The 56,494-nt window shown below is 64.7% G+C and carries 51 protein-coding genes (1 of these 51 cut by a window edge); 34 read left to right on the top strand and 17 right to left on the bottom strand.

What is annotated here, in order from left to right; genetic code table 11:
* A protein-coding gene (locus tag ACNFCI_RS19815; protein WP_416768144.1) for an aspartate aminotransferase family protein crosses the window boundary here: on the top strand, nt 1–1,368 show its 3' portion. 33 nt of this gene lie to the left of the window's left edge; the window shows 1,368 of its 1,401 coding nt (coding positions 34–1,401); its start codon lies off the left edge, out of view; its stop codon occupies nt 1,366–1,368.
* A 71-nt stretch (nt 1,369–1,439) separates the two neighbouring features.
* Here the strand turns inward: ACNFCI_RS19815 and ACNFCI_RS19810 are convergent, their stop codons facing one another.
* Nucleotides 1,440–2,366 carry a siderophore-interacting protein gene (locus ACNFCI_RS19810; RefSeq protein ID WP_416768143.1) on the bottom strand — a complete coding sequence of 309 codons (927 nt, stop codon included), beginning with the start codon at nt 2,364–2,366 and terminating at the stop codon, nt 1,440–1,442.
* 137 nt (nt 2,367–2,503) lie between these two features.
* Between ACNFCI_RS19810 and ACNFCI_RS19805 the strand changes: the two genes are divergently transcribed.
* Nucleotides 2,504–4,126, top strand: a complete 1,623-nt coding sequence (locus ACNFCI_RS19805) for a twin-arginine translocation signal domain-containing protein (protein ID WP_416768142.1) — start codon at nt 2,504–2,506, stop codon at nt 4,124–4,126.
* An 88-nt stretch (nt 4,127–4,214) separates the two neighbouring features.
* On the opposite strand, the gene ACNFCI_RS19800 is transcribed toward ACNFCI_RS19805, so the two are convergent.
* Genes ACNFCI_RS19800 through ACNFCI_RS19790 form a run of 3 tightly spaced genes read right to left on the bottom strand, consistent with a single transcriptional unit; the run spans nt 4,215 to nt 8,762 of the window.
* Nucleotides 4,215–5,615: an efflux transporter outer membrane subunit gene (locus ACNFCI_RS19800; protein WP_416768141.1), complete on the bottom strand. Its 1,401-nt coding sequence runs from the start codon at nt 5,613–5,615 to the stop codon at nt 4,215–4,217.
* Nucleotides 5,616–5,618: 3 nt separating this feature from the next.
* Nucleotides 5,619–7,583, bottom strand: a complete 1,965-nt coding sequence (locus ACNFCI_RS19795; RefSeq protein ID WP_416768140.1) for a MacB family efflux pump subunit — start codon at nt 7,581–7,583, stop codon at nt 5,619–5,621.
* Nucleotides 7,584–8,762: an efflux RND transporter periplasmic adaptor subunit gene (locus ACNFCI_RS19790; protein WP_416768139.1), complete on the bottom strand. Its 1,179-nt coding sequence runs from the start codon at nt 8,760–8,762 to the stop codon at nt 7,584–7,586. It abuts the gene before it with no gap.
* 206 nt (nt 8,763–8,968) lie between these two features.
* Between ACNFCI_RS19790 and ACNFCI_RS19785 the strand changes: the two genes are divergently transcribed.
* From ACNFCI_RS19785 to ACNFCI_RS19775, 3 genes are all read left to right on the top strand, one after another.
* The gene (locus tag ACNFCI_RS19785; protein ID WP_084854853.1) at nt 8,969–9,445 is read left to right on the top strand and encodes a sigma-70 family RNA polymerase sigma factor; all 477 of its coding nucleotides are present in this window, start codon (nt 8,969–8,971) and stop codon (nt 9,443–9,445) included.
* A 200-nt stretch (nt 9,446–9,645) separates the two neighbouring features.
* A complete protein-coding gene (locus ACNFCI_RS19780) occupies nt 9,646–10,131 on the top strand; it encodes a histidine kinase (protein WP_084854769.1) in 486 nt (161 codons plus the stop codon).
* A 67-nt stretch (nt 10,132–10,198) separates the two neighbouring features.
* Complete coding sequence (locus ACNFCI_RS19775; RefSeq protein WP_368829839.1) at nt 10,199–11,524, top strand: MFS transporter; 1,326 nt, start codon at nt 10,199–10,201, stop codon at nt 11,522–11,524.
* A 114-nt stretch (nt 11,525–11,638) separates the two neighbouring features.
* Here the strand turns inward: ACNFCI_RS19775 and ACNFCI_RS19770 are convergent, their stop codons facing one another.
* Entirely contained in the window at nt 11,639–13,303 is a 1,665-nt protein-coding gene (locus ACNFCI_RS19770; protein WP_084854767.1) for an electron transfer flavoprotein-ubiquinone oxidoreductase, read from the bottom strand.
* Nucleotides 13,304–13,850: 547 nt separating this feature from the next.
* On the opposite strand from ACNFCI_RS19770, the gene ACNFCI_RS19765 reads away from it, so the two are divergent.
* The 9 genes from ACNFCI_RS19765 (at nt 13,851) to ACNFCI_RS19725 (ending at nt 20,952) form a co-directional block, all read left to right on the top strand.
* Nucleotides 13,851–14,600: an electron transfer flavoprotein subunit beta/FixA family protein gene (locus ACNFCI_RS19765; RefSeq protein WP_084854766.1), complete on the top strand. Its 750-nt coding sequence runs from the start codon at nt 13,851–13,853 to the stop codon at nt 14,598–14,600.
* A complete protein-coding gene (locus ACNFCI_RS19760) occupies nt 14,601–15,530 on the top strand; it encodes an electron transfer flavoprotein subunit alpha/FixB family protein (protein ID WP_084854765.1) in 930 nt (309 codons plus the stop codon).
* Nucleotides 15,531–15,607: 77 nt separating this feature from the next.
* Complete coding sequence (locus ACNFCI_RS19755; RefSeq protein ID WP_084854764.1) at nt 15,608–16,429, top strand: substrate-binding periplasmic protein; 822 nt, start codon at nt 15,608–15,610, stop codon at nt 16,427–16,429.
* Between the two features lie 9 nt (nt 16,430–16,438).
* Complete coding sequence (locus ACNFCI_RS19750; RefSeq protein WP_084854763.1) at nt 16,439–16,792, top strand: DUF4398 domain-containing protein; 354 nt, start codon at nt 16,439–16,441, stop codon at nt 16,790–16,792.
* Nucleotides 16,789–17,598 (top strand): OmpA family protein, encoded by an 810-nt coding sequence (locus tag ACNFCI_RS19745; RefSeq protein ID WP_084854762.1) that lies wholly within the window; start codon nt 16,789–16,791, stop codon nt 17,596–17,598. Before ACNFCI_RS19750 ends, ACNFCI_RS19745 begins: the two co-directional genes overlap by 4 nt.
* Before the next feature lie 338 nt (nt 17,599–17,936).
* A complete protein-coding gene (locus ACNFCI_RS19740; RefSeq protein WP_084854761.1) occupies nt 17,937–19,379 on the top strand; it encodes a PLP-dependent aminotransferase family protein in 1,443 nt (480 codons plus the stop codon).
* A 61-nt stretch (nt 19,380–19,440) separates the two neighbouring features.
* Nucleotides 19,441–19,938, top strand: coding sequence for a hypothetical protein (locus ACNFCI_RS19735; protein ID WP_084854760.1), 498 nt, complete (start codon nt 19,441–19,443; stop codon nt 19,936–19,938).
* Between the two features lie 120 nt (nt 19,939–20,058).
* The gene (locus ACNFCI_RS19730) at nt 20,059–20,313 is read left to right on the top strand and encodes a YkgJ family cysteine cluster protein (RefSeq protein ID WP_084854759.1); all 255 of its coding nucleotides are present in this window, start codon (nt 20,059–20,061) and stop codon (nt 20,311–20,313) included.
* A gap of 33 nt (nt 20,314–20,346) precedes the next feature.
* Nucleotides 20,347–20,952, top strand: coding sequence for an START domain-containing protein (locus tag ACNFCI_RS19725; RefSeq protein WP_084854758.1), 606 nt, complete (start codon nt 20,347–20,349; stop codon nt 20,950–20,952).
* A gap of 107 nt (nt 20,953–21,059) precedes the next feature.
* Here the strand turns inward: ACNFCI_RS19725 and ACNFCI_RS19720 are convergent, their stop codons facing one another.
* The gene (locus ACNFCI_RS19720; RefSeq protein WP_368829840.1) at nt 21,060–23,567 is read right to left on the bottom strand and encodes an ABC transporter permease; all 2,508 of its coding nucleotides are present in this window, start codon (nt 23,565–23,567) and stop codon (nt 21,060–21,062) included.
* Nucleotides 23,567–24,250: an ABC transporter ATP-binding protein gene (locus tag ACNFCI_RS19715; RefSeq protein ID WP_324817483.1), complete on the bottom strand. Its 684-nt coding sequence runs from the start codon at nt 24,248–24,250 to the stop codon at nt 23,567–23,569. The genes ACNFCI_RS19720 and ACNFCI_RS19715 overlap by 1 nt, the downstream gene beginning before the upstream one ends.
* 10 nt (nt 24,251–24,260) lie before the next feature.
* Here ACNFCI_RS19715 and ACNFCI_RS19710 point away from each other — a divergent pair, with 10 nt between their 5' ends.
* The 3 genes from ACNFCI_RS19710 (at nt 24,261) to ACNFCI_RS19700 (ending at nt 26,276) form a co-directional block, all read left to right on the top strand.
* A complete protein-coding gene (locus ACNFCI_RS19710; protein WP_084854755.1) occupies nt 24,261–24,866 on the top strand; it encodes an arylesterase in 606 nt (201 codons plus the stop codon).
* A gap of 58 nt (nt 24,867–24,924) precedes the next feature.
* Entirely contained in the window at nt 24,925–25,206 is a 282-nt protein-coding gene (locus ACNFCI_RS19705) for a hypothetical protein (RefSeq protein WP_084854754.1), read from the top strand.
* A gap of 95 nt (nt 25,207–25,301) precedes the next feature.
* Nucleotides 25,302–26,276, top strand: coding sequence for a L,D-transpeptidase family protein (locus tag ACNFCI_RS19700; RefSeq protein ID WP_084854753.1), 975 nt, complete (start codon nt 25,302–25,304; stop codon nt 26,274–26,276).
* Between the two features lie 158 nt (nt 26,277–26,434).
* Here ACNFCI_RS19700 and oprI read toward each other — a convergent pair whose 3' ends face one another.
* A complete protein-coding gene (gene oprI / locus ACNFCI_RS19695; RefSeq protein WP_003259780.1) occupies nt 26,435–26,686 on the bottom strand; it encodes an outer membrane lipoprotei OprI in 252 nt (83 codons plus the stop codon).
* 492 nt (nt 26,687–27,178) lie between these two features.
* Here oprI and ACNFCI_RS19690 point away from each other — a divergent pair, with 492 nt between their 5' ends.
* Nucleotides 27,179–27,460 carry a GNAT family N-acetyltransferase gene (locus ACNFCI_RS19690; RefSeq protein ID WP_084854752.1) on the top strand — a complete coding sequence of 94 codons (282 nt, stop codon included), beginning with the start codon at nt 27,179–27,181 and terminating at the stop codon, nt 27,458–27,460.
* Between the two features lie 65 nt (nt 27,461–27,525).
* Here the strand turns inward: ACNFCI_RS19690 and ACNFCI_RS19685 are convergent, their stop codons facing one another.
* Nucleotides 27,526–28,602: a 3-deoxy-7-phosphoheptulonate synthase gene (locus ACNFCI_RS19685; RefSeq protein ID WP_368829841.1), complete on the bottom strand. Its 1,077-nt coding sequence runs from the start codon at nt 28,600–28,602 to the stop codon at nt 27,526–27,528.
* 318 nt (nt 28,603–28,920) lie between these two features.
* On the opposite strand from ACNFCI_RS19685, the gene ACNFCI_RS19680 reads away from it, so the two are divergent.
* Both ACNFCI_RS19680 and cysB read left to right on the top strand, forming a co-directional pair.
* Nucleotides 28,921–29,418, top strand: coding sequence for a universal stress protein (locus tag ACNFCI_RS19680; protein ID WP_084854750.1), 498 nt, complete (start codon nt 28,921–28,923; stop codon nt 29,416–29,418).
* A gap of 127 nt (nt 29,419–29,545) precedes the next feature.
* Nucleotides 29,546–30,520, top strand: a complete 975-nt coding sequence (cysB, locus tag ACNFCI_RS19675; RefSeq protein WP_084854749.1) for an HTH-type transcriptional regulator CysB — start codon at nt 29,546–29,548, stop codon at nt 30,518–30,520.
* Between the two features lie 40 nt (nt 30,521–30,560).
* Here the strand turns inward: cysB and ACNFCI_RS19670 are convergent, their stop codons facing one another.
* From ACNFCI_RS19670 to ACNFCI_RS19650, 5 genes are all read right to left on the bottom strand, one after another.
* On the bottom strand, nt 30,561–31,295 hold the full coding sequence (locus ACNFCI_RS19670) for a phosphoadenylyl-sulfate reductase (RefSeq protein WP_084854748.1): 735 nt from the start codon (nt 31,293–31,295) through the stop codon (nt 30,561–30,563).
* Nucleotides 31,296–31,485: 190 nt separating this feature from the next.
* Entirely contained in the window at nt 31,486–32,829 is a 1,344-nt protein-coding gene (pabB, locus tag ACNFCI_RS19665; RefSeq protein ID WP_084854747.1) for an aminodeoxychorismate synthase component I, read from the bottom strand.
* A 189-nt stretch (nt 32,830–33,018) separates the two neighbouring features.
* A complete protein-coding gene (locus ACNFCI_RS19660; protein ID WP_084855442.1) occupies nt 33,019–33,999 on the bottom strand; it encodes an alpha-L-glutamate ligase-like protein in 981 nt (326 codons plus the stop codon).
* Nucleotides 33,999–35,531, bottom strand: a complete 1,533-nt coding sequence (locus tag ACNFCI_RS19655; protein WP_084855441.1) for an inactive transglutaminase family protein — start codon at nt 35,529–35,531, stop codon at nt 33,999–34,001. The genes ACNFCI_RS19660 and ACNFCI_RS19655 overlap by 1 nt, the downstream gene beginning before the upstream one ends.
* Nucleotides 35,532–35,536: 5 nt before the next feature.
* The gene (locus ACNFCI_RS19650; protein ID WP_084855440.1) at nt 35,537–36,073 is read right to left on the bottom strand and encodes an ATP-dependent zinc protease; all 537 of its coding nucleotides are present in this window, start codon (nt 36,071–36,073) and stop codon (nt 35,537–35,539) included.
* Nucleotides 36,074–36,367: 294 nt separating this feature from the next.
* On the opposite strand from ACNFCI_RS19650, the gene ACNFCI_RS19645 reads away from it, so the two are divergent.
* From ACNFCI_RS19645 to prpD, 6 genes are all read left to right on the top strand, one after another.
* Nucleotides 36,368–37,084 (top strand): GntR family transcriptional regulator, encoded by a 717-nt coding sequence (locus ACNFCI_RS19645; RefSeq protein WP_084855439.1) that lies wholly within the window; start codon nt 36,368–36,370, stop codon nt 37,082–37,084.
* Nucleotides 37,081–37,971: a methylisocitrate lyase gene (gene prpB, locus ACNFCI_RS19640; RefSeq protein ID WP_084855438.1), complete on the top strand. Its 891-nt coding sequence runs from the start codon at nt 37,081–37,083 to the stop codon at nt 37,969–37,971. The genes ACNFCI_RS19645 and prpB overlap by 4 nt, the downstream gene beginning before the upstream one ends.
* A gap of 105 nt (nt 37,972–38,076) precedes the next feature.
* A complete protein-coding gene (gene prpC / locus ACNFCI_RS19635) occupies nt 38,077–39,204 on the top strand; it encodes a bifunctional 2-methylcitrate synthase/citrate synthase (RefSeq protein ID WP_084855437.1) in 1,128 nt (375 codons plus the stop codon).
* Between the two features lie 163 nt (nt 39,205–39,367).
* Nucleotides 39,368–41,956 (top strand): Fe/S-dependent 2-methylisocitrate dehydratase AcnD, encoded by a 2,589-nt coding sequence (gene acnD, locus ACNFCI_RS19630; RefSeq protein WP_368829842.1) that lies wholly within the window; start codon nt 39,368–39,370, stop codon nt 41,954–41,956.
* Between the two features lie 148 nt (nt 41,957–42,104).
* Nucleotides 42,105–43,295, top strand: coding sequence for a 2-methylaconitate cis-trans isomerase PrpF (gene prpF, locus ACNFCI_RS19625; RefSeq protein WP_324818260.1), 1,191 nt, complete (start codon nt 42,105–42,107; stop codon nt 43,293–43,295).
* 69 nt (nt 43,296–43,364) lie between these two features.
* Entirely contained in the window at nt 43,365–44,849 is a 1,485-nt protein-coding gene (gene prpD / locus ACNFCI_RS19620) for a 2-methylcitrate dehydratase (protein ID WP_324818264.1), read from the top strand.
* A 148-nt stretch (nt 44,850–44,997) separates the two neighbouring features.
* Here prpD and acnB read toward each other — a convergent pair whose 3' ends face one another.
* Nucleotides 44,998–47,607, bottom strand: a complete 2,610-nt coding sequence (gene acnB, locus ACNFCI_RS19615) for a bifunctional aconitate hydratase 2/2-methylisocitrate dehydratase (protein ID WP_324818272.1) — start codon at nt 47,605–47,607, stop codon at nt 44,998–45,000.
* 405 nt (nt 47,608–48,012) lie between these two features.
* Here acnB and ACNFCI_RS19610 point away from each other — a divergent pair, with 405 nt between their 5' ends.
* Nucleotides 48,013–48,480 carry a DUF1289 domain-containing protein gene (locus tag ACNFCI_RS19610; protein WP_084855432.1) on the top strand — a complete coding sequence of 156 codons (468 nt, stop codon included), beginning with the start codon at nt 48,013–48,015 and terminating at the stop codon, nt 48,478–48,480.
* A gap of 58 nt (nt 48,481–48,538) precedes the next feature.
* Here ACNFCI_RS19610 and queD read toward each other — a convergent pair whose 3' ends face one another.
* Nucleotides 48,539–48,895: a 6-carboxytetrahydropterin synthase QueD gene (gene queD, locus ACNFCI_RS19605; RefSeq protein ID WP_224458606.1), complete on the bottom strand. Its 357-nt coding sequence runs from the start codon at nt 48,893–48,895 to the stop codon at nt 48,539–48,541.
* A 326-nt stretch (nt 48,896–49,221) separates the two neighbouring features.
* On the opposite strand from queD, the gene ACNFCI_RS19600 reads away from it, so the two are divergent.
* The 5 genes from ACNFCI_RS19600 (at nt 49,222) to ACNFCI_RS19580 (ending at nt 53,315) form a co-directional block, all read left to right on the top strand.
* Entirely contained in the window at nt 49,222–49,530 is a 309-nt protein-coding gene (locus ACNFCI_RS19600) for a PepSY domain-containing protein (RefSeq protein ID WP_084855430.1), read from the top strand.
* Nucleotides 49,530–49,844, top strand: coding sequence for a PepSY domain-containing protein (locus ACNFCI_RS19595; RefSeq protein ID WP_084855429.1), 315 nt, complete (start codon nt 49,530–49,532; stop codon nt 49,842–49,844). Before ACNFCI_RS19600 ends, ACNFCI_RS19595 begins: the two co-directional genes overlap by 1 nt.
* Nucleotides 49,845–50,513 (top strand): response regulator transcription factor, encoded by a 669-nt coding sequence (locus ACNFCI_RS19590; RefSeq protein WP_084855428.1) that lies wholly within the window; start codon nt 49,845–49,847, stop codon nt 50,511–50,513.
* Entirely contained in the window at nt 50,510–51,829 is a 1,320-nt protein-coding gene (locus ACNFCI_RS19585) for a sensor histidine kinase (protein ID WP_084855427.1), read from the top strand. The genes ACNFCI_RS19590 and ACNFCI_RS19585 overlap by 4 nt, the downstream gene beginning before the upstream one ends.
* 328 nt (nt 51,830–52,157) lie before the next feature.
* The gene (locus ACNFCI_RS19580; protein ID WP_084855426.1) at nt 52,158–53,315 is read left to right on the top strand and encodes an HPP family protein; all 1,158 of its coding nucleotides are present in this window, start codon (nt 52,158–52,160) and stop codon (nt 53,313–53,315) included.
* Here the strand turns inward: ACNFCI_RS19580 and ACNFCI_RS19575 are convergent.
* Nucleotides 53,289–54,155 carry a LysR family transcriptional regulator gene (locus ACNFCI_RS19575; RefSeq protein WP_368829844.1) on the bottom strand — a complete coding sequence of 289 codons (867 nt, stop codon included), beginning with the start codon at nt 54,153–54,155 and terminating at the stop codon, nt 53,289–53,291. The genes ACNFCI_RS19580 and ACNFCI_RS19575 overlap by 27 nt on opposite strands.
* Nucleotides 54,156–54,331: 176 nt before the next feature.
* On the opposite strand from ACNFCI_RS19575, the gene ACNFCI_RS19570 reads away from it, so the two are divergent.
* On the top strand, nt 54,332–56,221 hold the full coding sequence (locus ACNFCI_RS19570; protein ID WP_084855443.1) for a propionyl-CoA synthetase: 1,890 nt from the start codon (nt 54,332–54,334) through the stop codon (nt 56,219–56,221).
* 168 nt (nt 56,222–56,389) lie between these two features.
* A partial coding sequence (locus tag ACNFCI_RS19565) for a hypothetical protein (protein WP_416768096.1) occupies nt 56,390–56,494 on the top strand: 105 nt, incomplete at its 3' end.

Genomic DNA, 56,494 nt, shown 5'->3' with positions numbered 1-56,494 from the left:
CCACCCAGCGCCCCACAGGCGTTGTACGAATTCGAGGATTCGCCCCTGTTGCTGCGCCAGCAACGACAGGAGTCCAACGCCCGCAGCTACCCGCGGCGCATCCCCTTGGCGCTCAAGCGTGCCCGTGGGATTCATGTGGAAGACGTCGAGGGCCGCCAGTTCATCGATTGCCTGGCGGGCGCGGGCACCCTGGCCCTGGGCCACAACCACCCGGTGGTGATCGAGGCGATCCAGCAAGTACTGGCCGATGAGCTGCCCCTGCATACCTTGGACTTGACCACCCCAGTCAAGGACCGCTTCGTCCAGGACCTGTTCGGCCTGCTGCCCGAGGCCCTGCGCCGCGACGCGAAAATCCAGTTCTGCGGGCCGACCGGCACCGATGCGGTGGAGGCTGCGCTGAAACTGGTGCGCACGGCCACCGGGCGCAGCACGGTGCTGGCGTTCCAGGGGGCCTACCACGGCATGTCCCAGGGCGCGTTGAGCCTGATGGGCAGCCTGGGGCCGAAGCAACCCTTGGCGGCTCTGCTGGGCAATGGCGTGCAGTTCATGCCATACCCCTACGACTACCGCTGCCCCTTCGGCCTGGGCGGTGAGGCGGGCGTACGGGCGAACCTGCAATACCTGGAGAACCTGTTGTGCGACCCGGAAGCCGGTGTGGCGCTACCGGCGGCGGTGATCGTCGAGGTGGTGCAAGGCGAAGGCGGCGTGATCCCGGCGGACATCCAATGGCTGCGCGGCCTGCGAGCCATCACCGAGCGGGCGGGCGTGGCGCTGATCGTCGATGAGATCCAGAGCGGCTTCGCCCGTACCGGGCGGATGTTCGCCTTCGAGCACGCCGGTATCGTGCCGGACGTGGTGACGCTGTCCAAGGCCATCGGTGGCAGCCTCCCCCTGGCCGTGGTGGTCTACCGTGCCTGGCTGGACACCTGGCAGCCAGGCGCCCATGCCGGAACCTTCCGTGGCAACCAGATGGCCATGGCGGCTGGCTCTGCGGTGATGGCCTACCTGGTCGAGCATCGCCTGGCCGAACATGCCGAGGCCATGGGCCAGCGCTTGCGCAATCACTTGCTGGGCCTGCAGCAGGACTATCCGCAACTGGGGGATGTCCGTGGGCGTGGCCTGATGCTGGGGGTGGAACTGGTGGACCCGACCGGCGAGCGGGACGCGCTGGGGCATCCACCTGCCAGCCGCGCCCTGGCGCCGAAGGTGCAGCGCGAATGCCTGAGGCGTGGGCTGATCCTCGAGCTGGGCGGGCGTCATGGCGCGGTGGTGCGCTTCCTGCCGCCCTTGATCATCAGTGCCGAACAGGTTGACGAAGTGGCCGGGCGGTTTGCCGAGGCGGTGAGGGCGGCGGTGGCTGCGGGGTGAGCGAAGGGGGCCGCCTTGCGGCCCTTTCGCGGGGCAAGCCCGCTCCTACAAGGGGATTGCGCAGCGCTCTTTCAATCGAACGTCCTGCCGGCGCGCCAATACCCCATCAAGGCCAGGCAGTCGCGCCCGAGCCCTCGCTCCTTGACCAGGTGGCGGCGAATGTCCATGACCGCCGCTGACTCGCCGGCGATCCAGGCGTGGAATTCGCTTCCCTCGCCGCGGCCGTGCTCCCAGAGAAGGCTGCGTTCGATATTCACCTCCTCCAGTTTCACCGCACCTGCCGTGCCGCACGGTAGGCTGGCCAATTCGCGTATCGCGTGGCGCATGGCGTGGCCGTGCTCGCAACGCAGCAGGTCGCGAGGCAACCAATGCACCTGTGCTGTGGGGCTGTGGCGCAACGGCAGGCAGTCGGCCTCCAGCGGTACCTCGATGAAGGCCTGCACCGCCAGCGCCGGGCGGGTGTCGGCCAGTTGCTCGAGGATGCCGGCAAGGGCCGGCAAGGCGGTTTCGTCGCCCATCAGGAGCACGTGCCGGGCGCTGTGTGGTGGTTTCCATTCATAACCGCCGGGGTCGCCTTCATAGGTCAGGTTCGGCGCCACCATCTGCAGCCGATCGCCAATGCGCGCCTGGGTTGCCCAGGTCGAGGCCGGGCCATTGATGCCATGCAGGACGAAATCCACATCGACCTCCAGCGCGTCGCGGCGCAGGGCGCGAATGGTGTAGGTGCGCATCGGTGGGGTGTGCTCGGGCGCCAGTCCCTGGCGCGCCTGTTGCCAATGGCCATCCTTGGGCAACCGGGGCGGCTGCCCGGCGGGCGTGGGGAAGAACAACTTGACGCGTTGGTCGGGGGCCAAGGTCGTCATCTGCGCCACATCGTCACCGGTGAAGACGAACCGGCACAGGGACGGGCTCAACGGCTCGATGCCCTTGAGTTCGATATCGAACAGTCGATAGGCCGTGGCCTTCGGTCGCAGCAGGCGGGAGAGGAGGGATGTCATGGTCGGTGCCTCTGGTAGACGGAGTCCTGGAAGGAACGAGCCGTCCTGGCCCTGAATTAAGGCAGTAAATTTCCCGCCCCAGGTTACGTCCTAGCTTGGATAGAAACCGCAGCGTGGCAGGAACGGATAGAGGCGCAATGACCATTTCCCGACGAGGATTCATCGCAGGCCTGGCAGTCGCGGGGGCGACCGGTACGGCGGCCTACTATGCGCACAAGGAACTGACCCATGACCCCGATGACGACATCGTCACGCCAGGCGAGGCCAGCGTGGAATTGGCCGACTATGCCGGACAGGTGTTGGCCGACCGTCTGCGGGGCATCTGGGATCTCCGTTTCGAAGGCGTCGGGGCGGGCCTTGACGGTTTGCCAGTGGCCGGCGTCGAACTGTTCCTCGATGTTGCCACCAAGGGCCGTGGCCTGCGTGGCTTCGTCGACACCGGCGAGCGCCTGCGCGGTGGAGGGGCGGCCCATTACCGCGTCCTAGGCGACTTGGTGGGGGCGTCCGCTGCCCAGGTGCGCTGGCGCTTGCTGAACCAGCACGGGGGGCCGAGTTATGAATGCGTGGCCAGCCTCGACGAAGTCTGGGGCCGTTTCGCCAATGCCGGCAGCGGCACCCTCAGTGGCCGGCTGCAGCGCTTGGATCGACCTTTGACGCTGCCGATCGCCGACAGCCGCTTCGTGGCGGTCAAGCGCCTGTTTCCTGAAGCGCGCGAGCGCATCGCCTATACGCCACAGATGCAGGCATGGGTAGTCAGCCCCGAGCATCGCCTGTTCCACCAGCTCTGGCATGCGACCCGGGACAAATGGCACCGGCTGTCCGACACACAGCGCGGTGCCTTGCGTGGCCTGGGCTGGCAGCCCGGCCCACGTGACCATGAGCGCGATGCCCGGGGGCCGCACAAGCACCGCAACGGCTCGGGGGTCGATTTCCTGTTCATGCACCGGCACATGCTCGACGCAGCGCGTCGCTTGCAGGACCTGCCGTCCTGGTCGCACTTCCCGCTGCCGCAACCGAGCGTGGAATTCGACCGCGTGGGTTTTGCCCGCTATCACGAGAACCACGACGGCTGCTGCGTGCCACCCAGTTGGCAGGCACCGGGCGATGACGCGTATGGGCAATGGGTCTCGGCGATCAAGGCCAGTGAAACCTTCTGCAGCAATTTCCAGGTCTGGGAGTCGCAGTACCAGGACCCGCAGTACCTGTCGAAACTGAGCCTGGGTGCGCTCGGTTCCGAGATGGAGATGACCCTGCACGACTGGCTGCACATGTGCTGGGCCTCGGTACCGCGCGACCCAATCAATGGTGCCCCGGTGCCGTTCGCCCGTGATCCCGCCGACTTCGCCACGCGCTGGTTCGGCGCCGAGAACGATTTTCTCGGCGACCCGTTCTCGTCCCACGTCAACCCGGTGTTCTGGGGCTTCCACGGTTGGATCGACGACCGTATCGAAGACTGGTACCGCGCCCATGAACGGTACCACCCCGGCCAGGTACGGCGCCTGGAGGTCAATGGCGTGAAATGGTTCGCGCCAGGGCGCTGGGTCGAGGTCGACGACCCCTGGCTGGGGCCGGATACCCATGGTTGCAGCACTTTGCCGGGCACGCGCCCTGGCAAGTCGGTGGAAATGGATGTGGAGACCATGAAGCTGGCGCTGCGCATCACTTTTGGCGAGGACGACAAGCTGGGTGAGCTGGTGCGCCGGGTGCCGCGTCGGCCCTGGTATGCGCGGCACCTGTCGTTGAAGAATATCGTTGCCTGATGGATGAGCGGGGCGAGCCCGCGCCGGCCTTGTATGAGCGGCGGTGCGGCGATCCGACTGGTCCCGCGATGGGCTGCAAGGCAGCCCCTTAGCGAACCTGCCAACCACCCCCCAAAGCTTTGTACAGCGCCACGCTGCCCTGCAGTCGGGCCAAGTGCAGCGCTGCTTGCTGGTCCTGGGCGTCATACAAGGTGCGCTGGGTCTGGAGCACGCTGAGCAGGGACTCGGCACCTGCGCCGTAGCGTTGCCGGGCCAGCTCGAAGGCGATGCGCGCCTGGTGCACTTCCTCGTCCTGCCATTGGCGCTGGCGGTCCACGCCGGCGATGGCATTGAGCGCCCGCTCGACATCCGAGAAGCCGGCCAGGATGCTGCTGCGGTAGTTTTCCAGCAGCTCCTGCCGTTCAGCGCGGGCCAGGTTCCGGGAGGCGCGCAGGCGGCCATTGTCGAAAACTGGTGACAGCAATCCCGCGGTCAAGGTGTAGAAGGGGCTGTCGAGGATATCGGCGAAGGTCCGCGCACCACTGCCCAGGTCGGCACCGAGCGTGAACCTGGGTAGCATGGCGGCCCGGGCAACCTGCACGTTGGCATTGGCGGCCGCCAGGCGCGCCTCGGCGGCGGCGATGTCCGGGCGCCGGCCGAGCAGGTCGCTGGGCACACCACTGCCAATCCGCGGCCATTGCAGGGCGAGGATCGACTCGGCACTGGCCGGCAAGCGCTGCACCGGGTCGCCAAGCAGGGTGGCGAGGGTTACGCGGCTGTCCTGCCACTGCTGCTCGAGCCAGGGCAACTGCCGCGCTTGGGCCGCCACCAGGCTGCGTTGCTGGGCCAGTTCGAGGCGGGTGGCCGATCCTGAACGTTCGCGCGCTTCGACCAGCCGCAGCACATCACGGGCGTTGTCCAGGTTCAGGTGGGCGATGCGCAGCCGCTCCTGCAAGGCCGCGCCAAGCAGGTAGGTGTCGGCCACCGCGCTGGTGAGCGTCAGCTCGACGGTCTGGCGATCGAAGCGGCTGGCGTCGAGCTCATGCAAGGCGCTGTCGCGTGCCGCGCGCAGCCCACCCCAGAAGTCGATCTCGTAGCTGGCGCTAAGGCGCATGCCGAAGGAGGTGCTGGTACGCTCGCGGCTGCTGACGTCGAGCGTGTCGTTGCCATCGCCGCGCAGCAGGTGCTGGCGGCTACCGTCCAGGCGCATCTGCAGTTCCGGCAGCAGCGGCGCGCCCGCCGCTACGGCCCGGGCCTGGGCCTGGCGTACGCGTGCGCTGGCGGCGGCGAGGTCGTGGCTGTTGTGACGGGCTCGCTCGATCAGGCGGTTCAGTTCCGGGCTGGCGAAGGCTTGCCACCAGGCTGCATCCGGCAGGGGCAGGGCGGTGTCGAAGGCCGCGGCCTGCCAGCTCGCCGGTGGGGCGATGCCGGCACTGGGCGGCGGTTGGGTGCTGCAGGCCGCCAGGGTCAGGGCCAGGGTCAACAGGCTGATGCGGGTTGGCAATGTCATGGCTCACACGCTGGTAAGGGCTTTGACCGGGTCGAGGCGGGCAGCCTTGCGGGCCGGCATGAAGCCGAACACCACGCCGGTGATGACGGCGCAGGCGAAGGCGCCGAGGATGGCAGGCAGGGCGAAGGCCACGGCGATCCCGGCGAGCATCAACCCGCCGCCGATGCACAACGCGAGCAGGATGCCGGTCACTCCACCGACCATCGACAGCATCACCGCTTCGCTGAGGAACTGGCGCAGGATGTCTCGCTGGCGTGCGCCGGTGGCCATGCGGATGCCGATCTCGCGGGTGCGCTCGCGCACGGTCATGAGCATGATGTTCATCACGCCGATGCCGCCCACCAGCAGCGAGATGGCGGCGATGGCGCCGAGCATCAGCGACAGGCTGTTCTGCGTGCGTGCCTCGGCCTGGATCAGTGCGGCATCGTTGGTCAGTTCGAAATCCTGCTTGCCCTGGTGGCGCTGGCGCAACAGTCGGTCGATGGCGGCCTCGGTGTCTTTGACCTGCGAGGAGTCCAGGGCGGCGATGGTGACGTATTCAGGCTCGTAGCGGCCGAACAGGCGGATGGCCGCGGCCGAGTAGGGCACCACGATGCGCCCGTCGCTGTCCTGGTCGCCCGAGCTTGCGCCCTTGCCGGCGAGGATGCCGACCACCTGGAACGGCACGTTGCCGATTAGCAAATACTGGCCGAGCGGGTCGCGCTGGCTGTCGAGCATCTTTTCACGCACCTTCTGGCCGATCACGGCCACCGCCGCGCCGCTGGCTTCGTCGGCTTCGCTGAAGAAGCTGCCCTCGACCACCGGCCAGTTGAAGATCTCGGGGAACCAGGTGTTGTTGCCGCCGACGTAGAACTGCTGGCTGTTGTTGCCATGGCGCACCATCAGCTTCTCGCCGATCACCGGCATGATGCGCTTGACCTGCGGCAGTTCGCCGATCGCGGTAACGTCATCGAGGGTGACGACGCCCGCCGGTTCGCCCAGGCTCGCCGGCTTGCCGTTGAGGTAGAGGATGTTCGAGCCGAACGCTGCCATCTGCGCCATGACCTGGCGCTTGCTGCCTTCGCCGACGGCCAGCATCACCACCACCGAGGCGACGCCGATGACGATGCCGAGCAGGGTCAGGGCCGTGCGCAAGCGACTGATCCACATCATCCGCCATGCCGCCTGCAATGCTTCGAACAGTTCGCCCTTCCAGGCGCCACGCTGGGTGGCGCCGCAGTCCAGGCGCTGGCGCAGCGCCTCGGCCTGCAGCCCAGGGCGCGTATCGCCCAGGTTTTGTCCTGAGGCGCAGTCACTGGTCTTGAGGCCATCGCGGATCTCGATCACCCGGTGCGCCCGTGCCGCCACCTCGCGGTCGTGGGTGATGAGGATGATCACATGGCCCTGGCTGGCCAGCTCGTCGAGCAGCGTCATGACCTCGGCACCGCTGTGGCTGTCCAAGGCACCGGTCGGCTCGTCGGCAAGGATGATATGGCCGCCGTTCATCAGGGCCCGGGCAATCGACACCCGCTGCTGCTGGCCGCCGGACAGCTGGTGCGGGCGGTTGCCGGTACGGCTGGCCAGGCCCAGGCGTTGCAGCAATGCCGCGGCGCGCGCATGACGCTGGCCGGCAGGCGTACCGGCATAGATAGCCGGCATCTCGACGTTCTCCTGGGCCGAGCCGGACGGGATCAGGTGGTATCCCTGGAATACGAAGCCGAAGGCCTCGCGGCGCAGCCAGGCCAGCTCGTCGCCGTCGAGCTCGGCGACGTCCTTGCCGGCGAAACGGTAGCAGCCGCTGGACGGGCGATCGAGGCAGCCGAGGATGTTCATCAAGGTCGACTTGCCTGAACCGGAGGCGCCAACGATGGCGACGAAATCGCCCGGGTAGATGCTCAGGCTGATGCCGCGCAGTACCTCGACCTCAGGGGTGTCGATGCCGCCGTAGGTCTTGCGGATGTCGGTCAGTTCGATCAGTGGCGTTGGCATTCAACCTCCGCTGGCCGCTGGCGCGCCGATGACCAGGTGTTCGCCCTCGCGCAGGCCGTCGAGGATCTGCACCCGCAGGCGGTCACTCAGCCCCGTGCGCACCTGGCGCTGTTCGACCTTGCCATCGCTGCCCAATACCTGCGCCAGGCGCAGGCCATCTCCGTCGGTGTCGTCCAGGGCGGCCAGCGGCGCGGTAAGGACCTGCCGGGCCTGGCCTGCGACGAAGAACACCTGGGTGGTCATCTCTGCCATCAGTGCGCCATCGGGGTTGTCGACGTCCAGCAGCACGGTGTACTGGACCACTTTGCTGCCGGTGGTGCCGGCGCCGGCACTGGCCGGGCTGCCGCCGCCTTGGCTGGCTTGGTCCAACGGCTTGGGTGGGATCGGCAGGATCTGCCGGACCGTACTGGTCCAGCGCCGCTTGCCGCCGGCCAGGGTGGTGAAATAGGCGGTCATGCCGGGCTGGACCTTGCCGATGTCGGCTTCCGACACCTGGGCCCAGACAGTCATCGGCGAGAGCTTGGCGATGCGCAGGATCAACGGCGTCTGCTGCTGGGCATTGAGTGTCTGGCCTTCCCGGGCGTCCACCGCCACCACGGTACCGGCCATGGGCGCATAGATGCGCGTGTAGCCCAGCTCGGCCTCGTCGCTGCGCAGGCTGGCCTGGGCCTGGCGGATCTGCGCCTGGTACCTGTCGATGCGGGCCTGGGTCACTTTGAGCTGGGCCTGCGCCGTTTGCAGGTCCTCGGCCCGGGTGGCACCGGCCGCGGCCAGGTCGCGTTGGCGCTTGTACTGCTGGCCGGCCAGCTGGTACTGGGCGCGTTGCTCGGCCAGCTGGGCCTTGAGGTTGTCGATCGAATAGCGCCCGGCGTCGAGCCTGGCCTGCTGGGTGGAAGGGTCGATCTCCACCAGCAACTGGCCCTGGCGCACCGCGTCGCCCACTTCCACGTGCAATTTGCGGATCTGCCCGGAGGCTTGGGCACCCACATCGACATAGCGCCGAGGCTGCAGGGTGCCCAGGGCGGTCACGCTGCTTTCGATGTCGGCGCGGGTGACCGCCACGGTGTTGACCGGCTGTGCGCCGAAGGGCAGGGACTTCCAGGCCAGCAGGCCGCCCAGGCCAAGCAGGCCCAGGCCACCGAACAGGATACGACGGCGGGTGGTGGTCAAACGTCTCATCGGAGCTTCCAGCCAGAAATAATGGCCATGCGCCGTCAATCAGGGAGCGCAAGGAGGTCACCGATAGACGAAGGCCAGATGGCGGGATTTAACCGACCGGCTTGCTGTTGCTGAGAATCATTATAATTTGTAAGATGCCGCGCTGATATCACGCTGTCCCGTGGGCCGGTCTACTAGTGTCGAGCAGGGAAATGCCAGGTACCGTCGTGGAACATTACTATCGTGAGCTGGTGAGTTTCCTTTGCGCGCGCCTGGGCAATCGCCAGGCGGCAGAGGATGTCGCCCATGATGCCTACCTGAGGGTGCTGGAGCGGGCCGATGCCCAGCGCATCGAACACCCGCGCGCTTTTCTCTATCGCACCGCCTTGAACCTGGTGGTCGATCGCCACCGGCGCCATCAGGTGCGCCAGGCCGAGCCGCTGGAAGTGCTCGACACCGATGAGCGCTGGCACGGCCCGGGGTTGTCCCAGCGTATGCAGTTGGACCAGCGCCTGGAATTGATGCAGCGCGCCCTGGGCGAGCTCAGCGGGCCGTGCCGGGACAGCTTCCTGCTGCGCAAGCTCGAAGGCCTGTCGCACCAGCAGATCGCCGAGCGCCTGGGCATTTCCCGCAGCCTGGTGGAAAAGCACATCGTCAACGCCATGAAACACTGCCGCGTGCGCATGCGCCAATGGGAATCCTGAGGGCGCGCCAGCATGCGTATCAGCCCTGTTACACCTTGGGAACGGCCCGAAAATTCCCCCGGCCGGCGACTTGATTTCTCTGCGTTTCACGACAACTATCAAGAAAGACCCCCACCAAGGCACCGCCCTGGCGGTTGCCTGCACTGGCGCAGTAATGGTCAGGGAATGTCCCCCAACACCTTGTTGCCCAGGTCCAGACGATGCCAAACAAGACCCTGCGCATCCTCATCGCCGATGAGCACCCGTGCCAGCGTTTGCAGCTGGAAAAGATGCTCAATGGCTTGGGCTATTACCGCATTGCCCCGGTGGACACCTTCGAGGACCTGCAGCGCCTGGTGCAGAGTGCGCTGCAGCCGTTCCACCTGTTGATCGGCAGCATCGAGCTGGCCAGTCACGCTGGCGTCGACCTGGTGCGCTTCTGTCGTTGCAGCGCGCAGATCCAGCATGCCCTGCTGTACCACTCCCAGCACCCGAAACTGCCCGCGGTGCCCCAGGCGCAGCGCCAGGCGGTCAGCATCAGCCTGCCCCAGGTGCCGGACGACGAAGCCTTGCAATCATTCATGGCGATCATCGATGAGCCGGCCTTGGTGGGGCAGGTGCCCCTGTCGCCAAGGTTGTCCCATGGGACGCTCGGTTCCGGCCGGCGGATGAACTTCGGCCACACGGTATTCAGCCGCTCGACCTGAGTCGCGTGGGGCAGACGGCAGGCATTTGTTATCCTCTTGCCCTTTGCCGATCTGCGGAAACCTTGCCATGACTGCCATCGATACCGCCCGCCCGCCCCGGTTCAGCCGTGGCGACCACAGGACCCTGGGCCTGGCGGCGCTGGGCGGCGCGCTGGAAATCTACGATTTCATCATCTTCGTGTTCTTTGCCCTGACCTTGAGCCAGCTGTTCTTCCCTCCGGAAATGCCCGAGTGGCTGCGGCTGCTGCAGAGCTTCGGGATCTTTGTCACCGGCTACCTGGCCCGCCCCCTGGGCGGTATCCTCATGGCCCACTTCGCCGACCACCTGGGGCGCAAGCGAGTGTTCAGCCTGAGCATCCTGATGATGGCCTTGCCTTGCCTGCTGATCGGGGTGATGCCTACCTATGCCGATATCGGCTATGCCGCGCCGTTGATCCTGCTGGCCTTGCGTATCCTCCAGGGGGCGGCGGTGGGTGGCGAGGTGCCCAGTGCCTGGACCTTCGTCGCCGAGCACGCCCCCCACGGTCGGCGCGGCTATGCCCTGGGCTTCCTGCAGGCCGGGTTGACCTTCGGCTACCTGCTCGGTGCCCTCACCGCGACCTTGCTGGCCCGCGTGTACAGCCCGCAGGAAATACTCGATTACGCCTGGCGCTACCCGTTCCTGCTGGGCGGTGTGTTCGGCGTCATCGGCGTGTGGCTGCGCCGCTGGCTGAGCGAAACCCCGGTATTCCTGGCCCTGCGCGAGCGTCAGGAACAGCCGGTGGCCTTCCCGCTGCGCAGCGTGCTGGGCGAGCATCGCCGGGCATTGGTCCCGGCGGCGCTGCTGACCTGTGTGCTGACCTCTGCGGTGGTGGTGCTGGTGGTCATCACACCGACCGTGATGCAGCAACGCTTCGGCATCGCTGCCGGGCATACCTTCGCCTTGAGCAGCGTGGGTATCGTATTTCTCAATATCGGCTGCGTGCTGGCGGGGATGCTGGTCGATCGCATCGGCGCCTGGCGTGCACTGATGCTCTACAGCCTGTTGCTACCCCTGGGCATCGGAGCGCTGTACGCCAGCCTGGTCGGGCAGGCTGGCTGGATCTGGCTGGCCTATGCGCTGGCCGGTTTGTCTTGTGGCGTGGTAGGGGTGGTGCCGTCGGTGATGGTCGGGTTGTTCCCCGCGCAGATCCGGGTGTCGGGCATCTCGTTCACCTACAACGTGGCCTATGCCCTGTGGGCCAGCACCACCCCGTTGGCATTGATTGCGTTGATGCCGTGGAGCCCCTGGGTGTGTGTCGGCTTCTGTCTGCTGATGGGCCTGGTCGGTGCGCTCACCGCCTGGTATTTCGGGCGCCGTGAACTGCTGGGCTTTGCCGCCGAGCCGGTGCCGATCATGTGTGGTGACAAATGAGTGGCGGGGCCTTGTTAGGCTCTGTACGAAAACCCTGCAGCGATTGCTACAGCCAGTTCGAATGAAAAAGCCCCCGAAACCGGGGGCTTTTTCATTGCTGCGAGGGCAGGGCGCTTACATGTTCGGGTAGTTCGGCCCGCCTGCACCTTCAGGGGTGACCCAGGTGATGTTCTGGGCCGGGTCCTTGATGTCGCAGGTCTTGCAGTGCACGCAGTTCTGCGCGTTGATCTGGAAGCGCTTGCTGCCGTCTTCCTGGGTGACCACCTCGTACACACCCGCCGGGCAGTAGCGCTGGGCTGGCTCGTCGTACAGCGGCAGGTTGCTGGCGATCGGCACGTTCGGGTCGGCCAGCTTCAGGTGGCAGGGTTGTTCCTCTTCATGGTTGGTGCTGGAGAGGAACACCGAGCTGAGCTTGTCGAAGCTGAGCTTGCCGTCCGGTTTCGGGTAGTCGATCTTTTTCGAATCCGCCGCGAGCTTGAGGCAGGCGTAGTCCGGTTTGGTGTCGTGCAGGGTGAATGGCAGCTTGCCGCCGAACCAGTTCTGGTCGACATAGTTGAAGGCCGCGCCGAAGATCGGGCCGAACTTGTGCATGGCCGGGCCGAAGTTGCGGCTGGCGTACAGCTCTTCGTACAGCCAGCTGGCCTTGAAGGCGCTGACATAGCTGTTGAGCGTATCGCCACCTTCGCCACCGGCGAGCAGGGCGTCGGCCACCGCGTCGGCAGCGAGCATGCCGGACTTCATCGCGGTGTGGCTGCCCTTGATCTTGGCGAAGTTCAGGGTGCCCAGGTCGCAGCCGATCAGCGCGCCGCCATTGAAGACCATCTTCGGCAGCGAGTTCAGGCCGCCCTTGCAGATGGCGCGAGCACCGTAGCTGATGCGCTTGCCGCCTTCGAGGTACTGGCTGATCACCGGGTGATGCTTCAGACGCTGGAACTCGTCGAACGGCGACAGGTATGGGTTGGCGTAGGAAAGGTCGACGATCAGGCCGACCACCACCTGGTTGTTTTCCAGGTGATAGAGGAAGGAGCCGCCCGTGTTCTCGGCGCTCATCACATCCAGTGGCCAGCCGGCGGTATGCACCACCAAGCCTTGCTCGTGCTTGGCCGGGTCGATTTCCCAAATTTCCTTCAGGCCGATGCCGTAGTGCTGCACGTCGGCTTCGCTGTCGAGGTTGAAGCGCTTGATCAACTGTTTGCCGATATGGCCACGGCAGCCTTCGGCGAACAGGGTGTACTTGGCGCGCAGTTCCATGCCCGGCGTGTACAGGCCGTCCTTGGGGTTGCCTTCGCGGTCGACACCCAGGTCGCCGGTGACGATGCCGCGGACCACGCCATTCTCATCGAACAGCGCCTCCTGGGCAGCGAAGCCCGGGTAGATCTCCACGCCCAGGTTCTCGGCCTGCTGGGCCAGCCAGCGGCACAGGTTGCCCAAGGAAATGATGTAGTTGCCCTGGTTGTGCATGGTCTTGGGCACGAACAGGTCTGGGACCTTGGTCGAGCTGGCGGCATCCTTGAGCACATAGATGTCGTCGCGCTTGACCTCGGTGTTCAGCGGCGCGCCGAGCTCCTTCCAGTCGGGGAACAGCTCGTTCAGGGCGCGGGGCTCGAAGACCGCGCCGGAGAGGATGTGGGCGCCCACCTCGGAGCCTTTCTCGACCACGCAGACGCTGATCTCGTTACCGGCTTCGGCGGCCTTCTGCTTCAGGCGGCAGGCGGCGGACAGGCCTGCCGGACCTGCGCCGACGATGACCACGTCGAATTCCATGTATTCGCGTTCCACTGGTTCTCTCCTACTCAAGGCTCATCGCTGTTGCTTGTCTTGTCTTTTTGGGTGATGGAGGGTCATGCACGGCTGTGTAAGCTGTAGCTTCGTGGATGACGGACTACACCGCTTTGTCTTGGCCGCGCATTATATCTACACCACTTGGCGGGTCCAATACAAACGTTTGTTTGAATTTGCCGGAGCCCAGTAAAATCACTGGGACGCAGCTGGAGGCTGGCCGATTTGCCGTATTGACCGGATTGGGTGTTACGGTCAAGATACGAGCGGTTTTACGCTCGCCGTAGGCTGACCGCCGGGCGCAGGCGCACCCCTAAAGACCAGGCGTGGAGCAGGGTTTTCGGGCCGAATCCGGTTTTGTAGTGGAGTCTACACGCCACGACAGGAAATGACCCGTGGGTTTTGCCTGTGGAGTCGATACAAGACTGTTCGGTCATAGGAAATATCTTGCAGCCAGGAACGTTTTTAGAGGTGCCCTTGTACCCACGCGCAATCGCCGGGCCCGCCCCAGGCGACATTCTTTTCACCGGAGAGTAACGAGGAATCCATGAAGGTTCTTGTAGCTGTCAAACGAGTGGTCGACTACAACGTCAAGGTTCGCGTCAAGGCGGACAACTCCGGCGTCGACCTTGCAAACGTCAAGATGTCCATGAACCCCTTCTGCGAGATCGCCGTCGAAGAAGCCGTACGCCTGAAAGAGAAGGGCGTGGCCACCGAGATCGTCGCCGTTGCCGTCGGCCCGACCGCAGCCCAAGAGCAGCTGCGTACCGCCCTGGCCCTGGGTGCCGACCGCGCCATCCTGGTCGAAACCGCCGAAGAGCTGAATTCCCTGGCCGTGGCCAAGGCCCTCAAGGCCCTTGTCGATAAAGAGCAGCCGCAGCTGGTCATCCTCGGCAAGCAGGCCATCGACAGCGACAACAACCAGACCGGCCAGATGCTGGCCGCGCTGACCGGCTACGCGCAAGGCACCTTCGCCTCCAAGGTGGAAGTCGCCGGCGACAAGCTGAACGTGACCCGCGAGATCGATGGCGGCCTGCAGACCGTCGCGCTGAACCTGCCGGCGATCGTCACCACCGACCTGCGCCTGAACGAACCGCGCTACGCGTCGCTGCCGAACATCATGAAGGCCAAGAAGAAGCCGCTGGAGACTGTCACTCCAGAGGCGCTGGGCGTCTCCACCGCTTCTACCACCAAGACCCTGAAAGTCGAAGCCCCGGCTGCTCGCAGCGCAGGCATCAAGGTCAAGTCGGTGGCCGAACTGGTCGAGAAACTGAAGAACGAGGCGAAGGTAATCTAAATGACTATCCTGGTTGTCGCTGAACACGAAAACGGAGCCGTTGCCCCGGCCACCCTGAACACTGTTGCCGCTGCCGCCAAGATCGGTGGTGATATCCACGTGCTGGTCGCAGGCCAGAACGTCGGCGGCGTCGCCGAAGCTGCCGCCAAGATCGCCGGCGTTGCCAAGGTGCTGGTCGCGGACAATGCCGCCTACGCCCACGCCCTGCCGGAAAACGTGGCACCGCTGGTTGCCGAGCTGGGCAAGGGCTACAGCCATGTGCTGGCCCCGGCCACCACCAATGGCAAGAACATCCTGCCGCGCGTTGCCGCGCTGCTGGACGTCGACCAGATCTCCGAGATCATCTCGGTCGAATCGGCCGACACCTTCAAGCGTCCGATCTATGCCGGTAACGCCATTGCGACCGTGCAATCCAGCGCTGCGGTCAAGGTCATCACCGTTCGCGCCACCGGCTTCGACGCCGTGGCCGCCGAAGGTGGCTCGGCTGCCGTCGAGGCTGTCGGTGCCGTTCATGACGCGGGCAAGTCCGCCTTCGTCGGCGAAGAGCTGGCCAAGTCCGACCGTCCGGAACTGACCGCTGCCAAGATCGTCGTGTCCGGCGGCCGCGGCATGGGCAACGGTGACAACTTCAAACACCTGTACGCCCTGGCCGACAAGCTCGGCGCTGCCGTCGGTGCCTCGCGCGCCGCGGTCGATGCAGGCTTCGTGCCCAACGACATGCAGGTCGGCCAGACCGGCAAGATCGTTGCGCCGCAGTTGTACATCGCCGTCGGTATCTCCGGTGCGATCCAGCACCTGGCAGGCATGAAGGACTCCAAGGTGATCGTTGCGATCAACAAGGACGAAGAGGCGCCGATCTTCCAGGTTGCCGACTACGGCCTGGTCGCCGACCTGTTCGAAGCGGTTCCGGAGCTGGAAAAGCTGGTCTGATCCGCCTGCTTCACTTATAAAGAAGCCCGGCCCTTGCAAGGGGGCCGGGCTTTTTTTCTGGTTGCAAGGAGTAACGCATGGAGTTTCGCAAAGCGGGCAGGGCGCTGGCCTGCATGGCGGCGTTGTTGTCGCCCATGGCGATGGCGGCAGGCAAGTGCGAACGCCTGGTGGCGACCGGCAGCCCGGATGCGCCGCCCTATTCCTGGCAAGACCCGAAGGATCCCAAGCACCTGATCGGTGCCAACGTCGACCTGCTGCGCCAGGTTGCCGGCGAGCTTGGCGTGTCGGTGGAGGTGCTGCACGCTGGCAAGCGCGACCAGGCCCTGGAGGAAGTGCGCAGCGGGCGCATGGACCTGTTGATCGACACTCCGATGCAAATCGACCAGCTCAGTGCGTTGGACTATATCCACCCGCCGTTGCAGCTCAACGAGTACCTGGTCTGGACCCGGCACGACGGCAACGTGGTGTTCGATGGCCCTGCGGACCTCGCACAATACCGCGGCAGCCTCTCCGAGCGGGCTCGCCTGACCCCGGCGTTCGAGGCGTTCGCCAAGGCCCAGCTCAAGCTGGAGCCTGCGCAGAACCTGACCCAGGCCTTCCAGAAGCTGGTGCTGGGCCAGGTCGACTACGTGCTGGCCGGGCGTTACGCCGGCATGGGGATGGTCCAGGGCCTGGGCATGGGCAACGAACTGATCGCTCGCGGCCTGCCTGTGGATCGCCCAGGCCTGTACCTGGCCGTGTCGCACAACTCGGCCTGCAATGACGCCTGGCTGCGCGGACAACTGGCGAAAAAACTGACAGAATTGCCGATTTCCGGGGCGTCCCAGATTGTGCTGCAGCGTAATGTCGAACGCTGGAAGGCGCAGATGCAGGCGCCGCTGGACGCCCCCAAACAGTAGGAAGACTGCGTGAGAACCCAACCCCTGATCCTTGCCTTGGCCGTGCTCGGCCTGGCCGGCTGTGCCAATGACCCGGCGCCCAACGAACAGATGCGTCTGTCCGAGCAGGCCCTCGAGCAGGCCCGGGCCGTCGGCGCCACCGAGCAGGTGGCGGAACTGAAGCTGGCCGAAGACAAACTGGCCCGGGCCAAAAGTGACATGCTCACCGAGGACTACCGCGACGCCCGCCTGCGCGCCGAACAGGCCGAGCTGGATGCGCGCCTGGCCGAGGCACGGGTGCTGACCCAGAAAAGCGAAGAGCAACTCGATGTGCTGCAGTCGCGGGTCAAGCGCCTGCGCAAGCAACTGGAGGTGCAGCCATGATGCGCACGTCTTCGATGGCCGCACTGGCACTGCTGGCGCTGGTCGGGTTGCAGGGCTGTGCCAGCCAGCGCAGCGAATCTGCGCTGAACGAGGCCAATGCCGCCTTCCAGAAGGTCAAGGACGATTCCGATGTACTGCGCAGCGCGCCGCGGGACGTGATTCGCGCGGGTGAGTCGCTGGCTCGCGCCGAGCGCCTTTCGAGCTACATCGGCACCGGCTCCGATGTGCGTCACTACGCCTACCTGAGCAAGCGCTACAGCGAGATCGCCAGCGAGCATGCCAAGCTGGCGTTGAACCAGGAGCGCCTGGCCAAGCTGGACCTGGAGCGTCAACGCCTGCAGTTGGCCCTGCGCGAGGCCAAGCTGGCCAGCGTGCAGCAGCAAGGCAAATGGGTCGAGGCGCAGATCGCTGCGTTGACCTCCGAGCAGAGCGACCGTGGCCTGGTCATGACCCTGGGGGACGTGCTGTTCGACACCGGTCGTGCAGAGCTCAAGACATCCGCCAGCCGTACCGTGCTCAAGCTGGTCCAGTTCCTCCAGCTCAACCCGCGCCGGGTGGTGCGGGTCGAAGGCTATACCGACAGCACCGGTGCGCCCCAGGACAACCTCAAGCTGTCCCGTGACCGCGCCCAGGCGGTGGCCGATATGCTGGTGGACCTGGGTGTCGACGACAAGCGCATCCAGGTCGAAGGCTACGGGGACCAGTACCCGATCGACGCCAATGCCTCCGAACGTGGTCGGGCGCAGAACCGCCGGGTGGAAATCGTCTTCTCCGACGACAAGGGCAAGCTCGCGCCTGCGCGTTGATGTCGGCTCACTCCCTGTAGGAGCGGGCTTGCCCCACGAACAAGGGCGCAGCCCTTGCCGTGCAACTGCGATGGCAGGGGCGCCCCAATCGCGGGACAAGCCCGCTCCCACAGGGTCAGCGCTATCCGATGGTTCTATGGGTGGCGCAGGTCCGCAGCACTTCGATCCCCGATGCGTTCGTCGGCGGCTGCTTGGTTCGTTGATTCTGTAGCTATTACTCGGCTGTACGGTTGACTATTCTGCAATCTGTCCCAGTACACTTGGCAACTGTTACGGTATTCTGACTCCGCTTTGAGTCGCACAAGAACAACGAACCCGTCAGCGTTTCGAGAGCTACCATGACCAACCTGCTGCTGTACCAGCGCATTGCCCAGCAACTGGCCGATGATATCCGCCGGGGCGTCTACCAGCCCGGCGAACGCGTACCCTCGGTACGCAAGATGAGCGCCCAGCTCAACGTCAGCCATGCCACGGTACTGCAGGCGTATGCCAACCTCGAGGACCAGGGCCTGATCCGCGCGCGGCCGCAGTCAGGCTACTACGTGCACCAGACCCCCGCACTGACCGCGCAGACCCCGGAGATCGCCAGGGTCGAGCGGCCCGGGCTGGTCACCCGGGCGAGCATCATCCAGCAGGTACTGACCGAGGCGCGGCGGGACGGCGTATTCCCGTTCGGCGCGGCGGTGCCGCATGTGGACTACCTGCCGGTGCGCGCGCTGCATCAGCAATTGGCCAAGGTCACGCGCTTCCACAGCCCGCGGGCCTTCAGCTACATGTTCAGCCCCGGCTTCGAGCCGTTGCGTCGACAGATCGCCATCCGCATGCGGGATGCCGGCGTGTTGGTCGACCCGCGCGAAGTGGTGGTGACCCATGGCTGCGTCGATGCCCTGCAGATGTCGTTGCGGGTACTGACCCGCCCCGGTGATCTGATCGCGGCCGAGTCGCCCACGTATTATGGCCTGCTGCAACTGGCCGACCTGCTGGGTCTGAAGGTGATCGAAATTCCCAGCGACCCTTCCACCGGCATCAGCCTGGAAGCCCTGCAGTTGGCGGCCAACCAATGGTCGATCAAAGCGCTGGTGCTGACCCCGCGCCTGAGCAACCCCTTGGGTGGCACCATCCCGGAAGACCGGCAGAAGCAGTTGCTGCGCCTGGCATCGGACTTCGATATCCAGATCGTCGAGGATGACATCTATGGCGAGCTGATGTTCGAACAGGGGCGGACCAAGGCGCTCAAGGCCTTCGATCGGCTGGATCGGGTGATTTATTGCTCGAGCTTCTCAAAGACCCTGTCGCCTGGGGTGCGTGTGGGTTGGATGATCGCCGGCCGCTACCAGGATGAGATCCAGCGTCTGCAGACCTTCACCACCCATTCGGCCTGCAGCGTGACGCAAATGGGCGTCGCCGCCTATCTGGAGAACGGCGGCTACGACCGCCACCTGCGTTACATCCGCCAGGAATATCGCAAGAACCTCAGTGCGTATCAGCTGGCGGTGCAGCAGCACTTCCCGGAAGGCACGCAGATGACCCGGCCGACCGGCGGCTTCATCCTCTGGGTCAGCCTGCCTGGGCGGGTCAATACCCAGGAATTGCACGTGCGTGCGCTGGAGCAAGGCATCAGCATCGCGCCAGGGTTGATCTTCAGCAATACCGAGCAGTTCAACCACTGCGTGCGTCTCAACTGTGGCATTCCCTGGAACAAGGAATCCGAGCGGGCGGTGATGACCTTGGGGCTGTTGGCCCACCAATTGTGCAAGGCGTCGACCGGGTCACTGCTGTAGGCTTGCCAGCTGTCACCGGAACAGGGAGCATAGGCATCTTTCCACCATGCTCCCGATGTCCATGAAAGCGCTGCGCTCTCTTGTCCTTTTGCTGTGCCTGGCGCCCCTGTGGCTGGCCAGTGGCCTGTCCCATGCCGCCCAGTCGACCGCCCAGCCCTCGGCCCATACGCAGGCCGCTTCGCCCAAGCCGGTGCGCAAGCAGGCGGCGCACACGTCCAAGGCGGCGACCAAGGCGCCTGCCCGCGCCAAGTCGAAGTCCTCGGTCAGGGCGGCGCGCAAGAAACCTCTTGCCAAGTCGGTGGCCCAGCCCCTGCCCAAGCCGAAACTGGACCTGAGCCTGCCGGCTTCGATGGTGGAGAACCTCGAGCCGGAGGTGGGTGATCCGGTCGCGCGGCGCAAACCGTTGCTGCCTTCGATGTTCCCGAGCAAGCCTGTCAGCGATGACAGCCCGTTCCAGCTCAATGGGCGGCTGATCAACAACGAGATGCAGCTGCAACTTCGCAACGACAGCCGTCATGACGTGGAAGGCGCGGCCATCGATTTCGAGTTTCGTCAGTAGCGCGTGCAACTGACTGCCGGGTCACGGCACATTTCATCCGTTTCGCAATTTCAAACGTGTGTTTGAGCGGTTACTATCCAGGGACGTTCGTCCCGTTTTGCTCCTGGGAGTCCTGTTTTCATGAAATGCCGAGAGGGGTGTGGCGCCTGCTGCATTGCACCTTCGATCAGCTCGCCGATGCCGCGTATGCCCCAGGGCAAGCCGGCAGGCGAGCGCTGCCTGCACCTGACCGCGGCCAACCTCTGCGAACTGTTCGGCAAGCCTGAACGCCCGGCGGTCTGCGGTGGTTTCAAGGCCGATGTGGAGGTGTGCGGCAGCGATCGCGACGAGGCGATCAGGATTCTCGGCTGGTTGGAGCAGATGACGGCGGCGTGACAGGTTGGATCTTCGACAACAAGGAACAAGACGATGAGATCGATCAAGCGTATTGCATTGCTGTGTGGCATGGGCGTCCTGCTGTCGCCGGCGGCCTGGGCCGAGAACTGGCAGGTGGCCAAGGACGAGGACGGCATCAAGGTTTCTCTCAGTGAAGTGCCGGGCTCGAAGTACAAGGCCTACCAGGGCGTTACCGTGGTCAAGGCGCCGCTGGCCAAGGTCAAGGCATTGCAGGAGGACGTGGCCGGCGCCTGCAAGTGGATTCACGAATGCAAGACGCAGAAGCTGCTCAAGCAGGAAGGCGACCAGAGCTGGACCTATACCCAGTTCAATACACCTTGGCCGGTCACGCCGCGCGACTCGATCCTGCACGTGACCACCACCCAGCAAGCCGATGGCAGCCTGACCCGCACGCTCGAGGGACAGCCGAAATACCTGCCTGAAGAAAAGGGTTTCGTGCGGGTGGCCCAGGTCCAGGGCTTCTGGAAGCTCGTGCCCAAGGGCGACAGCACCGAAGTGACGTACCAGGTGCATACCGAGCCTGGCGGCAGCGTGCCCTCGTGGCTGGCCAACAAGTTCGTGGTCGATGCGCCGTTCAATACGCTCAAGGGCTTGCGTACCTTGGCCGAGAAGCCTTGACGGCGCGTTGACGGCCTCCCATCGCCTGTTCTGGCCAATGGCCGGCAAGCCGACTCCCGCAAGTATGGCGGTGGCTCTGAAAACAGCGCAGGGCAGGTGGGAGCTGGCTAGCCCTCGCGCAATACTGTCAGTGGGCTGGCATTGAGTGCCCGGCGGGTCCCGACCACGCCGGCGCCACCTACCAGCAACGCACCCGCCAGCGGCAACAGCAGCAGCCAGGGGTGTGGCGTCCAGGCCAGGTCGAAGGCGTACCGGTACAGCACCCCGGTAATCACCTCGCAGCCCAGCGCCGCCAGCAATCCGCTCACCGCCCCGAGCAGGCCGAATTCGATCCGCCTCGCCTTGACCAGCAACGGCCGTGCGGCCCCCAGTGCCCGCAGCAACGCGCCTTGGCGAATGCGTTCGTCGAGCGTCGCCTGGAGCCCCGCGAACAACACCGCCAACCCGGCCGCGAGCACGAACAACAGTACATACTCCACCGCCAGGGTGACTTGGGTCAGGATGCTGCGCAGCTGCGCCAGCAAGGCATCGACCTGAAGAATCGTCACGGCTGGAAACGCCCGCGACAGGGCGACCACTTCGGCGTCATGCCCCGGTGCCAGATAGAAGCTGGTCAGGTACGTGGTGGGTAGGCCCTGCAGGGTGCCGGGCTGGAAGATCATGTAGAAGTTGGGCTGGAAGCTGTCCCAATGTACCGTGCGCAGGCTGCTGACCCGTGCCTGGCGCTGCTGGCCGCCGATATCGAAATCGAGGACATCACCGAGCTTGAGCTTGAGGCTTTCGGCCAGCTGCGCCTCCACCGAAACCCCAGGCAGCCCGTCGTTGTCCGGTGGTGCGTTCCACCAGGCCCCGGCGCTCAGGGCGTTGCCCTGGGGCAGTTCGGCAGCCCAGGTCAGGCTGAGGTCGCGTTGCACGGCGCGCTCGCCGGCGGACTCCTTGCTCACCAGCTGGCGCACTGGCTGCCCGTTGATCTGGGTCAGGCGACCTGGGATCACCGGGTACAAGGGCGCCGAGCTGGCATTGATCGCTTGCAGGCGCTGGGCGAAGGGTTCGCGTTCGCCAGGCAGGATATTCAGGGCGAAATGGTTGGGCGCATCTTTGGGCAGCTGTGCCTGCCAGGTGTCGAGCAACTCGCCGCGCAGCAGGGCGACCACGGCCATGGCCAGCAGGATCAGGCCGAAGGCCAGGGCCTGGCCTGCCGCAGCCAAGGGATGGCGCAACAACTGGCCCAGGCCCAGGCGCCAGGGCAGTGGGGCACCGGCCAGCAGGCGACGCAGGCTGCGCAGGCCGAGCAACAGCAGGCCGCCAAGCAGCAAGGCGGCAAGCAGACCGCCGCCGAGCAACGCGAAGGTCAGCAGCAGGTCGAGGCTCAAACGCCACATGATCAGGCCCAGGGCGAGCAGGGCGGCGCCGTACACCAGCCAACTGCTCGGCGGCATCGGCAACAGGTCGCGGCGCAGCACCCGCAGCGGTGGCACACGCCCAAGGGCGGCCAAGGGGGGCAGGGCGAAACCGGCCAGGGCCACCAGGCCGGTGCCGACCCCGGCCAAGGCGGGCGCGACGCCGCCGGGCGGTACGTCCCCCGGAACCAGGCCATGCAGCAGTGCGAACAGGCCCAGTTGCGCCAGCCAGCCGAGCAGGGCGCCGACCAGGGCTGCCACCAGGCCCAGCATGGCCAGTTGCAGGCAATACAGGCCCAGGGCCTGGTGGCGTGACAGCCCCAGGCAGCGCAACAGTGCGCTGGCGTCCAGGCGACGGGCGGCGTAGCGGCTGGCCGACAGGGCCACGGCAACGCCCGCCAGCAGCACCGCCACCAGGCTGGCCATGTTCAGGTAGCGCTCGGCCTTGCCCAGGGCACCGCCGATCTGCCGGTTGCCGTCGCGGGTGTCGAGCAGGCGCTGGTTGGCTGCCAGGCCTTTTTCCAGCCCTTGCCGGTACTGCATCAACGCTTGCGGTGTACCGCGCCACAGCTCGCGGTAGCTGACCCGGCTGCCGGGCTGTATCACGCCCGTCGCTTCCAGGTCGGCGATGTTCATCAGCACCCGGGGCGTCAGGCTGTAGAAGTTGCCGGCGCGGTCCGGCTCGTAGGTCAGCACCCGGGTCATGCGCAAGGTCTTGCTGCCGACATCGATGCTGTCGCCAATCGACAGCCCCAGCGCCACCAGCAGGCGCGCCTCTACCCAGGCCTCGCCGGGCGCGGGGCCGCCCCCCGGGGTTTGCGCGCCGTAGGGCGTGGCGGCACTGCGCAGTTGGCCGCGCAAGGGGTAGGCCGCGTCGGCGGCCTTGACGCTTGACAGCTCAATACCGGCGTCCGCGCCGACCACGCTGGTGAACTCCACCACCTGTGCATGTTGCAACCCAGCGGCCTTGCCTGCGGCAATCTGGTCTTCGCGCGCCGGGGAGCTGCCTTGCACGACCAGGTCGGCACCGAGGAACTCGCTGGCACGCAGTTGCATGGCGCCGTTCAGGCGCGCCCCGAAATAGCCGATGGCCGTACTGGCCGCCACGGCGACCAGCAGGGCGAAGAACAGCACCCGCACTTCGTTGGAACGGGCATCGCGCAGCAACTGGCGCAGGGCCAGGCCGACCAGGCGGGAAAAGGACAGGCGGGTCATCAGGGCTCCAGGGGCGCCACCAGGCGGCCGGCATCCAGGCGGATCAGGCGACGGCAGCGCTGGGCCAGGCGCTCATCGTGGGTGACCAGTACCAGGGTGGTGCCGCGCTCCTTGTTCAGTTCGAACAACAGGTCGCTGATGCGTTCCCCGGTGTGGCTGTCGAGGTTGCCAGTGGGCTCGTCGGCGAACAGCACGGCCGGCTGGGCAGCGAAGGCCCGGGCGATTGCCACGCGCTGCTGCTCGCCGCCGGACAACTGCCGCGGCGTATGGCTCAGGCGCTTGCCCAGGCCAACCCGCTCCAGCAGGCTGCGGGCGTGCTCGCGGGCATCGCGGCGGCCGTCCAGCTCCAGCGGCAGCATGACATTCTCGAGCGCATTGAGGCTGTCGAGCAACTGGAACGACTGGAACACGAAGCCTACATGCTCGGCCCGTACCCTTGCGCGCTGGTCCTCGTCCAGCGCGCCCAGGTCGTGGCCGGCGAGGATGACCTTGCCGGCGCTGGGCCGGTCGAGGCCGGCGAGCAGGCCGAGCAGGGTCGACTTGCCGGAGCCCGAGGCGCCGACGATGGCCAGGCTGTCGCCTTGCTCGAGGGAGAGGGAAAGCGCGTGCAGGATGGTCAGGTCGCCTTCCGCGCTGGGGACCACTTTGCTAAGGTGCTGCGCAACGAGAATGCTGGGGCCCATGGAGAATCCGATGCGAGTGTGGTGGTTGAGTGCCGGTCTGGCCCTGTATTGCCTGGCCCAGACTGCGGCGGCGGGTACACTGCTGGTCGTCGGGGATAGTATCAGCGCCGGTTTTGGCCTGGATACCCGCCTGGGGTGGGTGGCCCTGTTGCAGCAGAAGCTCAAGGAGGAAGGGTTTGACGATCGGGTGGTCAATGCCTCGATCAGTGGCGACACCAGCGCAGGCGGCCAGGCGCGGCTGCCGGCGCTGCTTGCAGCCCACCAGCCGAGCTTGGTGGTGCTGGAGCTGGGCGGCAACGATGGGCTGCGTGGCCAGCCGCCGCAACAATTGCAACAAAATCTTGCCTCGATGATCGACCAGGCCCGCGAGGCCGGTGCCAAGGTGGTGTTGCTGGGCATGCGCCTGCCGCCCAATTATGGCGTGCGCTACACCCAGGCGTTCGCCCAGGTCTACGAGCAGCTGTCGACCCAGAAACAGGTGCCGCTGGTGCCGTTCTTCCTCGAAGGTGTTGGCGGCGTGCCGCAGATGATGCAGGCCGATGGTATCCATCCGGCCCAGGCTGCGCAGCAGCGTTTGCTGGAAAATGCCTGGCCGGCGATAAAACCGCTGTTGTGACGCTTTTATCGGGAGCGGCTTTCGGCTAATGTTGCGCCCCCCGTTTCGAGAGCCCCCGATGCCACGCCCCGCCTGGTCCTTGTATGCCTATCAACTGATCGAGCCCGATGAGCAGCTCGACCTGTTCGCCTGCCAGGAGGTTCGCGTTCACCTGGTGGCTCGCCAGCTCGAGCTGGGCGTGCCGGCCGACCGCACCTTGTGCGGCGGCCTTCTGCCTGCGCAACCGCGTTGGTCCGGGGTGGAGCGCTCGGTCTATCGCGATGGCCGCCTGTGCCCGTTGTGCCGGGCAATCCTCGATGCCCAGCGGCGCGGCATGCGCCCGGTGTGGCCGGAACTCTGAGCGCCTTCCATCATCTGAAGCGCAGACGCCTCCCGCTTGTACCGGCGCAGGTGTACAATCGATTCTCTTGACCTCTCTTTCGAAGGATTTACCGGATGTTGCCGCGCCTTCCCGCCGTCTCCCGTAGCCTCTCCCTGGCCGCCCTGCTGGTAGCGGGGCCCACCGTTGCGCTGGAGTTGCCGTTGCCACCTCCCGGTGAAGACATCGTCGGCCAGGTCCAGGTGATCAAGGCCAAGTACGAGGACACCTTTGCCGACATCGGCACTGCCAATGACCTTGGCTACACCGAGATGATCGCGGCCAACCCGGGCGTCGACCCGTGGCTGCCGGGCGCCGGCACCGAAATCATCCTGCCGACCCGCTACATCCTGCCGCCGGGCCCTCGTGAAGGTATCGTCATCAACCTGGCCGAGTACCGTCTGTACTACTACCCGAAAGGGCAGAACGTGGTGCACACCTTCCCGCTGGGTATCGGGCGCGAAGGTTGGGGGTCGCCGATCGCCAACACCAAGATCACCGCCAAGACCCCGAACCCGACCTGGACACCGCCGGCCTCGATCCGTGCCGAGCATGCCGCCGATGGTGACATCCTGCCGGCCGTGGTGCCTGCCGGGCCGGACAACCCGCTGGGGCCGTTCAAGTTCACCCTGGGCGTGCCGGGCTACCTGATCCATGGCTCGAACAAGAAGTTCGGTATCGGCATGCGTACCAGCCACGGTTGCTTCCGCATGCTCAACAACAATGTGCTGGAACTGTCCAAGATGGTGCCGGTGGGTACGCCGGTGCGTATCATCAACGAGCCCTACAAGTTCGGCATCAGTGGCGGCAAGGTCTATCTCGAGGCCCACACGCCATTGGACGATCATGGCGATCCGTCGGTGGTGGATAAACACACCGCTGTCATCAATGCCTTGCTCAAGCGTGAAGACTTGGCCAACAACCTGCGCATGAACTGGGACATGGTGCGCGATGTGGTGGCGGCCGAAGATGGCATGCCCGTGGAAATCGCTGTACCGGTCAGCGGGCAAGCGGCGCCGATGGTATCGAGCATTCCGCCGGAGCTGCAGTAACGACATTGTGTTTAACGCGGGGCCGGTCTCCGGTTAAACCCTCTCGAGCGAGGCCTGCCTTAGTGCAGGCCTTGTTCGTTTTTGCGCTGTGCTTTTCACCCGGCAATAAAAAAGCCGACCCACTAGTGGGTCGGCTCCATAACAATCCGTGAGGATTATTACTTACGGCTGGCTTTGTCCAGCATGCGCAGAGCGCGCTCGTTGGCTTCGTCAGCGGTCTGCTGAGCCTTCTGAGCGGCAGCCAGAGCGTCATCAGCCTTACGGTAGGCTTCATCGGCACGGGCTTGAGCGCGAGCTGCTGCGTCTTCGGTAGCAGTCAGGCGAGCTTCGGTTTCTTTGGAGACGCTGCTGCAACCGGTAGCCAGAACTGCGGCCAGGGCCAGAGCAGAGAATTTCAGAACGTTGTTCATCGTGTTCCCCTTCAAGGACTTTCTATTAAATAGCCATCTCTCGGAAAAGAGAAACTGGCCGGCGTACATAGTACCCATTACTTGTAGTAAGTAAACTGACTGAGCGCAAGAACTGCAAAAAAAATGTTGCCGGAGGGGAGAAGGTGACAACCTTTGTATGGGCAGTGTGAAAATTTTGCGCAGCCTTCGCAAATGATTGTGTTGCAGAAACTTTTTGTTGAACTAAAGGTGACTTTAACGGTCGACCGGCGTCTTAGGCCTACAACAAACCGGGGCCGTTGCAAAACGGCTCGAGGCACGCCTTGGGCATTTTTACCCGCTGCCACCTTGAGCAATCCGGCTTGTGGCGCCTACTATTTGTAGGTGCCCATGCTGCAGAACGATTCGGATCGCCTGGCGGTCCAAGGGGGCAGGGGTGGCGTAGAGGTTCCTCCGCCGGAAAAACCATCGGTAAAGGTAAGGGTCTGCCGACAAGACCTGCGAGGAGTAGTGATGAGTGAAGCGTTGACCATCCACCATGACCAGGCCGGTCATCAGTTCGAGACCAATGTGGACGGTCACCGGGCTTACCTGACGTACATGGACCTGGGCAAGCAGACGCTGGATATCTATCGCACCTTCGTGCCCAATGCCCTGCGTGGGCGTGGTATCGCCGCTGCCTTGACCGAAAAGGCCCTGGAATATGCCGAACAGATGGGCTACACGGTGATCCCGTCCTGCTCGTACGTGGAGCGCTACATGGAGCGCCAGCAGCGCCATTCGAGCAAGGCCTGAACCAGGTTGGTTCCACGAACATGAAAACGCCGGGCATTGCCCGGCGTTTTCGTTGCAACTAGGTGTCAGCCGCGCTGACGCTGGGGTAGGACGTCCTTGAGCTTGGCGCGCATGCTGCGCAGGGCCTTCTCGGTGGTGCTCCAGTCGATACAGGCATCGGTGATGGATACGCCGTACTGCAGTTCGCCCAGGTCCTTCGGAATCGCCTGGCAACCCCAGTTCAGGTGGCTTTCGACCATCAGGCCGATGATCGACTGGTTGCCTTCGAGGATCTGGTTGGCGACGTTCTCCATCACCAACGGCTGCAAGGCAGGGTCCTTGTTGGAGTTGGCGTGGCTGCAGTCGACCATGATGTTGGGCTTGATCTTGGCCTTGGCCAGGTCCTGTTCGCACAGGGCGACGCTGACCGAATCATAGTTCGGCTTGCCGTTGCCACCGCGCAGCACCACGTGGCCGTAGGCGTTGCCCTTGGTGGTGACAATGGACACGCCACCTTCCTGGTTGATGCCCAGGAAGCGGTGCGGCTTGGAAACCGATTGCAGGGCGTTGATGGCCACGGTCAGGCCGCCATCGGTGCCGTTCTTGAAGCCGACCGCCGAGGACAGGCCCGAGGCCATTTCCCGGTGGGTCTGGGATTCGGTGGTGCGGGCGCCGATGGCCGACCAGCTGATCAAGTCCTGCAGGTACTGCGGGGAGATCGGGTCGAGGGCTTCGGTGGCGGTCGGCAGGCCCATTTCGGCCAGGTCAAGCAGCAGCTTGCGACCGATGTGCAGGCCATCCTGGATCTTGAAGGAGTCATCCAGGTACGGGTCGTTGATCAGGCCCTTCCAGCCGACGGTGGTGCGCGGCTTCTCGAAGTACACGCGCATCACCAGGTACAAGGTGTCGGACACTTCTTCGGCCAGCACCTTCAGGCGCTCGGCATATTCATGGGCGGCCTTGATGTCATGGATGGAGCAGGGGCCAACCACGACGAACAGTCGATGGTCCTTGCCGTCGAGGATATTGCGCACCACTTCGCGGCCGGCAGTCACGGTCTGCAGGGCCTGGGCGCTGAGGGGGAGCTCCTTCTTGAGCTGATCAGGGGTGATCAAGGTCTCGTTGGAGGCAACGTTAAGGTCGTCGATCGGTAAATCAGCCATCGTGTTACTCGTCAGGTCACGGGTGCCGGCCGCCAGCCCCGTGCGGCCCAGCAGCAAGATTGTTCGCAACGGGGAGCCGAACCTTAGCGCGTTACAAGGTGGCTCGACAATGGGCTGACCCCTGTCGTCACGGGGTTTTTACCGTCAAATCGACTTTTCATCGCCAAGTGGTGCCCGACGGGCCTGCGGCGCCCCCTTCGCATCCCCGGCCCGGGCCCGCCAAGCCCGTGGCGCCAGCGCGCCGGATGGCGCGGGCGGCGTTGCATGGCGCTGCTAAGCTGAACCTTGCTCTGCCGTTGCGGCAGTCGAGGAGGTCGAATGATCCATTCCATGCTGTATGCCACCGACCTCGGGGTATACGCGCCTTTTGTCATGCAGCACGCCTTGGCCCTGGCGCGGACCTTCAACGCAGAGCTGTATGTGATCCATGCGGTCGAGCCCATGGGGCAGTTCGCTGAGTCCCTGCTGCAGAGCTACCTCGACGAGCAGACCTTGGACGCCCTGCACAGCGAAGGCGTGAATACGGTCCTGGCCAACATCGAACAGCGGGTGCTGGAGAATTTTCGCGACGAATTGGGCGAGGAGGCGGACCTGGCCTTGATCCGTGCGGTCAGGGTGCGCCAGGGCGACCCGGCCCAGGTGATCATCGAGCAGACCCGGCGGCTGAATGTCGATCTGCTGATCTTCGGCAGCCACAGCCAGGGGGCGGGGGTAGATGTACCGATTGGTCGGACGGCGGCGCGGTTGCTGCAACTGTCGCCTGTGCCCGTCTACATGGTGCCGCTGGCCCAGCATTTAGGGCGTAGGAAAGGGTGAGGACGGGGGTGGGGCGAATCCGTGGCATGTAACAAAATAGTTCTAGATTTATTTCGAGAACCACTAATATAGTTATATCTCGTCGCTGCCAGCTGCCGGTGACCTACCGCTGATCCGAGGGAAACCTATGAAGCTTCAACAACTGCGCTACATCTGGGAAGTGGCGCACCATGACCTCAACGTCTCCGCGACAGCGCAGAGCCTCTATACCTCCCAGCCCGGGATCAGCAAACAGATCCGCCTGCTCGAGGACGAGCTTGGCGTCGAAGTCTTCGCCCGCAGCGGCAAGCACCTGACCCGCGTCACGCCGGCGGGGGAACGCATCATCAACACCGCAGGCGAGATCCTGCGCAAGGTCGAGAGCATCAAGCAGATTGCCCAGGAATTCTCCAACGAGAAGAAGGGCACCCTGTCCATCGCCACCACCCACACCCAGGCGCGCTATGCGTTGCCGCCGGTGATCAGCAACTTCATCAAGCAATACCCGGAAGTGGCCCTGCACATGCACCAGGGCTCGCCGATGCAGATCGCCGAGATGGCCGCCGACGGTACCGTCGACTTCGCCATCGCCACCGAGGCGTTGGAGTTGTTCGGCGACCTGATCATGATGCCTTGCTATAAATGGAACCGTTGCGTGGTCGTGCCCCAGGGCCACCCCCTGACCAAACTGCCGAAGCTGACCCTCGAGGCGGTCGCCGAATACCCGATCGTCACTTACGTGTTCGGTTTCACCGGCCGCTCGAAGCTTGACGAAGCCTTCAACCATCGTGGCCTGACGCCCAAGGTGGTGTTCACCGCAGCCGATGCCGACGTCATCAAGACCTATGTGCGCCTGGGTCTGGGTGTGGGCATCGTGGCCAAGATGGCCGTGGACACCAAGCTCGACAGCGACCTGGTGGCTTTGGATGCCAGCGAGCTGTTCGAGGCCAGCATCACCAAGATCGGTTTCCGTCGTGGCACCTTCCTGCGCGGCTTCATGTGCGACTTCATCGAGAAGTTCGCTCCGCACCTGACCCGTGAGGTGATGGCCAAGGCGATCCAGTGCCATAACAAGCAGGAGCTTGAAGACCTGTTCGAAGGTGTCGAGCTGCCGGTGCACTGATCCGGAACTTTCGGGGCCGCTACGCGCCCCGGTGTTCATTTCATGCCTTGCTGATCAGGTTGCCCGCGTGCAACCCGCATTCCTTCTGGGTGGACTCTTCCCACCACCAACGCCCTTCGCGCTCGTGCTGGTTCGGCAGCACAGGTCGGGTGCAGGGCTCGCAGCCGATGCTGATGAACCCGCGCTCATGCAGGCTGTTGTAGGGCAGCTCGAGCATGCGGATATAACCCCAGACTTCCTCGCTGGTCATCTGCGCCAGCGGGTTGAACTTGTACAGGGTGCGCTCGGGCGTGGAGAATGCCGAGTCCACTTCCAGCACGGCCACCTGGCTGCGGGTGCCTGGGCTCTGGTCGCGGCGCTGGCCGGTGGCCCAGGCGCTCACGGTGGCCAGCTTGCGACGCAGCGGCTCGATCTTGCGGATACCGCAGCACTCGCCGTGGCCGTCCTTGTAGAAGCTGAACAGGCCCTTTTCCTTGACGAAGGGGTCGAGCTTGTCGCGGTCGGGGCTGAGGATCTCGATCGGCAGGTTGTACTGCTCGCGCACCTGGTCGATGAAGCGGTAGGTCTCCGGGTGCAGCCGGCCGGTATCGAGGCTGAACACCTTGACCTGCTTGTTCAGCTTCCAGGCCATGTCGACCAGCACCACGTCCTCGGCGCCGCTGAACGAGATCCACAGGTCATCGCCGAAGTGTTCGAAGGCGAGCTTGAGGATGTCCTGGGGGGACTTGCTGGCATAGGTCGCGGCCAGGGCGGCGACGTCGAAGGGTTGGCTCATCAGGCGGTTTCCATCGGGTGAGTGGCGCTGCGCGCTCGTAATGGGCTGATGGTAACAAAAAATGGCTTTGGCAGTGTCTGTCCGGGCGCTATCGCCGGCAAGCCGGCTCCCACCGGTCTCGCGATGTTTTCAGAGGCACCGTCGTACCCGTGGGAGCCGGCTTGCCGGCGATTGGACCGGGGGCGTCGAATCACAGGCGCTGCAAGGTTTCCATCAGCACCCGCACCTTGGCGATGGATTCCTCGTACTCGGCTTCCCATTCGGAATCGGCCACCACCGCGCCGCCACCCCAGCAGCTGACTTGCCCATCCTTGACCAGCAGGCTGCGGATGGCGATGGAGCTGTCCATTTCGCCGCGCACGTCCACATACAGCAGCGAACCGCAATACAGCGCGCGGCGCGTGGGCTCCAACTCGTCGATGATTTGCATGGCGCGGATCTTCGGTGCCCCGGTGATCGAGCCGCCGGGGAAGCTGTCGCCGATCAAGTCCAGAGCGTCCTTGCCGGCGGCCAGGCGGCCGGTGATGCTGCTGACCAGATGATGGACATTGGGGTAGCTCTCCAGGCTGAACAGCTCAGGCACCTTCACCGAACCGATTTCGCAGGTGCGCCCCAGGTCGTTGCGCAACAGGTCGACGATCATCAGGTTTTCCGAACGATCCTTGGGGCTTGCCTGCAGTTCGGCGGCGTTGCGCGCGTCTTCCAGCGGGTCGCGGGCCCGGGGGCGGGTGCCCTTGATCGGCCGGGTTTCGACCTGGCCCTGGCTGACCTGGATGAAGCGCTCCGGCGAAAAGCTCAGCAGCGCGCTGCCGTCGGCCAGTTGCTGGTAGCCGGAGAACGGCGTGGGGCAGGCCTTGCGCAAGGCCTGGTAGGCCCGCCACGGGTCGCCCTGGCAGGGGGCGCGAAAGCGCTGGGTCAGGTTGATCTGGTAGCAGTCACCGGCCTGGATGTACTGCTGGACCCTGTCGAACGCGCTGCGGTACTGCGCTGGCAGCAGGTCGCCGCGCATGGGCGCCAGCAAACGGAAGTCGCTGCCTTCCACGGCCTCGGGGGCCTCGAACAGCTGGACCAGGCGCTGGCGCTCGGTGCTGGCAAGGCTTGGGTGGAACACCAGTTGCGTGGTGCCGAGCGCATGATCGCTGATCAGGGCCCAGGCGTACAGGCCCAGCTGGGCGTCGGGCAGGCCGAGGTCGTCGCTGGCCAGGCTCGGCAGTTGTTCCAGGCGCCGACCGAAATCGTAGCTCAGGTAGCCGATCAGGCCGCCCGCGAAGGGCAGCTCGATGCCGCCTGGCAGCTGCGCATGGCCCAGCTGGGCCAGGGCTTCTCGCAGGCGTTGCAGGTAGGCCCGGCCGTCTTCCCTGGGCTGGGCTTGCAGATGTTGCAATGGCCAGGCGCTGAGCAGGTCGAAGCGGCCGCGCTCTGCGCCGGGGCGGGCGCTGTCGAGCAGGATCGCGCCGGGCGCCTGGCGCAGGCGGGCGAAGTAATGGGCGGGATCGGGCTGGTAGGGCAGGGGGTGGAGCGTACAGGTTGGCATCAGAGTGGGCGGCGATGACAAAGCGAGGAGGGGATTGTAGACCTGTGCGGTGGATGCGCCTAGCGCTGGGCATTACATTCAAATAGCGAGATATCCCATCGCCGGCAAGCCGGCTCCCACAGATACGGCGGTGTTTCTGAATGTGGGAGCCGGCTTGCCGGCGACAGGGCCGCGAGGCGGCCCCGGGGGTCACTGCGGATGAACGTGTCCGAACAGCCCTTGGGACACGCGCACGCGCTGCTCGGCGTCTTCCTTCACGCCATCCTTGGCCAGCGCTTCCAGGTGTGCCTCGATGGCATGGGTGCGCTGGGTCAGGCCGCAGTCGTTGGCGATCTGGATGTTCAGGCCGGGGCGGGCGTTGAGCTCGAGGATCAGCGGGCCCTTGTCCTGGTCCAGGACCATGTCCACGCCGATGTAGCCCAGGCCGCACAGTTCATAGCAGCTGGCAGCCAGCTTCATGAAGCCGTCCCAGTTCGGCAACTGCACGCCATCCACCGCATTGGTGGTGTCCGGGTGCTTGCTGATGATCTTGTTCAGCCAGGTGCCGCGCAGGGTCACGCCGGTGGCCAGGTCCACACCCACGCCGATGGCGCCCTGGTGCAGGTTGGCCTTGCCGCCGGACTGGCGCGTCGGCAGGCGCAGCATGGCCATCACCGGGTAGCCCATCAGCACGATGATGCGGATGTCCGGCACGCCTTCGTAGCTGATGCTCTTGAAGATCTGGTCCGGGGTCACCCGGTACTCGATGAGCGCGCGGTCGCGGTGCCCGCCCAACGAGTACAGGCCGGTCAGGATGCTCGAGATCTGGTGCTCGATCTCCTCGTGGCTGATGATCTTGCCCGAGACGGTACGGTAACGGTCCTCGAAGCGGTCGGCGATGACCATGATGCCGTCACCGCCAGCCCCCTGGGCCGGCTTGATGACGAAATCGTTACGCCCGCCGATGATCTGCTCGAGCTTGTCGATTTCCTTCTCGGTCTCGATGATGCCGTACATCTCCGGCACATGGATGCCGGCCTTGAGCGCACGCTCCTTGGTGATGATCTTGTCGTCGACGATCGGGTACAGGTGGCGCTTGTTGTACTTCAGGACGTAGTCCGCATTGCGCCGATTGATACCCATGATGCCCCGGGCCTCCAGGGCTTTCCAGGTCTTGATCAGTCCGAACATCAAGCGTCAGCCTTCACGAAAGCCTTGAAGCGAACGAGCTCGGTCAGGCGGTAGCCGCGGTAGCGACCCATCGCCAGCATGAAGCCCACCAGGATCAGCAGTACGGCAGGGAAGGTGAAGACGAAGTACACCAGTTCCGGCACGCTCATCAGCAGGTGTGCGATGGACGCGGCGAACAGCGTGCCGATGGCCACCTTCATGGCATGGCCGCCGCCACGCTCTTCCCAGGTGATCGACAGACGCTCGATGGTCATGGTCAGGATCACCATCGGGAACAGGGCCACCGACAGGCCGCGCTCCAGGCCCAGCTTGTGGCTGAACAGGCTGATGGCAGCGATCAGTACCACCACGAAGGTCAGCACCACCGACAGGCGCGGCAGCATCTGCAGCTTCAGGTGTTCAAGGTATGAGCGCAGCGACAGGCCCAGGGCCGTGATCACCGTGAACAGCACGATACCGAAGCCCAGCTGGGTTTCACGGAAGGCCAGGGCGACCAGTACCGGGGTGAAGGTGCCGAGGGTCTGCAGCCCGATCAGGTTGCGCAGCACCAGGATGACCAATACGCCGATCGGGATCATCACCATGATCATGAAGGTCTGCTGGGTCTGCAGGGGCAGGCCGTACAGCGAATATTCGAGGAAGTCGGCGTCGGTGTTCTCGTCGGTCAGCTTGGCCAGGCGGATGGCATTCATCTCGCTGTTGTTCATGCTGAAGGTGACATTGGCCTTCTTGCCGCCATCGACGGTGATCAGATTGTCATCGCCGGTCCACCACAGCAGGCGGTCGCTGGGCAGGCCCTGTTCGCCAGTGTCCGGGTTGAAGTACAGCCAGTCGTTGCCGTTGAAGCTGCGCAGCCACAGTTCAGGCGTTTGCGGGGTGTCGGCGACCAGGCGGATGGTGTGGACCTTTTCCATCGGCACGTGGGCGATCGACAGCAGCAGGTCGATGACCTGGGCCTTCTTCATGGACGAGGTGTCGCCGGCCAGCAGCAGCTTGACGTTGTCGTCGTTGAGGTTGTTGACCCGCTTGATGGTCTCGCTGACGAAGGTTTCGACGTCTGCCGAGTGCTGGCGGATCGGGGCCATCAGGGCTTCGGCGGCGATCTTCTCGGGGCCTTCCAGGGCCAGGCTGTCGCGGAAGGTCGGCCCTTTGACCGTGGCCTTCTCGCTGCTGTAGCGCTTGGTCAGCACCAGGCGGTAGTAGAGCGTCTGGTTGCCGCTGGCGCGGCGTGCCGACCAGGTCACCTTGCGGTTGCCGTCGGCGCGGTTGACGCTCACCCCGTAGTTGTTGGAGATGAAGCTCTCGTTGAGGCTCACGTAGTCACGGTTCAGCGGTGGCACGAACATCTGCACCTTGACCGGGTCCTTCGGGTTGGCGACGAATTCGACCTTGGCGTCGATGTTCCACAGGTCGTCGGTCGCATCTTCGGTCACCGGGATGCCGAGGATGAAGATCTGGTAGGCCGTGACCAGCACGCCCAGGAGCACCAGTACGGTGATCAGGACTTTCAGGTGAAGGGTAAGAGAGCGCATCGGGTTTACTCTGCGGTGGGAGCTTTGGTGGCGCAGGCGGGTTTGCCGGCCGCGTATTTAAGGCTTGGATCGACCAGGGCGTCAAAATGCTTGAGCGCCTCGGAGCCGATCAACAGCGGGAACTGGAAGGCGCTGCGGTCGGTGAGGTTGACCTCGATGGTGCGCAGTGCCTGGCCCATGCAGATGTCCAGTTCGATGACCGGGCGGGCCGTGTAGGCCTTGCCCTCGTCAGGATTGTAGTCACCGGCGCGCCGCTTGATCTTGCTGACGCGGGCCAGTGGCCGTTCGATCGGGTGCGAATGGGCGGCGTCGATGGCCAGATAAAAACGTACCCAGCTTTCGCCGTTGCGCTTGAAGCGCTTGATGTCGCGTGCGCTCAGCGACGCGGTCTTGGCACCGGTGTCGAGCTTGGCCGCCACTTCCAGGTCGAGGTCGGAAAGGCGGGCGTATTCGTTCAGACCGTAGACGGTCTTTTCCGCCGCCTGGCCAAGGGCCGGCAGCAGGGCGAGGCAGAACAGCAATGAAGCGGGTGTAAGTCTCATAAATCCTGGCGCGGTGCTGTGCGGGTTCGGGGCAAGGCGACTGGCAAGTACTGCGCAAGCATCCTCGTTCATCTGTCAACACCCCAGGGGGTGGCAGACACACTATCCATACTCCCTTGGGAAGCGCGGCATTCTATCACGCCAACGTTTCGACGCCAGCGCGCCGCGATCTGACAGCGAGCGGGCTGTTTAAGTTCGTTCTTAGACAATTGTCGACAATATTGATTTTGTCTTTGACTAAGACCCTGCATTTAGCTAGATTTTGCGCTATCGAAACGTAAGGTGTCGACAATCATGCGGGATGCCACTCAGGCAGTACTGCCCACGTCGGATGATTCCGAAACGCTATCGGAGAACGTCTTCCGGCGTATCCAGGCGGCGATCGTCAAGGGTGAGATCGCCCCGGGCAGCAAGATCTCCGAACCGGAGCTGGCCCGTACCTACGGTATCAGCCGTGGTCCGTTGCGCGAGGCCATTCATCGCCTGGAAGGCCAGCGCCTGCTGGTGCGGGTGCCCCATGTCGGTGCTCGGGTGGTGTCGCTCAACCATGCCGAGCTGATCGAGTTGTACGAAATCCGCGAATCCCTCGAAGGCATGGCCTGCCGCCTGGCCGCCGAGCGCATGAGCCTGGCCGACATCGACGAGCTGCGCCGGGTGCTCGAGACCCACGAGCGCGACGCCGCCTTCCAGGCCGGTGTTGGCTACTACCAGCAGGAAGGCGATTTCGACTTCCACTACCGGATCATCCAGGGCAGCGGCAACCAGACCCTGGTCAAGATGCTCTGCGGCGAGCTGTACCAGCTGGTGCGCATGTACCGCATCCAGTTTTCCGCCACGCCCAACCGCCCGCACCAGGCCTTCGCCGAGCATCACCGCATTCTCGACGCCATCGCCGACCGTGACGGCGAGCTGGCCGAACTCCTGATGCGTCGCCACATCGGCGCGTCCAAACGCAACATCGAGCGCCACTACCAAGGCGTCGACAACAATAGCCCACGAGGTGAGTCATGACTTTGAAGAGCACGCCCGGCCAGCGTTTCCGTGACGCGGTTGCCGCCGAACATCCGTTGCAGGTGGTCGGCACCATCAATGCCAACCACGCCCTGCTGGCCAAACGCGCCGGTTTCAAGGCCATCTACCTCTCCGGTGGCGGTGTCGCGGCCGGCTCCCTGGGCCTGCCAGACCTGGGCATCAGCGGCCTGGATGACGTGCTGACCGACGTGCGCCGCATCACTGACGTGTGCGACCTGCCGCTGCTGGTGGACGTGGACACCGGCTTCGGTGCCTCGGCCTTCAACGTGGCGCGTACCGTGCGCTCGATGTGCAAGTTCGGCGCCGCCGCCATCCACATCGAAGACCAGGTCGGCGCCAAGCGCTGCGGCCACCGCCCGAACAAGGAGATCGTCTCCCAGCAGGAGATGGTCGACCGCATCAAGGCTGCGGTGGATGCCCGTACCGACGACAGCTTCGTGATCATGGCGCGCACCGATGCCCTGGCCGTCGAAGGCCTGAATGCTGCTCTGGACCGCGCTGCCGCATGTATCGAAGCGGGTGCCGACATGATCTTCCCGGAAGCGATCACCGAGCTTTCGATGTACAAGACCTTCGCCGATCGGGTGAAGGCACCGATCCTGGCCAACATCACCGAGTTCGGCGCGACCCCGCTGTACACCACCGAAGAGTTGGCCTCGGTCGACGTCTCGCTGGTGCTGTACCCGCTGTCGGCCTTCCGCGCCATGAACAAGGCTGCCGAGAATGTCTACACCGCGCTGCGCCGCGACGGCACCCAGAAGAACGTGATCGATACCATGCAGACCCGCATGGAGCTCTACGATGCCATCGGCTACCACGCCTTCGAGCAGAGCCTCGATGCGTTGTTCGCCCAGAAGAAAGGTTGAGCCTGTGTTGGCCCTGTCGCCGGCAAGCCAGCGATAGGGCCGGACCATCCACCCCGGGTTTAGCCAGCAAGATTCGATAACAAATTCAAGAAAGGAGAACACACCATGGCCGAAGCAAAAGTACTCAGTGGCGCGGGCCTGCGTGGCCAGGTAGCCGGGCAGACCGCGCTGTCGACCGTGGGCCAGGCCGGTGCCGGCCTGACCTATCGTGGCTACGACGTCCGCGACCTGGCGGCCGGTGCCGAATTCGAGGAAGTGGCCTACCTGCTGTTGTACGGCGAGCTGCCGAGCCAGGCCGAGCTGGACGACTACAAGCGCAAGCTCAAGGGCCTGCGCGACCTGCCCCAGGCGCTCAAGGAAGTGCTCGAGCGCATCCCGCGCGACGCCCACCCGATGGATGTGATGCGCACCGGTTGTTCGGTGCTCGGCACCCTGGAGCCGGAGCTGACCTTCGAGCAGCAGCGTGAGAAGACCGACCGCCTGTTGGCCGTGTTCCCGGCGATCATGTGCTACTGGTACCGCTTCACCCACCACGGTGTGCGCATCGACTGCACCAGCGACGAAGACACCCTAGGTGGCCATTTCCTGCACCTGTTGCACGGCAAGAAGCCGAGCGAGCTGCACGTCAAGGTGATGAACGTCTCGCTGATCCTCTACGCCGAGCACGAATTCAACGCCTCGACCTTCACCGCCCGAGTCTGCGCCTCGACCCTGTCGGACCTGTACTCGTGCATCACCGCCGCCATCGGCTCGCTGCGCGGCCCATTGCACGGCGGTGCCAACGAGGCGGCCATGGAATTGATCGAGCGCTTCCAGAGCCCGCAGGAGGCCGTGGCCGAGCTGCTGCGCATGCTTGAGCGCAAGGACAAGATCATGGGCTTCGGCCACGCGATCTACAAGGAGTCCGACCCGCGCAACGAGGTGATCAAGGGCTGGTCCAAGCAGTTGGCCGACCAAGTGGGCGACAAGGTCCTGTACCCGGTCTCCGAGGCCATCGACAAGACCATGTGGGAGCAGAAGCGCCTGTTCCCCAACGCCGACTTCTACCATGCCTCGGCGTACCACTTCATGGGCATCCCGACCAAGCTGTTCACCCCGATCTTCGTCTGCTCGCGCCTGACCGGCTGGGCCGCGCATGTCTTCGAGCAGCGTGCCAACAACCGCATCATCCGCCCGAGCGCCGAATATGTCGGCGTCGAGCAGCGCAAGTTCGTGCCGATCGAGCAGCGCTGAGCTGAAACCGCAGGGGCTGCCTTGCAGCCCTTTCGCGGCACAAGGCCGCTCCTACAAGGACGGCGCAATACCTGTAGGAGCGGCCTTGTGCCGCGAAAGGGGCGCGTAGCGTCCCCGTGGCCAGACCTGCATATCGAACACCGTGACCGAGCCTGATAACGATATGAACACTGCATTCCGCAAGCCCCTGCCAGGCACCGGCCTGGACTACTTCGATGCCCGCGCGGCGGTCGAGGCGATCAAGCCCGGCGCGTACGACGGGTTGCCCTATACGTCCCGCGTGCTGGCCGAGAACCTGGTGCGCCGTTGCGACCCGGCCACCCTCGATGCGTCCCTCGGGCAATTGATCGAGCGCAAGCGCGACCTCGACTTCCCCTGGTTCCCGGCGCGCGTGGTGTGCCATGACATCCTCGGCCAGACCGCCCTGGTGGACCTGGCCGGTCTGCGCGATGCCATCGCCGACAAAGGCGGCGACCCGGCCCAGGTCAACCCGGTGGTGCCGGTCCAGTTGATCGTCGACCACTCTCTGGCCGTGGAATGCGGCGGTTTCGACCCACAGGCCTTCGAGAAGAACCGCGCCATCGAGGACCGTCGCAACGAAGACCGCTTCCACTTCATCAACTGGACCAAGAAGGCGTTCAAGAATGTCGATGTGATCCAGCCGGGCAACGGCATCATGCACCAGATCAACCTGGAGAAGATGTCGCCGGTGGTCCACAGCGACCGTGGCGTGGCCTACCCGGACACCTGCGTCGGCACCGACAGCCACACCCCGCACGTCGATGCGCTGGGCGTGATCGCCATCGGCGTCGGCGGGCTGGAGGCCGAGAACGTCATGCTCGGCCGCGCCTCGTGGATGCGTCTGCCGGAAATCGTCGGCGTCGAGCTGACCGGAAAGCTGCAGCCGAACATCACGGCCACCGACCTGGTTTTGGCCCTGACCGAATTCCTGCGCAAGCAGAAGGTGGTCGGCGCGTACCTCGAGTTCTACGGTGAAGGTGCTCGCGCCTTGACCCTGGGCGACCGCGCCACCATCTCCAACATGGCCCCCGAATACGGCGCCACTGCGGCGATGTTCGCCATCGACCAGCAGACCATCGACTACCTCAAGCTGACCGGCCGCGAAGAGCAGCAGGTCAAGCTGGTGGAAACCTATGCCAAAGCCACGGGCCTGTGGGCCGACAGCCTGGGCCAGGCCGAGTACGAGCGCGTGCTGCGCTTCGACCTCTCCAGTGTGGTGCGCAACATGGCCGGCCCGTCCAACCCGCACGCCCGTGTCGCCACCAGCGACCTGGCTGCCAAGGGCATTGCCGGTGCCTGGGAAGAAGTGCCCGGCCAGATGCCGGACGGCGCGGTGATCATCGCCGCCATCACCAGTTGCACCAACACCAGCAACCCGCGCAACGTGATCGCGGCAGGCCTGCTGGCGCGCAACGCCAACAAGCTGGGCCTGGCGCGCAAGCCTTGGGTGAAATCCTCCCTGGCGCCTGGCTCCAAGGCCGTGCAGCTGTACCTGGAAGAAGCGGGGCTGGAAAAAGAACTGGAGCGACTGGGCTTTGGCATCGTCGCCTTCGCCTGCACCACCTGCAACGGTATGTCCGGCGCGCTCGACCCGAAGATCCAGCAGGAAATCATCGACCGCGACCTGTATGCCACCGCCGTGCTGTCGGGCAACCGCAACTTCGACGGGCGCATCCACCCGTACGCCAAGCAGGCCTTCCTCGCGTCGCCACCACTGGTGGTGGCCTATGCCATTGCCGGCACCATCCGCTTCGACATCGAGAAGGATGTGCTGGGCGTGGTGGATGGCAAGGAAATCCGCCTCAAGGACATCTGGCCGAGCGATGAAGAGATCGACGCGGTGGTGCGTGCGGCGGTCAAGCCCGAGCAGTTCCGCAAGGTCTACATCCCAATGTTCGCCATCGAGGAGGACAAGGGGCCGAAGGTGGCGCCGCTGTACGAATGGCGCCCGATGAGCACCTACATCCGCCGCCCACCCTACTGGGAAGGGGCCCTGGCCGGTGAGCGTACCCTGCGCGGCATGCGCCCGCTGGCGGTACTGCCGGACAATATCACCACCGACCACCTGTCACCTTCGAACGCGATCATGGCCAACAGTGCCGCAGGGGAATACTTGGCGAAGATGGGCCTGCCGGAGGAGGACTTCAACTCCTATGCGACCCACCGTGGCGACCACCTGACCGCCCAGCGCGCGACCTTCGCCAACCCCAAGCTGTTCAACGAGATGGTGCGCAACGAAGACGGCAGCGTGAAGCAGGGTTCGCTGGCGCGCATCGAGCCGGAAGGCAAGGTGACGCGCATGTGGGAAGCGATCGAGACCTACATGCAGCGCAAGCAGCCGCTGATCATCGTTGCGGGTGCCGACTACGGCCAGGGTTCGTCCCGTGACTGGGCGGCCAAGGGCGTGCGCCTGGCGGGTGTCGAAGCGATCGTCGCCGAAGGCTTCGAGCGCATCCACCGCACCAACCTGGTGGGCATGGGGGTGTTGCCGCTGGAGTTCCAGCCAGGCACCAACCGCAAGACCCTGGACCTTGACGGCAGCGAGACCTACGACGTGCTGGGTGCGCGCACGCCGCGGGCGACCCTGACGCTGGTCATCACCCGGCGCAATGGCGAGCGGGTCGAGGTGCCGGTGACCTGCCGCCTGGATACTGCCGAAGAAGTGTCGATCTACGAGGCGGGCGGGGTGCTGCAGCGCTTTGCCCAGGATTTCCTCGAAGGCACTGCCTGAGTGAGCGGGGCCGCTTTGCGGCCCTTTCGCGGCACGAGGCCGCTCCTACAGGAAGTGCGCTCGTCTGTAGGAGCGGCCTTGTGCCGCGAAAGGGCTGCGTAGCAGCCCCAGGTTTTCTGCCGGAACGAGACAATCAGGACACTCAACCATGGCACACGTACCACAAGTAAAAATCCCCGCCACCTACATCCGTGGCGGCACCAGCAAAGGCGTATTCTTCCGCCTGCAGGACCTGCCCGAACGCGCCCAGCAGCCCGGCCCGGCCCGTGACGCCCTGTTGCTGCGGGTAATCGGCAGCCCCGATCCCTACGCCAAGCAGATCGACGGCATGGGCGGCGCCACCTCCAGCACCAGCAAGACCGTGATCCTCTCGCGCAGCACCCGTCCGGAGCATGACGTCGACTACCTGTTCGGCCAGGTCGCCATCGACAAGGCCTTCGTCGACTGGAGCGGAAACTGCGGCAACCTGTCAGCCGCCGTTGGTTCCTTCGCCATCAGCGCCGGCTTGGTGGATGCGGCGCGCATCCCGCACAACGGCATCGCCACGGTGCGTATCTGGCAGGCCAACATCGGCAAGACCATCATCGCCCATGTGCCGATCACCGAAGGCGAAGTGCAGGAGACCGGTGACTTCGAGCTGGACGGTGTGACCTTCCCGGCCGCCGAAGTGCAATTGGAATTCCTCGACCCGGCCGCAGACGAAGACGGCGACGGTGGCGCCATGTTCCCCACCGGCAATCTGGTGGACGACCTTCAGGTGCCGGGCGTCGGGACGTTCAAGGCAACGCTGATCAACGCCGGTATCCCGACCATTTTCGTCAATGCGGCCGACATCGGCTATACCGGTACCGAGTTGCAGGAGGCGATCAATGGCGACCCTGCCGCGCTTGCCCGTTTCGAGACCATTCGCGCCCATGGCGCCGTGCGCATGGGCTTGATCGAACACATCGACCAGGCTGCCGGGCGTCAGCACACGCCCAAGGTGGCCTTTGTCGCGCCGCCGACCGCCTACACTGCTTCCAGCGGCAAGGCGGTCGAAGCCGCCGACATCGACCTGCTGGTGCGGGCGCTGTCGATGGGCAAGCTGCACCACGCGATGATGGGCACCGCGGCGGTGGCCATCGGCACGGCGGCAGCGATCCCCGGCACGCTGGTCAACCTCGCTGCCGGCGGGGGCGAGCGCAGCGCCGTGCGCTTCGGCCACCCGTCCGGCACCTTGCGCGTCGGCGCCGAGGCGCGCAAGGTGGACGGTGAATGGACAGTGACCAAGGCAATCATGAGCCGTAGTGCTCGCGTGTTGATGGAGGGCTGGGTACGCGTGCCTGGCGATAGTTTCTAACACGCATCTGGTGCTCGGCTTTTATTGAGAGGGGCCGCTTTGCGGCCCCCACTCCCAGGGAGCCAGACAATGAGCGCCAACGTAGACCTCAATGACCGCCCGGATTACGACCGGGTGCTACAGACCATCGCCGACTATGTGCTCGACTACCGCGTCGAGTCGGTCGAGGCCCTGGACACCGCGCGCAACTGCCTGATGGACACATTGGGTTGCGGCTTACTGGCGCTGCGCTTCCCTGAATGCACCAAGCACCTCGGCCCGCTGGTCGAAGGTACCGTAGTCCCACACGGTGCGCGGGTACCCGGCACCTCCTTCCGCCTGGATCCGGTCAAGGCGGCCTGGGACATCGGCTGTACCGTGCGTTGGCTGGACTACAACGACACGTGGCTCGCAGCTGAATGGGCGCACCCTTCGGATAACCTCGGCGGAATCCTCGCGGTTGCCGATCACCTTTCCCAGAAGCGCGTGGCCGACGGCGAGCCACCCCTGACCATGCGTACCGTGCTCGAGGCTATGGTCATGGCCCACGAGATTCAGGGTGTGCTGGCGCTGGAGAACGCCTTCAACCGCGTCGGCCTCGACCATGTGGTGCTGGTCAAGGTCGCTTCCACCGCAGTGTGTGCACGGCTCATGGGGGCCAATCGCGAACAGATGCTCTCGGCCTTGTCCCATGCCTTCGTCGATGGCCAGGCGCTGCGCACCTACCGTCATGCGCCCAATGCCGGCTCGCGCAAGTCTTGGGCGGCCGGTGATGCTTCCAGCCGGGGTGTGCGTCTGGCCGATATCGCCTTGCGTGGCGAGATGGGCGTACCGGGTGTGCTGACCGCAACGCAGTGGGGCTTCTACGATGTGTCGTTCAGCCACACCAACAAGGACCTGGCGCTAAAGCCCGTCGAGCAACGGGTGTTGCGCCTGCCGCAGCCCTTCGGCAGCTATGTGATGGAGAATGTGCTGTTCAAGATCAGCTTCCCGGCCGAATTCCACGCCCAGACTGCCTGCGAGGCCGCGGTGGCTTTGCACCCCCAGGTGCGCAATCGCCTGCATGAAGTCGACCGCATCGTCATCAGTACCAACGAATCGGCGATACGCATCATTTCCAAGGTCGGCCCGTTGGCCAACGCGGCCGACCGCGATCATTGCCTGCAGTACATGGTTGCTGTGCCGCTGATCTTCGGTGATCTGGTGGCCGAGTACTACGAAGATGCCTTCCACGCGGTGCACCCGAGCATCGACCGGTTGCGCGAGAAGATGGAAGTCGTCGAGGAGCCGCGGTTCAGCCGCGAGTACCTGGAGGCGGACAAGCGTTCCATTGCCAATGGCCTGCAGGTGTTCTTCAAGGACGGCACCCATACCGAGCAGGTGGTGGTGGAGTACCCGATCGGGCATCGGCGTCGACGCGGGGAGGGGATACCGTTGCTGGAGGCCAAGTTCCGGGAAAACCTGGCGACGCGGTTTGCCCGTCAGCGTTGCGATGAAATCTTTGCCTTGTGCAAGGATCAGGCGCGGTTGGAAGGTACGGCGGTGCAGCGGTTCGTCGATCTATTCGTGATTTGAGACTGCCATGCTGGCCAATCGCGGGACAAGTCCGCACACCGGTATGGCACCTGTGGGAGCCGGCTTGCCGGCGATTGGGCCGGTCTGGCCAGCATAAAAAAGCCCCGGCATCGCTGCCGGGGCTTTCGTTTACAGCGTACTGCTCAGCTTACGCCTGGACCACTGGGATCTGGGCGTTGGCTGCCGCTTCGCGGAACTCGGCGATCTGATCGAAGCTCAGGTAGCGGTAGACGTCGGCCGCCATGCTGTCGATGTCCTTGGCGTACTGCAGGTACTCTTCGACGGTCGGCAGTTTGCCGAGGATCGAGGCAACCGCGGCCAGCTCGGCCGAAGCCAGGTAGACATTGGTGGCGTCGCCCAGGCGGTTCGGGAAGTTACGGGTCGAGGTGGAGACTACGGTCGAGCCGGTCTGCACACGTGCCTGGTTACCCATGCACAGCGAGCAGCCTGGCATTTCCATGCGCGCACCGGCCTTGCCGTAGATGCCGTAGTAGCCTTCCTCGGTCAGCTGGTGGGCGTCCATCTTGGTTGGCGGGGCCAGCCACAGACGGGTCGGGATACCGCCCTTGACCTTGTCCAGCAGCTTGCCGGCAGCGCGGAAGTGACCGATGTTGGTCATGCACGAACCGATGAACACTTCGTCGATCTTGTCGCCGGCAACGGTGGACAGCAGGCGGGCGTCGTCCGGGTCGTTCGGCGCGCAGAGCACAGGCTCCTTGACGTCGGCCAGGTCGATCTCGATGACCGCGGCGTACTCGGCATCGGCGTCGGCGGACAGCAGCTGCGGCTTGGCCAGCCAGGCTTCCATCGCCTGGGCGCGGCGCTCCAGGGTACGGGCGTCACCGTAGCCTTCGCTGATCATCCAGCGCAGCAGGGTGATGTTGGACTTCAGGTACTCGGCGATCGACTCTTCCGGCAGCTTGATGGTGCAGCCGGCAGCGGAACGCTCGGCCGAGGCGTCGGACAGCTCGAAGGCTTGTTCGACGGTCAGCTCGTTGAGGCCTTCGATCTCCAGGATGCGACCGGAGAAGATGTTCTTCTTGCCCTTCTTCTCGACAGTCAGCAGGCCCTGCTGGATGGCGTAGTAAGGGATGGCGTGGACCAGGTCACGCAGGGTGATGCCAGGCTGCAGCTTGCCCTTGAAGCGAACCAGTACCGACTCGGGCATGTCCAGCGGCATGACGCCGGTGGCGGCGGCGAAGGCCACCAGGCCGGAACCGGCCGGGAAGGAAATGCCGATCGGGAAGCGGGTGTGCGAGTCGCCGCCGGTGCCGACGGTGTCAGGCAGCAGCATGCGGTTCAGCCAGCTGTGGATGATGCCGTCGCCTGGACGCAGGGACACGCCGCCACGGGTGCGGATGAAATCCGGCAGGGTGTGGTGGGTGGTGACGTCGATCGGCTTCGGATAGGCCGCGGTGTGGCAGAACGACTGCATGACCAGGTCGGCGGAGAAGCCCAGGCACGCCAGGTCCTTCAGCTCGTCGCGGGTCATCGGGCCGGTGGTGTCCTGGGAACCGACGGTGGTCATCTTCGGCTCGCAGTAGGCACCCGGGCGTACGCCCTGGCCTTCCGGCAGACCGCAAGCGCGGCCGACCATCTTCTGGGCCAGGGTGAAGCCCTTGCCGGTGTCGGCAGGCTGCTCTGGCTTCTTGAACAGGTCGGAGGCACCCAGGCCCAGTTCGGCACGGGCCTTCTCGGTCAGGCCACGGCCGACGATCAGCGGGATACGGCCGCCAGCGCGGACTTCGTCGAGCAGGACTTCGGTCTTCAGCTCGAAGGTGGTGACCAGCTCGTCGCTACCATGGCGACGGACTTCGCCCTTGAACGGATAGACGTCGATGACGTCGCCCATGGCCAGGTTGGTGCAGTCGAACTCGATCGGCAGGGCGCCGGCGTCTTCCATGGTGTTGTAGAAGATCGGGGCGATCTTGGTGCCGAAGCAGAAGCCACCGGCGCGCTTGTTCGGCACGTACGGGATGTCGTCGCCGAAGAACCACAGTACCGAGTTGGTGGCCGATTTACGCGAGGAGCCGGTGCCGACCACGTCGCCGACGTAGGCGACCGGGAAGCCCTTGGCCTTGACCGCTTCGATCTGGGCCAGCGGGCCGACCGAGCCTGGCTGCTGGGGTTCGATGCCGTCGCGGGCCATCTTCAGCATGGCCAGGGCGTGCAGCGGGATGTCAGGGCGCGACCAGGCGTCCGGGGCAGGGGACAGGTCGTCGGTGTTGGTTTCGCCAGGCACCTTGAACACGGTCAGGGTGTACTTGTCGGCGATGGCTGGGCGGGCGGTGAACCACTCGCCGGCAGCCCAGGATTCCAGTACGGCCTTGGCGTTGGCGTTGCCGGCCTTGGCTTTTTCGGCCACGTCGTGGAAGGCATCGAACATCAGCAGGGTGTGCTTGAGCTGTTCGGCCGCGACGGCGCCCAGTTCGGCGTCATCCAGCAGCGCAACCAGCGTTTCGATGTTGTAGCCGCCCTGCATGGTACCCAGCAGTTCGGTGGCGTGCTTGCGGTCGATCAGCGGCGACTTGGCTTCGCCCTTGGCGACAGCGGAGAGGAAAGCGGCCTTGACGTAGGCGGCTTCGTCGACCCCTGGGGGAACGCGGTGGGTGATCAGGTCTACGAGGAAGGCTTCTTCGCCGGCCGGCGGGTTCTTCAGCAGCTCGACCAGGCCTGCAGTTTGTTCGGCGTTCAGCGGCTGGGGCACGATGCCCAGGGCGGCACGCTCTTCGATGTGTTTGCGGTAGGCTTCAAGCACAGTTATTACCCTCATCAGTGGTCCCTAAAGGGAGTCCGGGACGCTCATCCAGCATTCCCCGCACCCATGCGCAATCACGGCTTTTTGGGCCGCCCAGCCAGGGTCGCGGAGAATCCTTACAGAAGCTGCTTTCAAAGTTTTACGCCTGTAGAACGGTGAGCTGATGAGGGCTGGCGCGGGCCATGCACGGTGGCATGCCCCGGCCAACGCCGTTCTACCGGATGAACTGTGCTCGTGACGCTTTGAAAACAGCTTCCAACGGACATTGGTGCCTTGAAAAGGCGGTGTGATTCTACGGTAAAAACGGGACGAAAGTAAGGCGGCATATGTGACTTTAACGAGTGACCCTGGTTAGACAAAGGGCTAACATGGGCCGGTGTTCCGCCGTAAAGCCATCGCTCCTACATGTCCAACCAATCCATCAAGACGCCTTGCGTCGGCCTCTGCTCCACGGTCTATGGCGACCTGGTATGCCGCGGCTGCAAGCGCTTCCACCATGAAGTGATCCACTGGAACAGCTACGACGAGGACGAGAAGCGCGCCGTCTGGCTGCGCCTGGAACATCTGTTGGTGCAGGTGATGATGGCCAAGCTGGAGGTGTTCGACAAAGCGCGCCTGCGCCAGCAACTGGAGCAGCGCTCCATCCGCTTTCTGGCGCACCAGTCCGAGTATTGCTGGGCCTACCAGCTGATCGCACGCGGCGCCCGCATGATCCGCGACCTGGAAGCCTACGGCATGGCCTTGTTGCCGGAGTTTCGCGATTGGGAGCTGCCGCAGTTGCGCGATGCCATCGACCGGGAGTTCTTCCTGCTCTCCGAGGCCCATTACCAGCGCTACATCGCGCCGTCGTTCCTCCACAGCGCCCTGGGCTAGGGGCGGCTTGCGCGAAGCCGGTGAGTGGCCTGGCGGAGGTGACGGCGCGGGGCGCGGCTCACTCGCCGCTGTATTCGCAACCGCTGGTGCAGGTCTCGTGGATGCGGACCTTGGACAGCTCAGGCAGCAGCGGCTTGACCTGGTCCCAGATCCATTTGGCGATCACTTCGCTGGTGGGGTTTTCCAGGCCGGGGATGTCGTTCAGGTAGTTGTGATCCAGCTGCTCGTAGATCGGCTTGAAGATCGCCTTGATCTCGGCGAAGTCGCGGATCCAGCCGGTATGCGGGTCGAGCGGGCCGGTCAGGTGCAGGCCGACCTTGAACGAGTGGCCATGCAGGCGACCGCATTTGTGCCCGGCCGGGACGTTGGGCAGGCGGTGGGCCGATTCGAACGTAAATTCCTTGAAGATTTCCACGCTGTAGGACTCTTGAAAACAATGCTGGCCGGCAGTTTACCAGCATGCTCGTTACAAGGCTTGCAGCCGTTCGTGCAACCGCCCGGTGGCATCCGGGGCATGCTGTTCACAAAGTCGTCTGGGTAGGGCTTGGGATGGGTGCTGCCTGTAGGATCGCGCGCCGCCCGCGCGGCGCTCGATCCTACAAGCGCCGAAGCGCTTCAAGGCAAAGGCGAAGCAACTGCAGACTGCGCTATCATCACCCCGGCCTGTTTTCAGGTTCAATTAAGGACCACTGGTTAGTCTTTGCCCGTAGACAACTTGTACATCTCGATGGAGAGAACCCGATGAAAACCTTGACTGCCCTGTTCACTGCCGCCGCGCTCGCCCTGGGTGCCAACGTTGCCCTGGCCAAGGATGTCCAGCCTGACGAAGTGATCAAGCTGGTGAATGCCAAGACCATCAAGTCCTTGGACGAACTCAAGGCCGCCGCCGTGGCCAAGCACCCAGGCGCCACCGTGACCGATTCGGAGCTCGAGGACGAGTACGGCCGCTACATCTACAAGGTCGAGCTGCGTGACAGCCAGAACGTCGAATGGGACGTGGACCTGGACGCCAAGACCGGTGAAGTCCTCAAGGACGAACGAGACAGCTGATGACCGATCTACCGCGAACGGCGCGCTACCTGGCGTTTGCGCTGTTGGCCGCCTGTTCGCTGGCCGCTGCACGTGACCTCGATCAGGATGAAGCCTTGGAGCTGCGGCAAAAGGGCGTCATCCTGCCGCTGGAACAACTGCTCGAATCCGCCTTGGGGCGCTACCCCGGGGCGCGCCTTCTGGAAGCGGAGCTCGAAGAAAAGCACGAGCGCTACGAGTACGAGGTCGAACTGCTGACCCCCGATGGCGTGGTCCGCGAGATCAAGCTGGACGCCCGCAACGGAATGCTGCTCAAAGACGAGGAAGACGACTGAATGCGCCTGCTGCTTGTCGAGGACAATGTGCCCCTGGCCGACGAACTGACCGCCAGCCTGCAGCGCCAGGGCTATGCCGTGGACTGGCTGGCGGATGGCCGCGATGCGGTCTACCAGGGCCAGAGCGAACCCTACGACCTGATCATCCTTGACCTCGGCCTGCCGGGGTTGCCCGGGCTCGACGTGCTGGCCCGATGGCGTGCCGCCAACCTGGCCACGCCGGTGCTGATCCTCACCGCGCGCGGCTCCTGGGCCGAGCGGATCGAAGGGCTCAAGGCCGGGGCCGACGACTACCTGACCAAACCCTTCCACCCCGAGGAGCTGCAGCTGCGCATCCAGGCGTTGTTGCGCCGTGCCCGTGGGCTGGCCAACCAGCCCACCCTCGAAGCGGCCGGCCTGCAGTTGGACGAAGGCCGCCAGTGCGTCAGCCGCGATGGCGTCGATATCCAGCTGACCGCCGCCGAGTTCCGCCTGCTGCGCTATTTCATGCTGCATCCGCAACAGGTGTTGTCCAAGAGCCACCTCGCCGAGCACCTCTATGACGGCGAGACCGAGCGCGATTCCAACGTCCTGGAGGTGCACGTCAACCACCTGCGACGCAAGCTGGGCCGCAGCGTGATCGAAACGCGACGCGGCCAGGGCTACGTGTATGCCGGGAGCGCCGCGTGAAGTCGATCCAGGCGCGCCTGAGCCTTGGCCTGGTGGCGGTGCTGGTGGTGGTCGGGCTGGTCCTGGCCCAGCTGACCCTGTGGCTGTTCGAGGTCGGCCTGCAGCGCTACCTGGAGGCTGGCCTGCGCAAGGAAAGCGAGAACCTGCTGGTGGCGCTGGTACGCGGGCCTGCGGGGTTGCAACTGGACGAGCGGAGGATTTCCGCGGCCTACCAGCGCCCGTTTTCCGGTTATTACTTTCGCATCGACTTCGATCAGGGCACCTGGCGTTCCCGTTCGCTGTGGGACCTGGACATGCCCAAACCGGCGGCGCCGGGCCTGGAGGACAGCCATGAGCTGGGGCCAGAAGGCCAGCAGCTGCTGGCCCTGCGCGCCGACTATCGGCGGCTGGGCCAGGACATTTCGATCAGCGTGGCCCAGGACTATTCGCCGATACGCGACGGCTTCCGGCGCATGCAGCAGATCGGCCTGGGCATGGGCTTGGTAGCCCTCGTGCTGGTGCTGGTATTGCAGCGCATCACCGTGACCCGGTCGTTGCGCCCGCTGGAGCGCGCCCGCCAGCAGATCGCCCAGTTGCAGCAAGGCCAGCGTTCGCAGCTCGACGCCCAGGTACCCAGCGAGCTGCAACCCTTGGTGGACCAGATCAACCACTTGCTGGCCCATACCGAGGACAGCCTGCGCCGTTCGCGCAATGCCCTGGGCAACCTCGGCCATGCCCTGAAGACCCCTTTGGCGGTGCTGCTCAGCCTGGCCGCCAGCGAACGGTTGAAAGACCTGCCGGACGTTCGCGAGCAATTGCGTGAACAACTGCAGCAGATCCAGCAGCGCCTGTCCCGTGAACTCAACCGCGCACGCCTGGCCGGCGATGCACTGCCAGGCGCCCAGTTCGACTGCGACGCCGAATTGCCCGGGCTGCTGGCCACGCTCGGGATGATCCACGGCGAAGGCCTGCAGCTTGCGCGCGACGTGCCGCCCGGGCTGTTGCTGCCGTGGGATCGCGAAGACCTGCTGGAGCTGCTCGGCAACCTGCTGGACAACGCCTGCAAGTGGGCCGACAGCGAGGTTCACTTGGGCATAGCGCCGAGCGCCGATGGCTACCAGCTGTGGGTGGACGACGATGGCCCCGGCATTCCCGAGCAGGCACGCCTGCAAGTGCTCGAGCGCGGCTCTCGGCTGGACGAACAGGTCGACGGGCATGGCCTGGGGCTTGGCATCGTGCGCGATATCGTCGAGGCCTGGGGCGGCACCCTGGCGCTGCTGGAAAGCCCCATGGGCGGCCTGCGGGTCAGCATCGACCTGCCGCGCAAGGGGCGTTGACCCGTCATCTCTCTTGGTCCAATCGCCGGCAAGCCGACGCCCCCAGGTATGGCGATGTCTTTGAAAACAGCGCAGGACAGGTGGGAGCCGGCTTGCCGGCGATTGGCGCCTGCGCAGGTACCAGCACAGCACTACAAAAAAATTGCAGCGCAAGCGCATTTTTTTGAATTGGCTCCTTGCCAGCCCACCCGGCACAATCGCCGCCATGAAACTTCCCCGTTTCCATCTCCATGGACGGAATCATTGAGCTATTGCATGCGCAATACCGGGCCCAGGCCGATTTGGCTGGGCTTTCTTTTTAACCAGAAGAACACGATCGATCGCCTTGATGTCTGCCTCGCGTCCTGAAAGCCGTTTGCAGCGCCTGCTGCCTGCTCCCTTGAACATCCCCCCCAAAGAATGGCTGCGTGCCGGTGTCGGTGCACTGCTCGGCCTGTTCCTGGCCGGTACTCTATGCAGCATGGTCTTCGGCCCCTCGGTCGCCTTGCATCTGCTCGGCCCGCTGGCCGCCTCGGCGGTGCTGGTGTTCGCCGTGCATTCCGGCCCGCTGGCCCAGCCCTGGCCGGTACTGGGCAGCTATGCCGTGGCCGGTGCGGTGGGCCTGGCCATGCGTCATGGCTTCGGCGCCGAGCTGTGGGTGGCTGCGGCCGCCCTGGGCGTGTCGATCCTGTTGATGTGCCTGCTGCGCTGCCTGCACCCGCCCGGTGGCGCGGTGGCGGCTGGCGCGGTGCTGGCCGACCCAGGCCTGGTGGCGCTGGGCAACCATCTGCTCGAGCCGATCCTGTTGCACGCGCTGATCCTGGTCACGGTGGGGGTGTGCTACAACCGCCTGACCGGCGTGCGCTACCCCAAGGGGCCGTTGCCACGCAAGGACCTGCACCACACCCACGACCCGCTGCCCAGCGAGCGGGTAGGGGTGAACAGCGAAGACCTGGATGTGGCTCTGGAAGAGCTGGGCGAGTTCGTCGACGTCACCCGCGATGAACTCGAACGTATCATCCTGGCCACCGAGCAGCATGCCTTGCAACGCAGCCTGGGCGGCATCACCGCGGCCTCGGTGATGTCCCGCGACGTGCAGTTCGCCTCGCCGGCCACCACCCTGGAACAGGCCTGGAAGATGCTTTCGAGCCATCACCTCAAGACCCTGCCGGTGCTCGAAGGCGGCCGTCTGGTGGGCATCGTCAGCTTGAGCGACCTGGTGGGCCCGGCCATGGCCCGTGCGCGCTTCAGCTGGCGAGGGATGTTCCGCCGCCATACGGTGCGCATGGAGCAGGTGATGAGCCGACGGGTGATCAGCGTCAGCAGCCAGCACCCGCTGGATCGCTTGTTGCCGCTGCTCAGCGATCACGGCCTGCACTGCCTGCCGGTACTGGAGGATGATCACCTAGTGGGGGTGATCACCCAGACCGACCTGATCGCAGGCCTCAAGCGGCATCTGCTCAATGCCGCCGCGCAACGTTCAGATAACCGGGTCCCAGCGCTGTGACCAATCGCTGTCGCCGGCTGCCACCAGCCGGCGCAGCACGCTTAAGGCCTGTTGCAGGGCTTCGCTGTCACGCTTGCGGGCATAGACCAGGAAGGTCGGGTAGGTGAACTCCGGCGCCTGCGGCACCCGCTCGACCACCCCGCGCTCCAGGTAGGCCTGCACCACCCGGGTGCGGAAGTAGCCGCTGCCGCCCTGGTCGAGGATGAACTGCAGCGCCAGCGGGCCGAGGTTGAAACTCAGCGCCGGGCGCGCACAGTCGGGCAGGGCCGCGTCGTGCTGGCGGCGGAAGGCTTCGCCCCAGTCGATGTAGATGTAAGGGTCGGGGTGGCCGACCCGGCGCACGCGGATCAGCTTTTCCTCCATCAATTGCTCCACCTGCAAACCAGGCCCGTAGGTCGGCTGGTACACCAACGCGGCATCGAGCAGGCCCATCTCCACCTTGCGCAGCAACGACTCGCCGTCGCTCACTTCGCTGCGGATGGCATGGCTGGGCAGTTCATGGTGCAGCGCGCTGACCCAGTCGAGCATCATCGGGTTGGCCAGGCTCACTTCGCCGCCTACATGCAACACCTGCTGGCAACCCTGGGGCAACGGCAGGTCGCGGCGCGCCGCTTCCCAGGTCTGCACCATCTGGTTGGCGTAGATCACGAAGGCCTCGCCGTCGCTGGTCAAGCTGGCGCCGTTGCGGCTGCGCACGAACAGCTGGCAGCCCAGTTGCTGCTCCAGGCGCTGCACCCTCGCGGTGATCGCCGTCTGCGACACGAACAGGCGTTCGGCGGCGGCGACCAGGCTGCCGCAGCGCACGATTTCCAGGAAGGTACGGGCCTGATCGATATCCATTGAAGCGGCTCAGTGGCTGACGGAAGGCGTATTCTAGGCGTTTGCACCGCAATGGTGCGACTGCCTGTGCAATCTTGCATATCGGTTGCGACTTAAGTCCGATGGCGAGGGTGGGGTAGGGGTCCATACTCCAGGTTCGCCCTTCAATAACAACAAGTATCGGGTTGCAGACCGCCATGACCTACCAGCACAGCTACGCCCATTCCATTGCCGACCCCGCCGCCTTCTGGGCCGAACAGGCCGACCGCCTGGCCTGGCACCGCAAGCCCACGCTGACCCTGCAGGACAACCCCGACGGTACCCACCGCTGGTTCGCCGACGGCCGTCTGAACAGTTGCTACCTGGCCCTGGACCACCAGATCGAGCAAGGCAGGGGCGAGCAGTTGGCGCTGATCTACGACTCGCCCGTGACCGGCGTGCAACAGACGTTCACCTACAACCAGTTGCGCGACGAAGTGGCACGCCTGGCAGGGCTGCTGCGACAGCTGGGCGTGAGCAAGGGTGATGGCGTGATCATCTACATGCCCATGGTGCCTCAGGCGGCCATGGCCATGCTGGCCTGTGCGCGGATCGGTGCGGTGCATTCGGTGGTGTTCGGCGGCTTTGCTGCCAACGAGCTGGCCTTGCGTATCGACGATGCCCGGCCCGCGCTGCTGCTCACCGCGTCGTGCGGGCTGGAGTTCGACCGGGTGATCGAATACAAACCGCTGGTCGACCGTGCCCTGCAACTGGCCGGGCACCAGCCGCGCCATGTGCTGGTGCTGCAGCGCCCTCAGGCCCACGCCGGCTTGCAGCCAGGGCGCGACCTCGACTGGCAGGCGGCATTGACCGGTGTCGAGCCAATACCGCCGGTGCAGCTGGATGCCGGCGACCCGCTGTACATCATGTACACCTCCGGCACCACCGGCAAACCCAAGGGCATCGTGCGCGAGAACGGCGGCAATGCCGTCGCGCTGTGCTATGCCATGCGTCATGTGTACGGGATGCAGGCCGGTGACGTGTGGTGGGGGATTTCCGACGTGGGCTGGGTGGTCGGCCATTCGCTGATCGTCTACGGGCCGCTGATGAGCGGCTGCACCACGGTCTTCTACGAAGGCAAGCCGATCCGCACGCCGGACGCATCGGCCTACTGGCGCGTGGTGGAGCAGTACAAGGTCAACGGCCTGTTCTGTGCGCCCACCGCCATGCGCGCGATCCGCAAGGAAGACCCAGAAGGTGAGCTCATCCGCCGCCACGACCTGAGCTCGCTGCGCCAGCTGTTCCTGGCCGGTGAGAAGCTCGACTCCAGTACCCATCAATGGCTGGAGCGTGTCAGCGGCAAGGCGGTGCACGACCATTGGTGGCAGACCGAGACCGGGTGGCCGGTCACCGCACCTTGCGCAGGCCTGGAAGGCAGCGCGGCGCGGCCGGGGTCGAGCAACCGCGCGGTGCCGGGTTACCACGTGCAGGTGCTCGATGACGAAGGCCGGCCACTGGGGCCGAACCAGCAGGGCGCCATCGTCATTGCGCTGCCCTTGCCGCCAGGTTGCAGCCAGACCTTATGGGGCGACCACGCACGCTATCTACAGGCCTATCTGCAGAGCTATCCGGGTTACTACCACACCGGCGACGGCGGCTACCTGGACGAGGATGGCTTCGTCTACATCATGGGACGCACGGACGATGTGATCAACGTCTCCGGCCATCGTCTGTCCACCGGCGAGATGGAGGACCTGGTGGCGCGTCATCCGGCGGTGGCCGAGTGCGCGGTGATCGGCGTGCATGACGAGATCAAGGGCCAGGTGCCGTTGGCGCTGGTGGTGCTCAAGGATGGCGAGGGTGTCACCGAGCAGCAGTTGCAGGCCGAGCTGGTGGCCAACGTGCGTGAGCAGATCGGCGCGCTGGCTTGCTTCAACCGGGTGCGCCTCGTTAAACGCCTGCCCAAGACCCGCTCGGGCAAGATCCTGCGCGCCGTATTGCGCAAGATTGCCGACGGGCAGGACTACGTGCCGCCGTCGACCCTGGACGACCCGGCGGTGCTGGAGGAGATCGAAGGCGTGTTGGCGGACCTGCCGCGGGCAGGGTGATGAAGGGCAATACCACTTCCTGTGGGCGCGGGCTTGCCCGCGATTGCCTTTATAAGCTGAGCTTGTTTTTGAAATACGATAAATCGATTTTCCTTATTTCTTCCAACTTGCTTCCATGCATGCCAAGGATCACTCCTAAAACAACGGATAAAAATCAGGAGCCACACCATGCGTTACGCACATCCGGGTACCGAAGGCGCGAAAATCACCTTCAAGAGCCGCTATGGCAACTACATCGGCGGTGAGTTCGTTCCTCCGGTCAAGGGTGAATAC

This window comes from Pseudomonas sp. NY15356 (genome assembly GCF_048068175.1).
Taxonomy (GTDB): domain Bacteria; phylum Pseudomonadota; class Gammaproteobacteria; order Pseudomonadales; family Pseudomonadaceae; genus Aquipseudomonas; species Aquipseudomonas putida_K.
Note: the sequence above shows the minus strand (reverse complement) of the source record. Positions and strands in the feature narration are given on the sequence as shown.

Bases quoted from the DNA above. Each gene is read 5' to 3' on its own strand.
- ACNFCI_RS19795 (WP_416768140.1), bottom strand. From the start codon at position 7,583: ATGCCAACGCCACTGATCGAACTGACCGACATCCGCAAGACCTACGGC.
- ACNFCI_RS19810 (WP_416768143.1), bottom strand. From the start codon at position 2,366: ATGACATCCCTCCTCTCCCGCCTGCTGCGACCGAAGGCCACGGCCTAT.
- ACNFCI_RS19645 (WP_084855439.1), top strand. From the start codon at position 36,368: ATGCGGGATGCCACTCAGGCAGTACTGCCCACGTCGGATGATTCCGAA.
- ACNFCI_RS19655 (WP_084855441.1), bottom strand. From the start codon at position 35,531: ATGCGCTCTCTTACCCTTCACCTGAAAGTCCTGATCACCGTACTGGTG.
- ACNFCI_RS19570 (WP_084855443.1), top strand. From the start codon at position 54,332: ATGACCTACCAGCACAGCTACGCCCATTCCATTGCCGACCCCGCCGCC.
- ACNFCI_RS19660 (WP_084855442.1), bottom strand. From the start codon at position 33,999: ATGTTCGGACTGATCAAGACCTGGAAAGCCCTGGAGGCCCGGGGCATC.
- ACNFCI_RS19590 (WP_084855428.1), top strand. From the start codon at position 49,845: ATGCGCCTGCTGCTTGTCGAGGACAATGTGCCCCTGGCCGACGAACTG.
- ACNFCI_RS19775 (WP_368829839.1), top strand. From the start codon at position 10,199: ATGACTGCCATCGATACCGCCCGCCCGCCCCGGTTCAGCCGTGGCGAC.
- ACNFCI_RS19725 (WP_084854758.1), top strand. From the start codon at position 20,347: ATGAGATCGATCAAGCGTATTGCATTGCTGTGTGGCATGGGCGTCCTG.
- ACNFCI_RS19755 (WP_084854764.1), top strand. From the start codon at position 15,608: ATGGAGTTTCGCAAAGCGGGCAGGGCGCTGGCCTGCATGGCGGCGTTG.
- ACNFCI_RS19730 (WP_084854759.1), top strand. From the start codon at position 20,059: ATGAAATGCCGAGAGGGGTGTGGCGCCTGCTGCATTGCACCTTCGATC.
- pabB (WP_084854747.1), bottom strand. From the start codon at position 32,829: ATGCCAACCTGTACGCTCCACCCCCTGCCCTACCAGCCCGATCCCGCC.
- ACNFCI_RS19670 (WP_084854748.1), bottom strand. From the start codon at position 31,295: ATGAGCCAACCCTTCGACGTCGCCGCCCTGGCCGCGACCTATGCCAGC.
- ACNFCI_RS19765 (WP_084854766.1), top strand. From the start codon at position 13,851: ATGAAGGTTCTTGTAGCTGTCAAACGAGTGGTCGACTACAACGTCAAG.
- ACNFCI_RS19805 (WP_416768142.1), top strand. From the start codon at position 2,504: ATGACCATTTCCCGACGAGGATTCATCGCAGGCCTGGCAGTCGCGGGG.
- prpD (WP_324818264.1), top strand. From the start codon at position 43,365: ATGAGCGCCAACGTAGACCTCAATGACCGCCCGGATTACGACCGGGTG.
- ACNFCI_RS19650 (WP_084855440.1), bottom strand. From the start codon at position 36,073: ATGAGACTTACACCCGCTTCATTGCTGTTCTGCCTCGCCCTGCTGCCG.
- prpC (WP_084855437.1), top strand. From the start codon at position 38,077: ATGGCCGAAGCAAAAGTACTCAGTGGCGCGGGCCTGCGTGGCCAGGTA.
- ACNFCI_RS19700 (WP_084854753.1), top strand. From the start codon at position 25,302: ATGTTGCCGCGCCTTCCCGCCGTCTCCCGTAGCCTCTCCCTGGCCGCC.
- acnD (WP_368829842.1), top strand. From the start codon at position 39,368: ATGAACACTGCATTCCGCAAGCCCCTGCCAGGCACCGGCCTGGACTAC.
- ACNFCI_RS19740 (WP_084854761.1), top strand. From the start codon at position 17,937: ATGACCAACCTGCTGCTGTACCAGCGCATTGCCCAGCAACTGGCCGAT.
- ACNFCI_RS19575 (WP_368829844.1), bottom strand. From the start codon at position 54,155: ATGGATATCGATCAGGCCCGTACCTTCCTGGAAATCGTGCGCTGCGGC.
- ACNFCI_RS19685 (WP_368829841.1), bottom strand. From the start codon at position 28,602: ATGGCTGATTTACCGATCGACGACCTTAACGTTGCCTCCAACGAGACC.
- ACNFCI_RS19720 (WP_368829840.1), bottom strand. From the start codon at position 23,567: ATGACCCGCCTGTCCTTTTCCCGCCTGGTCGGCCTGGCCCTGCGCCAG.
- ACNFCI_RS19600 (WP_084855430.1), top strand. From the start codon at position 49,222: ATGAAAACCTTGACTGCCCTGTTCACTGCCGCCGCGCTCGCCCTGGGT.
- ACNFCI_RS19780 (WP_084854769.1), top strand. From the start codon at position 9,646: ATGCCAAACAAGACCCTGCGCATCCTCATCGCCGATGAGCACCCGTGC.
- ACNFCI_RS19800 (WP_416768141.1), bottom strand. From the start codon at position 5,615: ATGACATTGCCAACCCGCATCAGCCTGTTGACCCTGGCCCTGACCCTG.
- ACNFCI_RS19690 (WP_084854752.1), top strand. From the start codon at position 27,179: ATGAGTGAAGCGTTGACCATCCACCATGACCAGGCCGGTCATCAGTTC.
- ACNFCI_RS19790 (WP_416768139.1), bottom strand. From the start codon at position 8,762: ATGAGACGTTTGACCACCACCCGCCGTCGTATCCTGTTCGGTGGCCTG.
- ACNFCI_RS19580 (WP_084855426.1), top strand. From the start codon at position 52,158: ATGTCTGCCTCGCGTCCTGAAAGCCGTTTGCAGCGCCTGCTGCCTGCT.
- ACNFCI_RS19745 (WP_084854762.1), top strand. From the start codon at position 16,789: ATGATGCGCACGTCTTCGATGGCCGCACTGGCACTGCTGGCGCTGGTC.
- ACNFCI_RS19735 (WP_084854760.1), top strand. From the start codon at position 19,441: ATGAAAGCGCTGCGCTCTCTTGTCCTTTTGCTGTGCCTGGCGCCCCTG.
- ACNFCI_RS19760 (WP_084854765.1), top strand. From the start codon at position 14,601: ATGACTATCCTGGTTGTCGCTGAACACGAAAACGGAGCCGTTGCCCCG.
- oprI (WP_003259780.1), bottom strand. From the start codon at position 26,686: ATGAACAACGTTCTGAAATTCTCTGCTCTGGCCCTGGCCGCAGTTCTG.
- ACNFCI_RS19680 (WP_084854750.1), top strand. From the start codon at position 28,921: ATGATCCATTCCATGCTGTATGCCACCGACCTCGGGGTATACGCGCCT.
- prpB (WP_084855438.1), top strand. From the start codon at position 37,081: ATGACTTTGAAGAGCACGCCCGGCCAGCGTTTCCGTGACGCGGTTGCC.
- cysB (WP_084854749.1), top strand. From the start codon at position 29,546: ATGAAGCTTCAACAACTGCGCTACATCTGGGAAGTGGCGCACCATGAC.
- ACNFCI_RS19705 (WP_084854754.1), top strand. From the start codon at position 24,925: ATGCCACGCCCCGCCTGGTCCTTGTATGCCTATCAACTGATCGAGCCC.
- ACNFCI_RS19715 (WP_324817483.1), bottom strand. From the start codon at position 24,250: ATGGGCCCCAGCATTCTCGTTGCGCAGCACCTTAGCAAAGTGGTCCCC.
- ACNFCI_RS19710 (WP_084854755.1), top strand. From the start codon at position 24,261: ATGCGAGTGTGGTGGTTGAGTGCCGGTCTGGCCCTGTATTGCCTGGCC.
- prpF (WP_324818260.1), top strand. From the start codon at position 42,105: ATGGCACACGTACCACAAGTAAAAATCCCCGCCACCTACATCCGTGGC.
- ACNFCI_RS19610 (WP_084855432.1), top strand. From the start codon at position 48,013: ATGTCCAACCAATCCATCAAGACGCCTTGCGTCGGCCTCTGCTCCACG.
- ACNFCI_RS19595 (WP_084855429.1), top strand. From the start codon at position 49,530: ATGACCGATCTACCGCGAACGGCGCGCTACCTGGCGTTTGCGCTGTTG.